A 56,711-nucleotide genomic window follows, 5' to 3' on the forward strand; every position below is an offset into this window, starting at 1 on the left:
TGTTGCCGATCTGCCGGGAAACGTCCTCGGCCACCAGATTCTGCTGCTCGGCGGCGGCGGCCATCTGCTCGGCCATCTGGTGGATGCGCTCGACGGCGGTGGTGATGGCGTCCAGCGCCTGTTCGGTTTCGCTCACCCAGGCCACCCCGGCCCGCGCTTCCTCGCTGCCCTGGCGGGCGATCTGCACCGCCTGGGCCGCCACCTGCTGCAGGCTGGCGATGATGCCCTGGATCGCCTCGGTGGACTCCTGGGTCTTCGACGCCAGTGCCCGCACCTCGTCGGCCACCACGGCAAAGCCGCGGCCCTGCTCGCCGGCGCGGGCCGCCTCGATGGCCGCGTTGAGGGCCAGCAGATTGGTCTGCTCGGCGATGCTGCGAATCATGTTGGCCGCCTGCTGGATCGACTGCGCCTCGCCGGCCAACCCGGCCACCGAGGCACTGATGCCGTCCACCGTATGCGCCAGCTTCTCGACCACCGCGCGACTCTGCCGGGCCTGGCTGCTGCCGCCTTGCGACAGCCGATTGACCTGGCGCGCCTCGACGGCGGTTTGCTGCACGTGCACGGCGACCTGGTTGATCGAGGCGGCCATCTGCTGCATGGCGGTGGCGGCCATGTCGGCCTCGACCCGCTGCGCCTGCAACGCCCGCTCGGCCTGCTGCACCAGCTGGCCGTTCTGCGAAGCCTGGCGGGCGGTGCGCGTGGCTTGGTCGCCGAGCAGGCCGAGCGCGGTACGGATGCGCGCGCCCTCGCTGATCAGCGCCAGCTGCAGCCGCGACACCGCGCCGGTGTCGTCGGTGTAGGTGCGCGCCACCAGCTCATTGTCGAAGGCCTTGGGCGCCGCCAGGGCGACCCGGCGCAGGGCGCGCTTGACGAAGCGCAGGGTGGCCAGGGTCTGCGCCAGCGACAGCAGAATCACCAGCGCCATGCCCAGGCCGGCCTGACCAAGGGCGAACAGCCAGGGCCCCAGTCCCGCGCCGAGCAGTGGCAGCAGCATGAAGCGCGCCGCCACGCCGAGGCGCTCGCCCAGCGAGACCGCCGCGCGGCCCTGGTTCAGGCGTGCATACAGCGCGCTGGCGCGGCGCACCTGGTCGGCGTCCGGCTTGACCCGCACCGACTCGTAGCCCACCACCCGGCCCTGCTCGAGGACCGGCGTGACATAGGTGTTGACCCAGTAGTGGTCGCCGTTGCTGCAGCGGTTCTTGACGATGCCCATCCAGCTCTTGCCGGCCTTGAGGTACTCCCACATCTGCGCGAAGACCTGCGCCGGCATCTCCGGATGGCGCACCAGATTGTGCGGGCTGCCGATCAGTTGCTCGCGGCTGAAGCCACTGACGGCGACGAACTCGTCGTTGCAGGAGGTGAGCAGCCCCCTGAGGTCGGTGGTGGAAATCAGACGTTGGTCGGCCGGATAAGTACATTCGCGGCCACTGAGCGGCATGTTGACTCGCATGGTTGCTCCTACGCGTGGTTGTGCCGCACCGGCTGTGCGGACAGCTGCACTGCGCCGCGGCCAGCGCGGGCCAGAGCGACAGGAGCAGTGCCGCAAGCGCCAGTCTCGGGGCGGCGGTGCCGGGCGCGAATGCCCGGCAGACCGGCCAGGATAGTAGGAGCTCGCCCCCACACCGGCTTCGCTTTGGCTGCCAGGCACTTTTCATTTCATGACTAACGTTTTATAAGCTAGAGGCATGTCCAAGCCCTGCGGCCAGCCCGAGCCGCCCCGAGAGCGAGCCCCTGCATGACCGCCCAAGCCCGTGCCGCCGTGTTGACCAACTACCTGGAAGTGGCGCGCCAGTACCGCCTCAATACCCGCGTGCTGATGGCCCAGGCGGGCCTGACGCAGGCCATGCTCAACGACCCCGACCAGCGCATACCGGTCGAGGCGGCCATCCGCCTGATGGAAGATTCCGCCCGCGAAAGCGGCTGCGAAACCCTCGGCCTGCGCATGGCCGAGCTGCGTCAGCTCTCCGACTTCGGCGAGGTCAGCCTGCTGCTCAGCCACCAGCACAGCCTGCGCGATGCGCTGCAGGTGATCGTGCAGTACCGCCACCTGATGAACGACTCGCTGGCGATCTATATCGAGGAAGCCGGCAAGACGGTGCTGATTCGTGAGGAAGTGGTCAGCGAATACCCCAGCCACAGTCGCCAGGCCATCGAACTGGCCATCGGCGTGATGTACCGCTTCTGCGCCGCCCTGCTCGGCGCGCACTGGCACCCGATCAGCGTCAACTTCAGCCACGAGGCCCCGACGGATCTCTCCGTGCACCGGCGCATGTTCGCCTGCCCCCTGGAGTTCGGCAGCGAATTCAACGGCATCGTCTGCCCCTCGACCAACCTGGATACCGCCAACCCGCTGGCCAATGCCGCCATGGCCCGCCACGCCCAGCGCTACCTGGACTCGCTGCAGGGCTCCAGCGAACACTCGCTGACCCTGGACGTGCGCAAGGCCATCTACCTGTTGCTGCCCATGGGCCGCGCCACCATCGAACAGATCGCCCAGGCCCAGGGCATGAACGTGCGCACCCTGCAGCGGCGCCTGGAGGAGGACGGGGGCACCACCTTCAGCGAGCTGATCAACAGCGTGCGCCGCGAACTGGTGATCCGCTATATGGAGAACCCCGGCTATTCGCTGGCGCGCATCGCCGACATGCTCGGCTACTCACTGCCCAGCTCCTTCACCCGCTGGTTCATCTCGCAGTTCGGCATGCCGCCGGCGACCTGGCGCGAGCAGCACCAGGTCGGCTCGCGCAAAGGCGGCTGAAGCCCCTCAGAGCCTGTTCAAAGGCTGCTGCGCCGCGGCAACGCGCCACGCCCTGCCAGCAGGCGGTCACGCCAGCGGGTCGGCAACCAGGCGGCCAGATGCCACATCGGATGCAGGGGATAGCGCGGCTTCGGCCTGCTCGCGCGGATCGCCCGCAGCACCGCCAGGCTGACGCGCTCCACCGCCGCGCCCTGTCGCGCGCTGCGTTCCACCCGCTCCAGCAGCGCCTGCACTGCAGCCTGATAATCCGTGCCGGCGTAGCGCGGATCGGCCTTGACCTTGCCCCAGATCGCGGTACGGATCGGCCCCGGCTCGATCAGCACCACCTCGATGCCGTAGATGCCCAGCTCCACCCGCAAGGCGTCGCTGACCGCCTCCAGCGCATGCTTGCTCGCCGCGTAGCAGCCAGCCAGCGGCGTGGTCAGGCGCCCGGACACCGAGCCGATATTGATCAGCCGACCACGGCCGGCGCGATCGGGCCCCGCGCCGAGCAGGGCCGCGAAGGCCTGCGTCACGCCGATCAGGCCAAACAGGTTGACCTCGAACATGGCCCGCATCTCCGCCAGCGGCTGCAACAACAGCGGGCCGGTGGGCGAGGCGATACCGGCGTTGTTGATCAGCGCCGCCAGCCCCTGCCCGCCGACCCAGGCCTCGACCTGGCGCACCGCGTCCGGCAGCGCCGCCTGATCGGTGACGTCCAGCAGCAGCGGGTGGAAGGCCTCGCCCAGCTGCTCGCGCAGCCGTGCGGCCTCGTCCTGACGACGCAGCGTGCCTATGACCCGGTAACCCTGATCGAGCAACAGACGGGCACAAGCCAGGCCGATGCCGGAGGAAACGCCGGTGATGAGAACGAAGGGCTGCATGCCGTTGACTCCTTGCAAGTGGGGGGGTGGGAAATATCGGTTCAGGGCGCCGGCTGGCGCAGGCTCGCGGCCAGCTCGTCGAGATCGAGCACGGCGCGGCTGAGGTAGAACTCCGCCCCACCCTGCCCGCCTGTCTCCGACGCCTGCAGCAACGGGCGGACGAACTGGTAGCTGCTGCGGATCTTGGCCAGCGCCTCGGCATGCTCGGGCAAAAGCAGGCGCAGCTGCGCGAAACGCGCCTCGAGCACCCGGTCGAGCGCCTGCGGCGAGACCTGGGCGAAGGCCACAGGCACGCCCGACGGCCAGGGGTAATGACGTATCTGGTAATCGAGCAGCAGGCTGGCCAGATCCAGGCTCTGCTGCCCCAGCAACTGCACCGGCGTCGGCGCCTCGACAGCGGCCGAGGCCGGCGCGACGACCCCGGCGGCCGCCTGTTGCAGCGCGCGCTGCTGGCCCAGCAGCTGGGCCAGCAACTGCGGATAGGCCTGACGCTGCCGGCGCGGCAAGGCGTCGAGCGTGGCGAAGCTGCGTTGCATGGCCGCCAGCGGCGCGGCCAGCGCGGGCGGCTGGCCCAGCTGCAGAACCTGGACCTGCAGGCTGTGCAGATGGTGGTAGACGGCCGTCAGGCTGCGCGGATCCGGCGCCCGCTCGGCCGGATTGAAGTACAGCAGGGCGCTGGCGCAAAGCAGTTGGCCGCGCGTGCTCAGCTCGTTCAACGGTTGGGGCTGGCCGGCGGCCAATAGCGGGGCACACAACAAGGGCAGCAGGAAAAGCCGGATGACTCTGCGCATGGTCCTAACCTCGTTCTAATTGTTATCGGGCTAAGCGGTTCTGCACCTGCCAGTGACAGGCGCGTCCGCGGCGGCAGGCGCAGCCGCCGCGGAGGTGGAATAAAAAAGCGGACGACTGCTACCCCAGCCGCCGCGAAGCATCCAGGGCGGTGCCCCCCGGATTGACCAGCTCTTTGGTGCCCGGTGCGCTGAACAGCGCAGCCCGGCGATGGTGGACGCACTCACCTTGCCAAACGGCAAGCAAGCGCCGCCACACAGGATTAAAAGGCGGCGAGCTGCGTGCGCAGTCGCCGCAAACGCTCCGGAGCGTCACGCCGAAGCGGGTCACGCCCTGACCTGAAAGCACAGGGCGTGGCGGTTACTGGCGCCGGATCGCGCAGCCGGTGGCCGCCTGCAGCTGGTCGAAGTCCACGCCGGGGGCCATCTCCACCAGCTCGAGGCCGGCAGCGGTGACATCCAGCACGGCCAGGTCGGTGATGATCCGGTCGACCACGCCGACGCCGGTCAGCGGCAGGTCGCAGCGTTCGAGGATCTTGTGCGCGCCGCCCTTGGCGCAGTGCTCCATGATCACCACCACGCGCTTGACGCCGGCCACCAGGTCCATGGCGCCGCCCATGCCCTTGACCATCTTGCCGGGGATCATCCAGTTGGCCAGGTCGCCGTTCTCGGCCACCTGCATGGCGCCGAGCAGGGCCAGGTTGATGTGGCCGCCACGGATCATGGCGAAGCTCTCGGCGCTGTCGAAGAAGCTGCTGCCGGGCAGCGTGGTGATGGTCTGCTTGCCGGCGTTGATCAGGTCGGCGTCGATCGCCTCCTCACCGGGGAAGGGGCCGATGCCGAGCAGGCCGTTCTCGCTCTGCAGCCAGACCTCCATGCCGTCGGGGATGTAGTTGGCCACCAGGGTCGGCAGGCCGATGCCGAGGTTGACGTAGAAGCCGTCCTGCAGCTCGGCGGCGGCGCGCTGCGCCATTTCTTCGCGGGTCCAGGCCATGATCAGTTCCCCCCTGCCGCTTTAGAAAGGGTGCGGACTTCGATGCGTTTTTCCGGGTTGGAGTTGAGCACCAGGCGCTGCACGAAGATGCCCGGCAGGTGGATCTCGTCGGGGCTCAGCTCGCCGACCTCGACGATTGCCTCGACCTCGGCCACGCACACCCGGCCGGCCTTGGCGCACAGCGGATTGAAGTTGCGCGCGGTCTTGTTGAACATCAGGTTGCCGGCCCTGTCGGCCACCGCGCCCTTGATCAGCGCCACGTCGGCGGTAAGCCCGCGCTCCATCACGTACCAGTCGCCGTCGAACTGACGGGTTTCCTTGCCCTCGGCGATCAGCGTGCCGTAGCCGGTGCGGGTGAAGAAGGCCGGGATGCCGGCGCCGCCGGCGCGCAGCTTCTCGGCCAGGCTGCCCTGGGGGGTGAATTCCAGCTCCAGCTCACCGGCCAGGTACTGGCGCTCGAACTCCTTGTTGCCGCCCACGTAGGAGGAAATCATCTTCTTGATCTGGCGGCTGTAGAGCAGCGGGCCGAGGCCGAAGTCGTCGACCCCGCAGTTGTTGCTGATGATGGTGAAGCCGGTCTTGCCGGTCTCCCCCAGCGCCGCGATCAGCGCCTCGGGAATGCCGCACAGGCCGAAGCCGCCAGAGGCGATGGTGATGCCGTCGTGGACGATATCGGCCAGCGCGGCATGGGCATCGGGATAAATCTTGTTCATGGATGACCTCGGGATTGATCTGAGCCTTCAACAGCCTGCTAGCGCTCCAGCACGTAGGTGCCGGGCGCGGCGCACAGCGCCGGGTATTTCTTCGAGCCGAGCGCTTTCGGCGCGCTGCGGCTGGCGCCGGAGCGCTGGCCGATCCACTGCCGCCAGTGCGGCCACCAGCTGCCTTGCTGGCGTTCGCCGGCGGCCTCGAGCCAATCCTCGGGGTCGGCCTGGGCGGCGCTGGCGGCATGGAAATAGGCCTTGGGGTTGCCTGGCGGGTTGACCAGGCTCTGCAGGTGGCCGGCGTTGGACAGGACGAAGGTGCTGTCCTCGCCGAACAGCCGCGCGGTGCCGTAGCAGCCCTGCCAGGGGGTGATGTGGTCGGTGGTGCCGCCGACCACATAGGCACCGACACGGACCTGGGTCATGTCGATCGGCAGGCCGGCGATGCGCAGCCGGTTCGGGTTGCTGAAGGGGTTCTGCTCGATCAGGTCCAGGTAGTCGGCGTGCAGCTGCGCCGGCAGGCGCGTGGTGTCGCTGTTCCAGGCCAGGATGTCGAAGGCCGGCGGCTTGTTGCCGAGCAGGTAGTTGTTGACCCAGTAGTTCCAGATCAGGTCGTTGGGCCGCAGCCAGGCGAACATGCGCGCCATTTCCTGGCCGCTGAGCACACCCTTGCGCCGCGAACCGGCCTTGGCCGCGGCCAGGGCCGCCGGGGTGGCGATCATGCCGATGCCGGTGTCGTCCATTACCGCAGGCATGTCCAGCACGCATACCGCCCAGTTGGTGTTGGCCACCTTGGCGCCCTCGCCCTGGGCCGCCAGCCAGCCCAGGTAGGCGGCCAGGGTGATGCCGCCGGAGCAGGAACCCCACATGTTCACGTCGGGGCTGCCGGTGATCTGCCGCGCCACGTCCACCGCCTGGTCCAGGCACTGCACGTAGTCGGACAGGCCCCAGTCGCGCTGCTTGGCCGTGGGGTTGCGCCAGCTGATGACGAACAGCTGCACGCCGCTGTCCTGGATCCACTTGATCAGGCTTTTTTCCGGCGACAGGTCGACGGCGTAGTACTTGTTGATCTGCGGCGGCGACATCACCAGCGGGCGACTGAACACGCTCGGCGTGGTGGGGGCGAACTGCAGCAGCTCGAACATCTTGTTGCGAAACACCACCTCGCCCTTGGCCGTGGCGAGGTTCTCGCCCAGCTTGAACGGCGTGCTGTCGACCTGCGACGGCAGGCCGCGGTTGTGCAACAGGTCGCGGGCCAGCTGGCGGCCGCCCTGCAGCAGGCTGGCGCCGCCGGTGTCGACCACCCTGCGCAGCGCCGCGGGGTTGGTCAGCAGCAGGTTGCTCGGCGCCAGGGCATCGACCAGCAGGGAGGCGACGAAGCGTGCGCGGCCCTTGTCGGCGCCCTGCAGGTCCGAGGATTCGATAAAGCCATTGAGTTCGCGCTCGCCGGCCAGGTAGCTCTGCACCAGGGCGCGCAGGAAGGGGTTGCTGTGCCAGGCCGGATCGGCGAAGCGCTTGTCCTTGGGCGCCGGTGCCAGCGCGGACGCGCCGCTGGCGATGCGGTACAGCTCGCGCAGGTAGTTGCCGCCGTGCATGCCGGCCTTGAACGGGGTGCGCGCCACCGCCTTGAGCAGCGAGCCGGCGGCGCCGAGCACATCGCGCGGGCGCACGCCGATCAGCGGGGTCACCGCCAGGGTGTGCTTCTCCGCGGCCTCGGCCAGTTCGGCGGCCGTCTCCAGCACTATCGACTTGGCGGTCGGCTTGGCGACCTGGCGCACCACCTTCTTGGCGGTCGGCTTGCTGGCGCTCGGCGCCTTGCTCCGGCTGCTGCGCGGCTTGCGCAGGGCTGCGCCGGCCGGCACGGCGGACTGCTCCGTCGTCGGGGATTCGGGGTTCTGCTTCATGACAACTCTCGGCTAGGCGGGCTCGGTAGGCGCATCACCAGCCCCAGTGCAACAGCACCAGGACCAGCGCGGCGAGGAAGGCGGTTTCGCCGATCATCAGCAGGATCGGCTTGATCCCGACGGTGGCCAGCTCCTTGAGCTGGGTCTTCATGCCCAGGGCGGCGATGGACACCACCAGGCACCAGCGCGACAGCTCGTTGATGCCGCCCTGCACCAGGCTCGGCACCCAGCCGGTGCTGTTGATGCAGGCCAGGATCAGGAAGCCGACGGCGAACCAGGGCAGCAGCGGCGGGCGCTGGCCGCCGGTCTCGGCGCCCTGCATGCGGGTGATCATGGCGGCCACCACTATCACCGGCAGCAGCATGGCCACGCGCATCAGCTTGACCACGGTGGCGGTGTCGCCGGTTTCCGCCGACATGCTGTAGCCGGCGCCGACCACCTGGGCCACGTCGTGGATGGTGGCGCCGAGGAACACCCCGGCGAGCTCCGGCGACAGCGCAAACCAGTTGGCGATCATCGGGTAGAGGATCATCGCCAGGGTCGACAGCGCCGACACGCCGATCACGGTGAACAGGGTGGCGCGTTCCTTCTGCGGGTGGTTGGGCAGCGCGGCGGCCAGCGCCAGCGCCGCCGAGGCGCCGCAGATGGCGGTGGCGCCGCCGGTGAGCATGCCGAACAGGCGCTGGAAGCCCAGCGCCTTGGCCGCCAGCACCGACAGCGAGATGGTCAGCACCACCAGCACCACCACCAGCGCCAGCGGCTTCCAGCCGAGACCGGCGATCTGCTCCAGGGTGATGCGCATGCCCAACAGGCACACGCCCAGGCGCAGCACGGTGCGCGCGGTGAACTCGATGCCGGCCTTGCACTTGCCCTCGCTGGCGAGAAAGTTCAGCGACAGCCCCAGCAGCAGGGCGAACAGCATCACCGGTGCGCCGTAGTGCTCGGAGAGGAAGGTGGCGGCAGCGGCGGCCACCAGGCTGACGCTGATGCCCGGCGCCAGTTCGCGCACGCGGTCGTTGAACTGGACCAGAGTAATGGCGGTCATGGGGCCGACTCCTGCGGCGGAACAAGGATGTGCAACTGCTCGCCCTCCACCTCTACCGGGTAGGTGGGCACTTTCAGCTGGGTGGAATTGAGCAGGTAGCCGCTGGCCAGGTCGAAGCGCAGACCATGGGCGCCGCACTGGATCACTCGGCCCTGCAGCTTGCCGCCGCACAGCGACGAGCCCTGGTGCGGGCAGCTGTCGCCGATGGCGTAGAACTGCCCCTCGACGTTGAACAGCGCCAGGCTGTAGCCCTCGCCTTCGAGCAGCAGGCGCGCCCCGGGGGCGGCCACCTGCGCCAGGGCGACGCTGATACGCCGGCTCATGCCCGGCGCTCCTCGGGCTCGTCAAGGGCCCGGCGCATGGCCAGCAGCAAGGCGTTGGCCGACTGCGCCCCGGATACGTCCAGGCGCTTGTTGAAGACGAAATGGGGTACGCCCTGGGTCGCGCTCGCCCCGGGCGCGAAGTACGGCTGGCCGTTGCCGCGCAGTACCGGCGCCAGCTGGGCGGTGTCGAAACCGCAGGCCTGGGCGATGGCCAGCAGGGTGGCGCCATCGCCGAGGTTCTCGCCATGCTGGAAATAGGCGGCAAACAGGCGCTCCAGCAGGGCATCGCGCTGGGCCGGCTGGCCCAGCGCGGCGGCGCAGGCCAGCAGACGATGGGCGTCGGCGGTATTGGGCATCTGCGCGATGCGGCTCAGGTCGAGATCCAGCCCGGCGACGCTGGCGGCGCGCTGCACCTGGGCCTGGCGCAGGCTCACCGCCTCGGCACTGCCCAGGCGTTCCAGGTAGAAGGCGGCAAAGGGCACGCCCTCGGCCGGCAGATGCGGCAACAGTTGCACGCCATGCCACTGCTGCTCCACCCGCACACCGGGCCGCTCGTGCTGCAGCTGCAGCAGGGCCCTTTCCAGCTGACGCTTGCCGATCAGGCACCAGGGGCAGATGAAGTCGAAGAACACCTCGACCTGCAATACGGCGCTCATGCCTGGGCCTCCACCGCCGCCTCGACGGCCTTCTCCTCGACGCCCTCGCCTTTCAGTCGCGCCATGTCGGCCAGGTAGCTGCGCCCCGCCAGGAGGAACACCGCGGCGGCGGCGATGCTCACCAGCGGCACCAGCTGGAAGGCATTGTCCAGGCCGATCAGATCGGAGACCTTGCCGGTCAGCAGCGGGCCGGTGGCCAGGCCGAGCAGGTTGTTGGCCAGGGTCAGGGTGGCGAACGCGGTGCCGTGCACCTTGTGGTGGGTGAGGTTGGCGACCATGGCGCCGGCCGGGCCCGAGGTGCCGGCGGCGATCACCATGCCCAGGCCGATCAGCGCCAGCTGGGCGGTGCCGAACGGCAGGGCGAAGGCCAGCGACAACAGCAGGCAGCTGCCCAGGCAGTAGGCCATGCACAGGCTGATCTTGCGTTCGGGGCCGTGGCGGCTCATGCGGTCGCTGAGCATGCCGCAGAGAATCATGCCGACGCCGCTGCACAGCACGATGATGGCGGCCACGGCGCCGGCCTTGTCGGTGCTCATGCCGTAGAAGCGGTTGAGGTAGCTGGGCATCCACACGATCACGGTGCCGCCGACGAACAGCTGCAGGCCGCTGGCGACATAGGCGCAGAGTACCGAACGGCTGGAATACAGGGTGCGCAGCGGCCGGCCGACCTTCAGCGCCGCCGCGCCGGCCGCCTTGGCCACACGCTGCGGGGCGATGCGCGACTCGCGCACCACGATCGGATAGAGCAGCGCCAGCGCCAGGCCGAAGAACGCCATGCCGGCGAACGCCCAGCGCCAGCCGAAGTGCTGCGCCATCACGCCGCCCAGGGCCATGCCCAGCACCGAGCCGAACATGCCGCCGGAGATGAAGGCGCCGGACAGGGTGGCGCGCATCTCGCGCGGGAATACCGAAACCACCACGGCGATGCCGACGCTGCCATAGGCGGCCTCGCCGACGCCGACCAGAAAGCGGGCCCAGAACATCTGCTCGTAGTTCTGCGCCAGTGCGCAGCCCAGGGTCGCCAGGCTCCACACCACCGCCATCAGGGTCAGGCTCTTGATCCGCCCGAAGCGGTCGGCGAGCAGCGACAGCGGGAAGGTCAGCAGACCGACCATCAAGGCGACTATGCCGCTGAGCAGGCCCAGCTGGGTGTCGCTCAGCGCCCACTCGGCCTTGAGGCTGGGGAACACGGCATTGAGCACCTGCCGCGACATGTAGTCGGATATCAGCAGGCCGAAGGTCAGGGCGAAGACGATCCAGGCATAGCGGCGCGCTATCCCCTGGGAGCTATCCTCGATGTCATCGCCGATATGATGCGCAGCCATGCTGCCTCCTCGAACTGTCGTTATTGTTTTAGGGTAAAAGCCTCTGGGAAAAAGCTCCTCACCCGCCTCTTGTGGGGGCGGAGGGCCGGCGTCGCATCCGCCAACGTGGCGACGGACGCGACTACCAACCGGGCAAGAGCTTTATCGCAAAAGCCTCGGGATCAGCCGAACACGCCAGCCAGCCGGCTGGCGTGTTCGCTACGGGTGCTGCCGGCGAGCCGGCATCGCCCTCCCCCCCTGGACCTGACCAAAACAGGGGGACTGACTCGCTCGATCAACCGCGTTGCGGCACGCCCTTCTGGCCCGCCTTGCGGTTCGGCGCCATGCCGTTGGCCAGCAGGGTTTGCTCGACGCTGTCGTACTGCACGCCGATGCGGTAGATCTCCCGCGCTTCCTTGCCGCTGGCGATCTCGCGGCCCAGCTCGTGGGCCACGCGCACGGTCTGCTGGATCTGCTGCACCGAGGTGAAGCGCTTGCCATGCTGGTCGACTATGGTGTCCTCGATGCCGCAACGCGGGTGCAGGCCCATGGCCAGGGCCATGGCGTTGAACGGCAGGACGTTCTTCAGCAGCGACTCGGCGGTGAGGGTGCAGCCGTCCGGCGCGCGGTGGATGAAGTTGAAGAAGTTGAACGGGTTGGGGCCGTCGAAGCCGCCGCCGATGCCGATCCAGGTGAGGTTCAGCGGGCCCATGTACAGGCCCTTGCGCACCATGCGCTCGAGGGTTTCCAGGGCGTGGATGCCGGTCAGCTGGAAGTGCGGCTGGATGCCGTTGGCGGTCAGGCGCTTGAGGTGCTCGGCGACCCAGGCCGGGCCGGCCGGCACGGTCATCTCGCTGTAGGCGGCCTGGAACGCCGGGTTGGCCAGGGAGGTGCCTTCCAGGTACTCCGGATAGAGCAGCTCCATGATGTTCATCTGGGTGGTGTTGATCGCCACGGTGACCTGATCCGGCTTCGGGGTCAGCTCGGCCAGCATGTGGCGGGTGTCGTCGGACAGCCACTTGGCCGCCTCGCCTTCGCCTTCCGGGGCGAAGGAGATCGAGCCGCCGACCTGGATGATCATGTCCGGCACGGCCTCGCGCACCCCCTTGATCAGCTCGTTGAACTTGGACAGACGCTTGGAACCGCTGCCGTCCAGCTCGCGCACGTGCAGGTGGAGTACGGTGGCGCCGGCCTCATAGCAATCGACCGCCTTCTGGATCTGCTCGTCCATGGTCACCGGGATGTCTTCCGGGAAGTCCGCCGGCATCCACTCGGGGCCGTAGGGGGCGACGGTGATCACCACCTTTTCCATGTTTTCCGGGTGCAGCGAATCGTCGAAGAATTGCATGGGATCCTCGCTTGGTCTTGTCAAAGTAGCCCGCCCCGCAACGGTAGGAACGGAACGGGCGAAAGGGTTAGTAGGTCTTGTCGCCGATGATCCCGGCGCGCTCCATCTTGCGATGGCAGGGCGGGTAGTCCATGACCGCGTAGTGCTGGGTACTGCGGTTGTCCCAGATCGCCACGCTGTTGGGCTGCCAGCGCCAGCGCACCTGGTATTCGGGGATGTACGCCTGGCTGATCAGGTAGCGCAGCAGGTCGCTGGCGCCGGGGTTGGCGTCCTGGCCGAAACGCACCCGATCCGGGGTGTGGTAGTTGCTGAAGTGGGTGGTGAAGGCGTTGACGAACAGCACCTTCTCGCCGGTTTCCGGATGGGTGCGCACCACCGGGTGCTCGGCATCCGGGTACTGCGCCTTGAGCGCCAGGCGCTTGTCGATCGGCATCGCCGCGCCGAAGCTGGCCTCGATGCTGTGGCGCGCGCGCAGGCCCTCGAGCCTGGCTTTGACGTCGTCCGGCAGATTGGCGTAGGCCACCACCATATTGGCCCACATGGTGTCGCCGCCCACCGGCGGGCACTCGATGCAGCGCAGCACGCAACCCAGCGGCGGCGCCTCGCGCCAGGTGGCGTCGGTGTGCCAGGCGTTCTCGTAGCGGTCCATCGGCTGGTCCGGGCGCTTGTAGATCTGCACCAGGCCCGGGTGCTCCGGGTCGCTGCCGGCCACCGGGTGGTCTTCCAGCTCGCCGAAACGGCGGGCGAAGGCCACGTGCTCGGCGCGGCTGAACTCCTGCTTGCGCAGGAACAGCACGCGATGCCTGAGCAACTGCTGGCGGATCTCGGCGAACAGCCCGTCGTCGTGGATGGCGTCGGCCAGATTCACGCCGATCAGCTCGGCGCCGATGTTGTAGGTCAGTTGTTCGACTTGCATGGCGGGCCTCCTCAGATGACGAAGATCGACGAGCCGGTGGTCTTGCGCGACTCCAGGTCGCGGTGCGCCTGCACCGCGTCCTGCAGCGCGTAGTGCTGGTTGATCTCGATCTTGATCCGGCCGCTGCCGACATGGTCGAACAACTCGCCGGCCAGCGCCGCCTTCTCCGCCGGGTCGGCGATGTAGTCGGCCAGGGCCGGGCGGGTCATGTACAGCGAGCCTTTCATCGCCAGCAGCTGCGGGTTGAAGCCTTCGATCGGCCCGGAGGCGGTGCCGACGCAGACCAGCAGGCCGCGGCGCTTGAGCGAGTCCAGCGAGCCCATGAAGGTGTTCTTGCCGACGCTGTCGAACACCACGTTGACGCCGACGCCGTCGGTCAGCTCGCGCACGCGGCTGGCGACGTCCTCATGGCTGTAATTGATCGTGTGGTCGCAGCCGTGGGCGCGGGCCACTTCGGCCTTGGCCTCGCTGGACACCGTGCCGATCACGGTCAGGCCGAGCAGCTTGGCCCACTGCGAGACGATCAGGCCGACGCCGCCGGCGGCGGCGTGCAGCAGGATGCTGTCGCCGGCCTTGAAGTCATGGATGCGGCGCATCAGGTAGGCCGAGGTCAGGCCGCGCATGGTCATGGCCGCGGCGGTCTCGAAGGCGATGGTGTCGGGCAGCTTGATCAGCGGCGCAGCCGGGATCAGGCGCTCGGTGGAGTAGGCGCCGAGGGTGTTGAGAAAGCCGGTGTAGGTGACGCGATCGCCGACCGCCACGTTGCTCACGCCCTCGCCCACCGCCTGCACCACGCCGGCCGCCTCCACGCCCATGCCGTTGGGCAGCGGGATCGGGTAGGTGCCGTTGCGGAAGTAGGTGTCGGCGTAGTTCAGGCCAACGGCCACATGGCGCAGGCGAACCTCGCCTGGGCCGGGTTCGCCGACTTCGACGTCCTCATAACGAAGGACTTCGGGAGCACCGGTTTCGTAGAAGCGTACGGCTTTGGCCATGCCTGATTTCTCCAATCATCGATCTTGACGAACAGCGTCGATTTGCGTTGATTGGACTTTAGGGCGAGGGCCTGGCGGGTGCTTCTCATCGGACGACAGGCGCTTTTCATTTAATGACAAGGCTGCCGGGACGAACCGCCGGCAGCCAGGCTGTGCAGCCGCCTCTCAGGGCAGCGCGGCCTGCACCGTCTGGTCGACTTCGTGCCAGCTGCTATCGGGATCGAAGCGGCTCATGGCCAGGGCCTGGTTGCCGCCGTCGGGGCCCAGATCCTTTTCGAACACCCGCCCCTCGTGACTGATCATGAAGCTCATCACGCCGCTGTCGCCATAAGCGCTGGGCCAGGCGATCAGGGCAAAGCCGCGGCTCATGTTGTCGCCCAGCAGGTAGTCGTAGGCGCCGCCCGGCGCCGAAGGCCCCTGGGCGGAGAGGATGCGGTAGCGATAGCCTTGCCAGTCGCCGTCCGGCAGTTCGTCGCCGAACAGCGGGCCCAGCGGGCTTTCCTCGAGGCCGGGCTGCTCGACCCAGTACAGGCCGTCGTGCTGGCCATCGCGGCTGACGAACTGCTGTGCGTACTCCAGTACGCCGTCGCCGTCGCGGTCGACCTCGGCGTAGTCCATCTGCGCATCGTGGTAGGCGCGCACCGCCTGCAGGGTGGCCAGCTCGTTGCGGCCGATGCGACGCACGCGGATGGTCTCGCCGCCGGCCTGGGTATCGAAGCGCCATCCCGAGGCGTCGCGCATCAGTGGCAAGGGAAACTCCCAGGCCTCCTGGCCCACGACCAACACCGCCTGGTCGGGGGCCGTCGAACGAATTTCGTGATGTTCCCGGTACAGGGCGAGGAAGGCGTCGACATCCTCGCGCTCGATGCCTTCGAGCGGAATGTAGCTGCGCCACTGCTCGCCGAGCAGGGCCGCCATGCGCGCGGCGTCGGCGCGCTGGTTGCCCAGGGCGAGGATCAGGGCATCCACCGCAGCATTGGGGCTGGGAAAGCTCTGCTGCGCCTGCAAGCCCTGCAACGGCAGCGCCAGCAGCACCAGCAGGAAGACGCGAAGAACGGCGTTGGTCATGGCTGGACTCCCTGTCAGCGCCGCCGGGCGCCGCCGCGGGACGCGGAAATGGCGGGACGACTGACTGCGTGCCCGGCGGCGCGCGCCGCCTGCGGACGACTGGCGGCGGTGCGGCTGAGCTGGCCGCGTTCGCTGTAGCTGCGCGCCTGGCTGGGCGAGCGGGCGCCGGCGAAGGCATTGTTGCGGGCGCCCTGGCCCGCGGAATACTGCTGGCGGGCCTGCTGCCGGGTCTGCGCATTGCTGCGCAGCTGATCGTTCTGACGCACAGGCTGATTGCGCAGGTCGCGGTCGGCCGTCTGCGCCCGCTCGCGGGCCTGGCGGTTGCTGCTGGCCGGGCTGTCGAAACCGCGTTGTTCCAGGCTCTGCCGGGCGCGCTCGCGCTCTGCACTGCGCGCCGGGTCGCGGCCGCGCAGCTCCTGGCGCTGCTCGCTGCCGCTCAGGCGCTGGCCGTACTGCTCGCGGCTGGCGCGGTCGCGGTAGGGCACGCCGTCACGGTTGAGCGCGTTGTGCTGCCAGGTGTTGTCGCCGGCATTGATCTGGCGGTTGCGGTTGATGTTGTTGTAGCGGTTCACGTCGATGTCGATATCGCCGTGCCCCCAGTCGCAGTCGCCCCACAGCGAGTCGATGATCGCCACCCCGGCGGCGAAGGCCAGCCCGGTGGCCAGCGCGCTGCCGAAGTAGTAGCCCGGCGGTGGCGGGTAGTACGCCGGCGGATAGCTGGGATAGGGCCAGGTGCCGTAGACCACGCTGGGGTTGTAGCTCGGCACGTAAACCACCTGCGGGTCGGCCGACTCGATGATGATGGTCTGCTGGCTGCTCACCGGTTGCGCGGTCGAGCCGCTCGCGCTGGGCTGCACGCTGACCTGCTGCTGCTCGTTGCTCTGCAGGTTGCCGGCGGCCTGGGCCTGGCGGCGCAGGCGCTGCACCGAGTCCATCACCGCATCGGGCTGGGCCAGGAAGGCATCGCCGACGCGCTGCACCCAGGCCGGGTCCTGGCCCAGGGTGACCAGCACCGCCGGGAAGGCGACCAGCGACTGCACGCTGGGGTCCCAGGGTTGCTCGGCGACCAGGCGCACGGCATCGTCGCCGCTGGCTTGCGGATTGGCCTTGGACCAGGCCACCGCATCGGCGACGTCGCCGGGATAGGTGGCCGCCATCAGCACCTGGGCCAGCAGGGCATCGGGATAGAGCGCCAGCGGCGCCAGCATCTGGTCGAGTTCCTCGGTGCCGAACACCTGCTCCGCGGTCGCCGCCGCCGGCTCCTCGGCCGCCAGTAGCGGCGGCCCGGCGAGGCCACCGAGGGCCAGAAGGAGAGGCAGTATCTGCAACATGGCGCATCCCCTTGCACGCAGGCGCGTGCGCTGGCGACGGAGTTCAGCAAGCATAGGCCGGCGCTGGGCATTTGCCATGGCGTGGCGTCCATCCGCCGCGCCTGTTGCGTCGCGGCATGGACAACCGCCGCAGCGCCGCCTCAGAAACGCTCCTCGACCATGCGGAAGGGGTAATGCGCCCCCTTGTAGCGGCCGATCCTGCCGCGCTTGGGCAGTTCGATCTTCTGCTCCCGGGTGATGTCCTCGTAGGGCACCTGCTTGAGCAGATGGCTGATGATGTTCAGGCGCACCCGTCGCTTGTCCTCGGAACGGGCCATGTACCAGGGGGCCCAGGAGGTGTCCGAGGCGGCGAACATCTCGTCGCGGGCGCGGGTGTAGTCGTCCCAGCGGCTGAAGGACTTGAGATCCATGGGCGACAGCTTCCAGATCTTGCGCCCATCGTTGATGCGCTCCTTCAGGCGTCGCTGCTGCTCCTCGGCACTCACCTCCAGCCAGTACTTGATCAGGATGATGCCGGACTCGACCATCATCTTCTCGAACAAGGGCACCACGGTGAGAAACTTGTGCGCCTGCTCCTCGCTGCAGAAGCCCATCACCCGCTCGACGCCGGCGCGGTTGTACCAGCTGCGATCGAAGATCACCACCTCGCCCGCGGCGGGCAGGTGCTGCAGGTAGCGCTGGGCATACATCTGGCTCTTTTCCCGCTCGGTCGGAGCCGGCAAGGCCACCACGCGAAACACCCTTGGGCTGACCCGCTCGGTGATGGCCTTGATGGTGCCGCCCTTGCCGGCGCCGTCGCGCCCCTCGAAGACGATGCAGACCTTCAGACCCTTGGCGACCACCCACTGCTGCAACTTGACCAGCTCCACGTGCAGGGCCTTGAGCTCTTGCTCGTAGTCCTTGCGACGCAGCGGTTCGGTGGCAGAGGTTTGCTCCTTGTCCTTGTCCTTCTTCTTGCCCATGGTTCGAGACCTCGTCGGTGCGTTGGGGGATGCGGCACTGAACGACCGATGCCACCCGTGATGGGTGGCACCCTGGTGTGCAGGCTTGCGCGGCGCGCGACGCCATGGCGGCTGCCGCCCTGCGCCCCTGAACGCTGCCTACCAGCATCAGGCTAGCAGCCTTGCTGCCGCTTGCACGGCCGCCACCCAGGCGCGCCCGGCGCCGCTCAGGCCCCCGCCAGTTCCTGTTCGCGGATCAGCTTCTTGTTGATCTTGCCGACGCTGGTCTTGGGGATGTCGGCGACGAAACGGATCTGCCGCGGGATCGCCCACTTGTTGATCTGCCCGCTGTCGACGAACTGCTGCAGGTGCACTTCGATTGCCGCCTGGTCGAGGCTCGCGCCCGCCGCACAGACCACCAGGGCCAGCGGCCGCTCGCCCCACTGCGCATCGGGGATGCCGACCACGGCCACCGAGGCCACCGCCGCGTGCTGGCTGATCAGGTTCTCCAGGTCCAGCGAGCTGATCCACTCGCCACCGGTCTTGATCACGTCCTTGATGCGGTCCTTGATCTCCACCACGCCGCGGGCGTCGATCGAAGCCATGTCGCCGGTGTGCAGCCAGCCGCCCTGCCACAGCTCGGCGCCCTTCTGTGGCTCGTGCAGGTAGCCTTGGGTCAGCCAGGGCGCGCGCACCACGATCTCGCCCAGGGCCACTCCATCATGGGCCACGTCCTGGCCGTTGGCGTCGACGATGCGCAGGTCGACCAGGGGGATCGGCACGCCGGTCTTGATCCGCTCGGGAATCTGTTCGTCCATCGGCAGGGCCAGGTCTTCGGCGCGCAGGTGGGTCAGGGTCAGCAGCGGGCAGGTCTCGGACATGCCGTAGCCGCAGTGCACGCGCATGCCCCGCTCGCTGGCCTGGCGGGCCAGGCCGAGGGTCAGGGCGCTGCCGCCGAGCAGCATCTTCCAGCCGGTAAAATCGGTGCGCCTGCCCTCCTCGCACTCCAGCATCATCTGCAGGATGGTCGGCACGCAATGGGAGAAGCTCACCCCCTCCTCGCGGAACAGGCGCACCAGGCTGTTGGGCTCGTAGCGGCCCGGATACACCTGCTTGAGCCCCATGGCCGTGGCCACGTAGGGCACGCCCCAGGCATGCACGTGGAACATCGGGGTGATCGGCATGTACACGTCACCCGAGCGCAGCAGCGGCTGGCCGTCCCAGCCGGCGAAGGTGCCCAGCTCGTTCATGGTATGCAGCACCAGCTGGCGGTGGCTGAAGTACACGCCCTTGGGGTTGCCGGTGGTGCCGGTGGTGTAGAACAGGGTGGCCACCGAGCGCTCGTCGAAATCGGGGAAATCGAAGTGGCTGGCGGCGCCGGCAAGCAGCGCCTCGTATTCGCCCAGCGACGGCAGCCGGGTCGGCTTGGCGCTGCTGTCGGTCAGCTGCACGTAGCCCCTGACGGTTTTCAGCTCGCCATTGACCTGCTCCATCAGCGGCAGGAAGTCGTCATGCACCAGGACGATATCGTCCTCGGCGTGGTTCATGGTGTAGGCGACCTGCTCCGGCGACAGGCGGATATTCACCGTATGCAGCACGGCGCCGAGCATCGGCACGGCGAAGAAGCATTCCAGCGCGCGGTGGCTGTCCCAGTCCAGCAGGGCCACGGTGTCGCCGGCCCTGACCCCGGCGGCGGTCAGGGCGTTGGCCAGACGCTGGATGCGCTCGTTAAGGGTGCGATAGCTGTAGCGCAGCTTGTCGGCGTAGACGATCTCCTGGTCCGGCTGGTAGCGCACCCCGGACAGCAGCAGGCGCTTGATCAGCAAGGGGTAGTCGTAGGCGCCCTCTGCCGGGGCAATTCTTTTTGTCGTCGCCATGTTTGTTTTCCCAACGTGACCGTTCTGAAAGTTTGCATCGCTGCAGGCAGGGGTGCGCCTCATGGGCTCTCGCGCACGCGGCGGCGCCCCCTCTCGGGCCTACAGTAGAGAGCCCCGCCCGCTACCGCTTCGCCTACCACGTCATGCGCTTTACATTTGCTGACAGCGCTGCTCGCTAGCGGACATGCGCAGTTCGTAGGGGGGATGACGCTCTTTTCATCCACCACAACGATGCGATCACGCCCTGGTGGATGGATGAAGCGCCATCCACCCTACCAACGCCCCGCGTAGGTGCGCCGCGCGTACCAGGGGCCCAAACGCAAAAGCCCCGGCACTGGGGCCGGGGCTTGCGGGTGTTGCCGGAGGCGCTTAGAACTGCGCGGCGTCGAGCAGGTACAAGCTCTCGCTACCGGCCTTGACCGAGGCGCTCAGCGAGTGGATGCGCGGCAGCAGGCGGGCGAAGTAGAAGCGCGCGGTGCCCAGCTTGCTGGCGTAGAACTCGTCCTGCCCTTCCTTGCCCAGTGCGGCACGCGCCATCAGTGCCCACATGTAGGCATAGGCGGTGTAGCCGAACACCTGCAGGTACTCCACCGACGCCGCGCCGATCTCGTTGGGGTTGCCCTTGGCGCGGTCCAGCACCCAGGCGGTCAGCTCATCCAGGTTCTGCACGGCAGCTGCCAGCGGCTTGGTGAACTCGTCGAGATTGGCATCGGCCGAAGCGATGAAGGCCTTGATCTCGTCGGCCAGGTGCTTGTAGTAGCTGCCGCCGCTGCCGACTATCTTGCGCCCCATCAGGTCCAGCGACTGGATGCCGTTGGTGCCTTCGTAGATCTGGGTGATGCGGCAGTCGCGCACCAGCTGCTCCTGGCCCCACTCGCGGATGAAGCCGTGGCCGCCGAAGATCTGCTGGCCGTGCACCGTGGTTTCCAGCGCCATGTCGGTGAGGAAGGCCTTGGCCACCGGGGTCAGCAGCGCCACCAGTTCCTCGGCACGCTTGGCGGTGTCCTTGTCCTCGCTGTACTTGGCGGTGTCGAGCTGCATGGCGACGTAGCTGGAGAAGGCGCGACCGCCCTCGTTCAGCGCCTTCATGGTCAGCAGCATGCGGCGCACGTCCGGGTGCACGATGATCGGGTCAGCAGCTTTGTCCTTGGCCACCGGGCCGGTCGGCGCGCGGCTCTGGATGCGCTCGCGGGCGTATTCGATGGCGCTCTGGTAGCTGCGCTCGCCCAGGGCCAGGCCCTGGATGCCGACGCCCAGGCGCTCGTAGTTCATCATGGTGAACATGGCCGCCAGGCCCTTGTTCACTTCGCCGACCAGGTAGCCGGTGGCGCCGTCGAAGTTCATCACGCAGGTGGCCGAGGCCTTGATGCCCATCTTGTGTTCGATCGAGCCGCAGCCCAGGGCGTTCTTCTCGCCCAGCGAACCGTCGGCGTTGACCATGAACTTGGGCACCAGGAACAGCGAGATGCCCTTCGGCCCGGCCGGTGCGTCCGGCAGCTTGGCCAGCACCAGGTGGATGATGTTCTCGGTCAGGTCGTGCTCGCCACCAGTGATGAAGATCTTGGTACCGGAAATCTTGTAGCTACCGTCGGCCTGGGGTTCGGCCTTGGTGCGGATGATGCCGAGGTCGGTACCGGCGTGCGGCTCGGTCAGGCACATGGAACCGGCCCAGACGCCGGCGTACATGTTCGGCAGGTACTGCGCCTTGAGCGCTTCACTGGCGTGGTTGAGGATCGACAGGCAGGCGCCGGCGGTGAGCATCGGGTACAGGCCGAAGGACAGGTTGGCCGAGTTGACCATTTCCTCGACCTGGGCGCCGATCACCTTGGGCATGCCCATGCCGCCGAACTCCGGCGAGCCGCCAACGCCGACCCAGCCACCCTCGGCGTAGGTCTGGTAGGCCTCGGGGAAACCGGCCGGGGTCTTCACCGCGCCGCCTTCCCAGCTGCAGCCTTCCTCGTCGCCGCTGCGGTTCAGCGGGGCGATGCTGCCGGCGGTGACCTTGCCGGCTTCTTCGAGGATGGCGCTGGCGGTCTCGGCATCGACCACCTCGGCCAGGGCCGGCAGCTCGGCCCAGAGCTTGGAGACTTCGAAAACTTCATTGAGCACGAAGCGCATGTCGCGCAGGGGGGCTTGGTAATCGGCCATATTGCAATCTCTCGGATGATGCGGGCATGCACGATGCCGTGATGGATGAAGTGCCGGCCGGATCAGCCGGCGCCAAGCGCCGGCCAGGCCAGCGGCAGTGAGCGCTCGCGCGGCGCTGGCTCGAGCAGGCTGTCCAGGGCCGCCAGTAGCAGCGCGCCGACGGCGTCCTGGCGCTGCTGCGCGGTCAGGTCCGGGCACGCCGGCGGCAGGTTGTTGAGCCAGGTGACCAGCGCCTGTACGCCGAACCGCAGGCGAGCCGGCGCCCCGCCCGCTCCGGCCTCCAGCAGCAGGTGCGCCAGGCGCTCTTCGTAGGCTTCGCGCAGCCCCTGGATACGCCGGCGATGGGCCGGCGTCAGGCAGCGCAACTCCTGCTCGGCCAGCTGAAACTGGGCCGGGCGCCGTTCGTGCAAGGCGATATGGCGTTGCAGCAGCTGCTCCAGGCGCTCCCGGGCACTGCCCCTGGCAACACGACGCGGCGCGCCCAGCAGTTCCTCGTAGAGCTCCTCGATCAGCTCGAACAGCAGCTGTTCCTTGCTCTCGAAATGGTGATAGAGCGAGCCCGCGGCCATGCCCAGGTGCAGGGCCAGCTCGCGCATGCCGACCTGGGCGAAGCCGCGCTCGGCGAACAGCGCCAGCGCCTTGCCGCGCAGGGTCTCGAGCCTGGTTTCAGCGCACGCACCGGCCATGGCGGCTCACACGCGCTCGAAGATCGCGGCGATACCCTGACCGCCGCCGATGCACATGGTCGCCAGGGCATAGCGGCCGCCGACCCGATGCAGTTCGTGGATGGCCTTGGTGACGATGATCGCGCCGGTGGCGCCGATCGGATGGCCGAGGGAAATGCCCGAGCCATTGGGGTTGACCCGCGCCGGGTCGAAGTCCAGCTCACGGGCCACGGCGCAGGCCTGGGCGGCGAACGCCTCGTTGGACTCGATCACATCCAGGTCGGCCACCGTCAGGCCGGCGCGCCGCAGCGCCAGGCGCGTTGCCGGAATCGGCCCGAGCCCCATCAGCTCGGGCTCGACGCCGGCGTGGGCATAGCTGACCAGGCGCGCCAGCGGGCGCAGATTGTCGCTCTTCACCGCCGCGCCGCTGGCCAGCAGCAGCGCCGCGGCGCCGTCGTTGAGGCCCGAAGCGTTGCCGGCGGTCACCGTGCCGCCCTGCTTGAAGGCGGTCTTCATCGCCGCCAGCTGCTCCAGGGAGACATCGCCGCGCACATGCTCGTCGACCTCGAACAGCTGCACGCCTTTGCGGCTCTTCAGCTCCACCGGCACGATCTGGCTGGCGAAGCGCCCTTCGGCGATGGCGCGGGCGGCGCGGCGCTGGCTCTCCAGGGCCAGCTCATCCTGCGCCTCGCGGCTGATGCCATGGCGCTCGGCCACGTTCTCGGCGGTGATGCCCATATGGATGCGCTGGAAGGGGTCGTGCAGCACGCCGAGCATATAGTCCTGCGCCTGCATGTCGCCCAGGCGCGCGCCCCAGCGCGCGGCGGACATCAGGTAGGGCCCGCGGCTCATCGACTCGGCGCCGCCGGCGATGGCCACCTCGGTGTCCCCCAGCAGCAGGCTCTGCGCCGCCGAAATCACCGCCTGCAGGCCGGAACCGCAGAGACGGTTGACGTTGAAGGCCGGGGTTTCCTTGGACAGGCCGGCATTGAGCGCCGCCACTCGGGCCAGGTAGGCATCGCCCGGTTCGCTGGCAATCACATTGCCCAGCACCACATGCCCGACCCGCTCCGGTGCGCAACCGGCGCGCTGCAGGGCCGCGCCGACGGCCGTGGTGGCCAGTTGCGACAGCGCGACATCCTTGAGCGAGCCGCCGAAGGAGCCGATGGCGGTTCGTGCAGCGCTGACGATGAAGACTTCAGGGGTAGACATGGCGGGCTCCGTTGCAAGGGGTATCGGTTGCAGCGGCGTCCACCCGAGGGTGACGCCGCCGCATGCGCCAATCTAGGGGCAACGCCGCGAGGCGTCTTTTCATTTGATGACAATCTGCAGTCATTCCATGACAAACCCGAAAGACTGTCGACACTATCATGCCACGCAATTGACCAGACCCATTTAAATGGGTAGTTTTCGTGCATATTAATAAATATTGTCGACACTAAGTCATCACCCAGCAAAGCGATCGCCGCCTGCGAGGAAAGGTGGCGGACCGCGCCGCATCGGCTACCACGCCTTCGAGCACAAGCTCGACGCGCTGTTCGCCACAAAGAAATGACGCTCATAACACCGCTGCGATCGGGCAAGCCCCGCCAGCACCCGGCTACCCAGTCCAGGCCCTGTCAGATCGGCCTTCTGTCCCGAGGAATCACACCGTGCTTGAAACCTACCGCCACCATGTCGCCGAACGTGCCGAGCAGGGCCTGCCGCCCCTGGCGCTGAATGCCGAACAGACCGCCGCCCTGGTCGAACTGCTGAAGAACCCGCCAGCCGGCGAAGCCGCCTTCCTGCTCGATCTGATCAGCCACCGCGTCCCCGCCGGCGTGGACGAAGCCGCCTACGTCAAGGCCGGTTTCCTCTCTGCCGTGGCCAAGGGCGAAGCCACTTCCCCGCTGATCAGCAAGCAACGCGCCGTCGAGCTGCTGGGTACCATGCAGGGCGGCTACAACATCGCCACCATGGTCGAGCTGCTGGACGACGCCACCCTGGGCGCCGTTGCCGCCGAGCAACTCAAGCACACCCTGCTGATGTTCGACGCCTTCCACGACGTCGCCGAGAAGGCCAAGGCCGGCAATGCCGCGGCCAAGGCCGTGCTGCAGTCCTGGGCCGATGGCGAATGGTTCACCGCCCGCCCGGCGCTGGCCGAGAAGATCACCCTGAGCGTGTTCAAGGTGCCCGGCGAAACCAACACCGACGACCTGTCGCCGGCTCCGGACGCCTGGTCGCGCCCGGACATCCCGCTGCACGCCCTGGCCATGCTGAAGATGGCTCGCGACGGCATCGTGCCGCAGCAGCCCGGCGCGGTCGGCCCGCTGGCACAGATCGAGGCGGTCAAGGCCAAGGGTTACCCGGTGGCCTATGTCGGCGACGTGGTCGGCACCGGCTCCTCGCGCAAATCCGCCACCAACTCGGTGCAGTGGTTCTTCGGCGACGACATTCCCCATATTCCGAACAAGCGCGCCGGCGGCTTCTGCTTTGGCAACAAGATCGCCCCGATCTTCTACAACACCATGGAAGACGCCGGCGCCCTGCCAATCGAATTCGACGTGGCCGCCCTCGATATGGGCGATGTGATCGACCTCTACCCCTACGCCGGCAAGGTCTGCAAGCACGGCACCGACGACGTCATCACCACCTTCGAACTGAAGACTCCGGTGCTGCTCGATGAAGTCCGCGCTGGCGGCCGTATCCCGCTGATCGTCGGCCGTGGCCTGACCGAGAAGGCGCGTGCCGAACTGGGCCTGGCCCCCTCCAACCTGTTCAACAAGCCGCAAGCGCCGGCCGACAGCGGCAAGGGCTTCACCCTGGCGCAGAAGATGGTCGGCCGCGCCTGCGGTCTGCCGGAAGGTAAAGGCGTGCGTCCGGGCACCTACTGCGAACCGAAGATGACCACCGTCGGCTCCCAGGACACCACCGGCCCGATGACCCGCGACGAGCTGAAAGACCTGGCGTGCCTGGGCTTCTCCGCCGACCTGGTGATGCAGTCCTTCTGCCACACCGCGGCCTATCCCAAGCCGGTGGACGTCACCACCCACCACAGCCTGCCGGACTTTATGCGCAATCGCGGCGGCGTCTCGCTCAAGGTAGGCGACGGCATCATCCACAGCTGGCTGAACCGCATGCTGCTGCCGGACACCGTCGGCACCGGCGGCGACTCGCACACCCGCTTCCCGATCGGCATCAGCTTCCCGGCCGGTTCCGGCCTGGTCGCCTTCGCTGCCGCCACCGGCGTCATGCCGCTGGACATGCCGGAATCCGTGCTGGTGCGCTTCAAGGGCAAGATGCAACCCGGTATCACCCTGCGTGACCTGGTCCACGCCATCCCCTACTACGCCATCCAGAAAGGCCTGCTGACCGTCGAGAAGAAGGGCAAGAAGAACATCTTCTCCGGCCGTATCCTCGAGATCGAAGGCCTGGACAACCTGACCGTCGAGCAGGCGTTCGAGCTGTCCGATGCCTCCGCCGAGCGTTCGGCTGCCGGTTGCACCATCAAACTGCCGGAAGCGGCCATCGCCGAATACCTGCAGTCCAACATCACCCTGCTGCGCTGGATGATCAGCGAAGGCTACGGCGATGCCCGCACCCTGGAGCGTCGTGCCCAGGCCATGGAAGCCTGGCTGGCCAAGCCGCAGCTGCTGGCCGCCGATGCCGACGCCGAATACGCCGAGATCATCGAGATCGACCTGGCCGAAGTGACCGAGCCGGTGCTCTGTGCACCGAACGACCCGGACGACGCCCGCCTGCTGTCCACCGTGGCCGGCGACAAGATCGACGAAGTGTTCATCGGTTCGTGCATGACCAACATCGGTCACTTCCGCGCTGCCGGCAAGCTGCTGGACAAGGTCAAGGGCGGTATCCCGACCCGTCTGTGGCTGGCCCCGCCGACCAAGATGGACGCCCACCAGCTGACCGAAGAAGGCTACTACGGCATCTACGGCAAGGCCGGTGCACGCATGGAGATGCCGGGGTGCTCGCTGTGCATGGGCAACCAGGCGCGCGTGCAGACCGGCTCCACCGTGGTCTCCACCTCCACCCGCAACTTCCCCAATCGCCTGGGCGACGCCACCAACGTCTACCTGGCCTCCGCCGAACTGGCCGCGGTTGCCTCGATCATCGGCAAGCTGCCGACCGTCGAGGAGTACATGGTCTATGCGAAGGATATCGATAGCATGGATGGCGACATCTACCGCTACCTGAGCTTCGACCAGATCGCCGACTTCCGCGAAGCGGCGGCCAACGCCAAGATCCCGCTCGTGCCGGCCTGATCCCAGCGCTGTAGAACAAGCCCCGCCCCGTGCGGGGCTTGTTTATTGGGTGGCATATCGCGCGCCATACGGCGCGCCGCCAACCACTGAGCCTGCAATCTAGCGCGGCAAGATCTCTCCTGGATTTCACTGCTCATGGCCGGCGTACCCGAGGGGCCCACCGACGGCCGGCGGCTTGACCGGGTGCCGGGCAAACCAAATACTGTACATATAAACAGTATTCGGACGATTTCAACGCCATGCCTTCCGTGGTCGCCCTCGAGCACCTCTTCGACAGCCGCCGCCTCTGGCGCGCCCAGGACGTTGCCCGCACGCCCAGCGGCCAAACGACCGGCCATGCCGCGCTGGACGCCCTGCTGCCCGGCGGCGGCTGGCCCGAGGCGGCGCTGAGCGAGCTGCTGGTGGCCGCCCCCGGTATCGGCGAACTGCGCCTGCTGTGGCCAACCCTGGCGCGTCTGACCCAGGCCGGCGAGCGCGTGGTGCTGGTCGCCCCGCCCCATCTGCCCTACCCCCAGGCCTGGCTGGCGGCGCAGGTCGATCTGCGCCAGCTGAGCATCGTCCATGCCCAGGGGCGCGACGCGCTGTGGGCGGCCGAGCAATGCCTGCGCTCGGGCAGTTGCGGCGCGGTGCTGTGCTGGCCGCAGCAGGCCGAGGATCGCGCCCTGCGCCGCCTGCAGGTGGCGGCCGAGACCGGGCAGACCCTGGCCTTCGCTTACCGCCCGCTGGGCGAGGCGATCAACCCGTCACCGGCGGCCCTGCGCCTGGCCATCGAGGCCCGGCCGGCGCAGCTGCGCGTACTCAAGTGCCGCGGCGGCCTGGCGCCGGCACAGCCGCTGCCGACCGCGGGCTGGTCCTGAAATGAACCCGCTCTGGGCCTGCATCCTGCTGCCGCAGCTGGCGCTCGATGGCGTCATGCGCCAGCGTGCCGAACCGACCGAGCCGCTGGTGCTGCTCGGCGGCCCGCCACAGCGGCGCGTGCTGCAGGCGGTCAACCCGGCGGCGCGCGCGCTGGGCCTCAAGCCCGGGCAGCTGCTCAGCGCGGCCCAGGCGCTGACCCGCGGCTTCGCCAGCGCCGACTACGACCTCGCCGCCATCGAGCGCTGGCAGCAGTTCCTCGCCGCCTGGGCCTATGGTTTCAGCGCCCAGGTCAGCCTGCACTACCCGCGCTGTCTGCTGCTGGAGGTGGGCTCCAGCCTCGGGCTGTTCGGCCCCTGGCCGCGCTTCGAGGCGCGCCTGCGCCGCGAACTGGGCGAGCTGGGTTTCCAGCAGCGCATCACCCTGGCGCCCAACCCGGTCGCCGCGCGCATGCTGGCCAACGTCCACGACGGCCTGGCGATCGGCGACGCGGCCGAGCTGCGCGCCGCGCTCGAACGCCTGCCGGTGGAGCGCATCGGCCTGTCCCGCGAGACCGCCTCCGCCCTCGCCCGCATGGGCCTGCGCAGCCTGCAGCAGTTGCTCGCCCTGCCACGTGACGGCCTGGCGCGGCGCTTTCCGGCCGAGCTGCTGCGCCACCTCGACAGCCTGCTCGGCGAACGGGCGCTGGCCCTGGAGTTCTACCGCCCGCCGGATCGCTTCGATGCGCGCATCGAGCTCAACTTCGAGGTCGAGTCGCACCAGGCGCTGCTGTTTCCGCTGCGCCGCCTGACCGCCGATCTGGCCGCCTACCTGGCCGGACGCGACAGCGGCGTGCAGCGCTTCACTCTGCATCTAGAGCACCGCAATCGCCCGGCCAGTCAGCTGGTGGTGGGCCTGCTCAGCGCCGAGCGCGATCCGGCCATGCTGCTGGAGCTGACCCGCGGCCGCCTGGAGCAGCTGCAACTGCCGGCGCCGGTACTGGCGCTGCGCCTGGAGGCCCGCGAGTTGCCCGCCTTCGCCCCGCAGCACCGCCAGCTGTTCGACGAGCGACCGCAGCAGTCGCTGCCCTGGGAGCAACTGCGCGAACGCCTGCGCGCCCGCCTCGGCGACGAGGCGGTGCAGGGCCTCGGCGCCCGCGCCGATCACCGCCCGGAGCTGAGCTGGCAGGCCGAGAGCGACCGGCATACGCCATCGCTGCCCAGCGTCGGGCCGCGTCCCGGCTGGCTGCTGGGCGAACCTCAGCCGCTGGCCGAGGCCGGCCTGCTGATCCTCGCCGGCCCCGAGCGCATCGAATCCGGCTGGTGGGACGGCGGCGACCTGCGCCGCGACTATTACCTGGTGCAAACCCGCAGCGGCCAGCGCGCCTGGGCCTTTCGCCCGGTCGGCGGCGGAGGACCGCTGCAGCTGCACGGCTGGTTCGCATGACGCCCGACTACGCCGAGCTGCACTGCCTGTCCAATTTCAGCTTTCAACGTGGAGCCTCCAGCGCCCGCGAGCTGTTCGAGCGCGCCGCGCGCCTCGGCTACCGGGCCTTGGCGATCACCGACGAATGCACGCTCGCCGGCATCGTGCGCGCCTGGCAGGCGGCCAAGGAGAGCGACCTGGCGCTGATCGTCGGCAGCGAGATGCCCATCGAAGATGGTCCCAAGCTGGTGCTGCTGGCCGAGGACCTGGCCGGCTACCAGGCGCTGTGCCGGCTGATCACCGTCGCCCGGCGCCGCGCCGAGAAGGGGCGCTACCGCCTGCTGCGCGAGGACTTCGACGCGCCGCTGGCCGGCCTGCTGGCGATCTGGCTGGCCACACCGCAGGCCAGCGAGAACGAGGGCATCTGGTTGCGCCAGCGTTTTGCCGACCGCCTGTGGCTGGGCATCGAACTGCACCGCGGCGCCGACGATGCCGCCCGCCTGCGCCAGTTGCAGGCCCTGGCCGCGCGCCTGCAGATTCCCGCCCTGGCCTGCGGCGACGTGCATATGCACGCCCGCGGCCGCCGCGCCCTGCAGGACTGCATGAGCGCCATCCGCCAGCACCTGCCGGTGGCCGAAGCCGGCGCCTGGCTGTTTCCCAACGGCGAGCGCCACCTGCGCCGCCGCGAGGAGCTGGCCGAGCTGTATCCGCAGGCGTTGCTCGACGAGACGCTACGGGTGGCCGAGCGCTGCCGCTTCGAACTCGGCCAGCTGCAATATCAGTACCCGCACGAGCTGGTGCCGGCCGGCCACAATGCCTCCTCCTGGCTGCGTCATCGGGTCGAACAAGGCCTGCGCTGGCGCTGGCCGGATGGCGCCAGCGCCAAGGTGCGGACGCAGGTCGAGCACGAGCTGCAGCTGATCACTGAGCTGAAATACGAGAGCTATTTTCTTACCGTGCACGACATCGTCCGCTGGGCCCGCGAGCAGCACATCCTCTGCCAGGGCCGTGGCTCGGCGGCCAACTCGACCGTGTGCTTCGCCCTCGGCATCACCGAACTGAATCCGGACAACTCGGGCAGCCGGCTGCTGTTCGAACGCTTTCTCTCGCGCGAGCGCAACGAGCCGCCGGATATCGACGTCGACTTCGAGCACGAACGCCGCGAGGAAGTCATCCAGTACGTGTTTCGCCGCTATGGCCGCCAGCGCGCGGCGCTGACCGCGGTGGCCAGCACCTATCACGGCGCTGGCGCGCTGCGCGACGTGGCCAAGGCGCTCGGCCTGCCGCCCGATCAGGTCGGCGCCCTGGCCGACTGCTGCGGGCGCTGGAGCGACCGCATGCCGGACGCCGAGCGCCTGCGCGAGGCCGGCTTCGACCCGGACAGCCAGTCGCTGCACCGCATCCTCACCCTGGCCGGCGAGCTGATCGGCTTTCCCCGTCACCTGTCGCAGCACCCGGGCGGCTTCGTCATCTCCGAACACCCGCTGCAGACCCTGGTGCCGGTGGAGAACGCCAGCATGGCCGAGCGCACCGTGATCCAGTGGGACAAGGACGACCTCGACCTGGTCGGCCTGCTCAAGGTCGATATCCTCGCCCTCGGCATGCTCAGCGCACTGCGTCGCTGCTTCGCCCTGATCGAGCGCTACCGCGGCACGCGCTGGACCCTGGCCGGCCTGCCGCAGGAGGATGCGGCGACCTACGCCATGATCAGCCGCGCCGACACCGTTGGCGTGTTCCAGATCGAGTCGCGCGCGCAGATGGCCATGCTGCCGCGCCTGCGCCCGCAAAAGTTTTACGACCTGGTGATCCAGGTCGCCATCGTCCGTCCCGGGCCGATCCAGGGCGACATGGTCCATCCCTATCTGCGCCGGCGTAATAAAGAAGAACCGGTGGAGTACCCATCCAAAGAGCTGATTCCGGTGTTCGCACGCACCCTCGGCGTGCCGCTGTTTCAGGAGCAGGTGATGGAGCTGGCCATGGTCGCCGCCGACTACAGCCCCGGCGAGGCCGACGAGCTGCGCCGCTCGATGGCCGCCTGGAAGCGCCACGGTGGGCTGGAGCCGCATCGCCAGCGGCTGACCTCGCGCATGCTGGAAAAAGGCTACACGGCGGAATTCACCGCGCGCATCTTCCGCCAGATCGAGGGCTTCGGCAGCTACGGCTTCCCCGAATCCCACGCCGCCAGCTTCGCCCTGCTCACCTACGCCAGCTGCTGGCTGAAATGCCACGAGCCGGCCGCCTACGCCTGCGCCCTGGTCAACAGCTGGCCGATGGGCTTCTACAGCCCCGACCAGGTGCTGCAGGACGCTCGCCGCCACGGCATCGAGGTGCGCCCGGCGGACGTGCGCCACAGCGCCTGGGACTGCAGCCTGGAGCCAAGCGGCGGCGAGCAGCCGGCGATCCGCCTGGGGCTGCGCCTGCTGCGCGGCTTTCGCGAGGAGGCTGCCAAACGCATCGAGGCGGCGCGGCAGGCGGCGCCCTTCACCGATGTGGACGACCTGTGCCGACGCACCGCACTGGATGCCCGCGCCCGCGAGTGCCTGGCCGATGCCGGCGCCCTGCGCGGTTTGGCCGGCGACCGTTACCGCGCCCGCTGGGCGGTGGCCGGGGTGGAGCCGCAGCTGCCGCTGTTCGCCGGCCATCCGAGCCGCGAGGAACCCGTGGCGCTGCCGCAACCCACGGTCGGCGAAGACCTGCTGACGGATTACGCCACCTTCGGCACCACCCTCGGACCGCACCCGCTGGCGCTGCTGCGCGAACGGCTGAGGGCCAGGCGCTGCCGTAGCTCGCGTGAGCTGGGCGCGGTCGAACACGGCCGCCCGGTCAGCGTCGCCGGCCTGGTGATCGGCCGCCAGCGCCCGCAAACCGCCAGCGGGGTGATCTTCGTCACCCTGGAAGACGAGTTCGGCATGGTCAACGTGGTGGTCTGGCATGACCTGGCCGAGCGCCAGCGCCGGGTGCTGCTGCAGGCGCGGCTGCTGCGCATCGACGGCCACCTGGAAAGCGCCGACGGCGTGCGCCACGTCATCGCCGGGCGCCTGGTCGACCTGAGCCCGCTGCTGACCGGGCTCGACGTGAAGAGCCGGGATTTCCACTAGGGTGTCGACAGCCGGGAGAAAGCCAATCCCGACCTGACGCCCGAGAACGCGCACTGCCGACAAAGCCCGCCCGACAGGATGACGCCGCGCATCGCCAAGCTGAGCAAGCTCGCCCCGGCATCGCCATCCGCCGAACGCCCTTTCGTCTTGCCGTGGCGCAAGCGCGGGCTGTGGATCATGCCGCCAAGTGGTACCATTGCGCGCTTCACGCCGCGCTGGCTGCCCAGGGCATCCCCAAGCGCCGGCGATACGACGCCCGACAGACCACGCCAACACATGCCTGACGACAGGCCGGCCCCCATGGCTTCAGCGCAAGCCGGCCCGGGGCACCGCGTGTGGATGTTCCTCGACCTATACCCAGCGGCTGAACTCGGCCTTCAACAGGAACGAGTTCGCCCAGCTGCCTGCCACAAGCGACGTGGCAGGCGCGGGTGCAGGAACCGGGAAAGGCGATTAACCACCGCAGCCCCGCAGGACAAGCAATTGATCTCCACCGCTAATATCACCATGCAGTTCGGCGCCAAGCCGCTGTTCGAGAACGTTTCCGTCAAGTTCGGCAACGGCAACCGCTACGGCCTGATCGGCGCCAACGGCTGCGGCAAGTCGACCTTCATGAAGATCCTCGGCGGCGATCTGGAGCCGTCCGGCGGCCAGGTGATGCTCGAACCCAACGTGCGCCTGGGCAAACTGCGCCAGGACCAGTTCGCCTACGAAGAATTCAACGTGATCGACACTGTGATCATGGGTCACGAGGAGCTGTGGAAGGTCAAGGCCGAGCGCGACCGTATCTACTCGCTGGCGGAAATGAGCGAAGAAGACGGCATGAAGGTCGGCGAGCTGGAGGGCGAGTTCGCCGAGATGGACGGCTACACCGCCGAATCCCGCGCCGGCGAACTGCTGCTGGGCCTGGGGATTCCGCTGGAGCAGCACTTCGGCCCGATGAGCGAAGTGGCGCCGGGCTGGAAGCTGCGCGTGCTGCTGGCCCAGGCGCTGTTCTCCGATCCGGACGTGCTGCTGCTCGACGAGCCGACCAACCACCTGGATATCAACACCATCCGCTGGCTGGAAAACATCCTCACGGCGCGTAACAGCACCATGATCATCATTTCCCACGACCGTCACTTCCTCAACTCGGTCTGCACCCACATGGCCGACCTGGATTACGGCGAGCTGCGCCTGTTCCCCGGCAACTACGACGAGTACATGACCGCCGCGACCCAGTCGCGCGAACAGCTCTTGGCCGACAACGCCAAGAAGAAGGCGCAGATCGCCGAACTGCAGACCTTCGTCAGCCGCTTCTCGGCCAACGCCTCCAAGGCCAAGCAGGCCACTTCGCGCGCCAAGCAGATCGACAAGATCCAGCTGGCCGAGGTCAAGCCGTCCAGCCGGGTCAGCCCGTTCATCCGCTTCGAGCAGAACAAGAAGCTGCACCGCCAGGCCGTGACCATCGAGAAGGTCTCCAAGGCCTTCGACGACAAGGTGCTGTTCAAGAACTTCAGCTTCACCGTCGAAGCCGGCGAGCGCGTCGCCATCATCGGCCCCAACGGCATCGGCAAGACCACCCTGCTGCGCACCCTGGTCGGCGAAATGGCGCCGGATGCCGGCGCGGTGAAGTGGACCGAGAGCGCCGAGGTCGGCTACTACGCCCAGGATCACGCCCACGACTTCGAAGACGACGTCAGCCTGTTCGACTGGATGGGCCAGTGGACCACCGGCGAGCAGACCATTCGCGGCACCCTGGGGCGCATGCTGTTCTCCAACGACGAGATCCTCAAATCGGTCAAGGTCATCTCCGGCGGCGAACAGGGCCGCATGCTGTTCGGCAAGCTGATCCTGCAAAAGCCCAACGTGCTGGTGATGGACGAGCCGACCAACCACCTCGACATGGAATCGATCGAGGCGCTCAACCTGGCGCTGGAGAACTACCCCGGCACGCTGATCTTCGTCAGCCACGACCGCGAGTTCGTCGGCTCCCTGGCCACCCGCATCATCGAGCTGTCGGACAACGGCGTGACCGACTTCAGCGGCACCTACGACGACTACCTGCGCAGCCAGGGCGTGATCGTCTGATCCAGCGCTCCACGCAGCAACGACAAAGCCCGCCGAAGCGGGCTTTGTCGTTTCAGCCTGCCGCTCAGGCGGTGGCGAACAGCTCGGCGATCCGCTGTGCGGCGCCGCTCAGCGCCGCGGCACGCGGCTCCTCGCCATAGGCCAGGCCCTCGGCACGGACGATCTCGATGTCATCGATACCGAGGAAGTTCAGCACCCGCACCAGGTAGTCCTCGTGTGCCTGGCCCGAGGGTTGACCGGCATGGATGCCGCCGGCGCTCGAGGCGATCACCACCGTCTTGCCGCCCGCCAGCCCGACCGGGCCGTTCTCGCCGTAGCTGAAGGTCTTGCCGGCGATCGCGACGCGGTCGATCCAGGCCTTGAGCTGGCTCGGAATCGCGAAGTTGTACATCGGCGCACCGATGACGATGGCGTCGGCGGCGAGGAACTCCTCCAGGGTGCGCTCGGCCAGTTCGGTCTCGTGGCGCTGGGCGGCGTCACGCAGCTCGGCCGGGGTACCGGCTGCCACCAGGCTGGCGGCGGACAGATGGCTGAGCGCGTCGCTGGCCAGATCGCGGTAGCTGACCTGAGTACCAGGCACCGCCGCCGTCCAGGCCTCGACCACGGCTCGGCTGAGCTGGCGGGAGGCAGAGGACTCACCGAGGATGCTTGAATCGAGGTGCAACAGTTTCATAGGGCTCTCCAAATGGGCGCGCGTTCGCGACGAGATGGCAGAGATGCTATTCATGGAGCCAATGCACGATAAGACCGGAAAAATGCGATAGTTCGTCCCACCTATAGGACGATGACCATGCAAGACCTCAACGATCTGTTCTACTTCGCCAAGGTGGTGGAAGCCGGTGGCTTCGCCGCGGCCGGCCGCGCCCTGGGCATTCCCAAGTCGCGTCTGTCGCGGCGCATCGCCGAACTGGAGAACCGCCTGGGCGCCCGCTTGCTGCAACGAACCACGCGCAAGCTGGTGCTGACCGATATCGGCGAACGTTACCTGCGCCACTGCCAGGCCATGTTGCTGGAGGCCGAACAGGCCGAGGAGACGGTGGCCAGCCTGACCAGCGAACCGCGCGGCCGAGTGCGCTTTTCCACCCCCAGCGGGCTGGCCCTGCTGCCCGGGCTGATCAACGACTTCCTCATCCGCTACCCCAAGGTGCAGCTGGAAATCCTGCAGACCAGCCGCCGCGTCGACCTGTTCAATGAAGCCGTGGACGTGGCGCTGCGGGTACGCAATCTCGACGACGAGGAGCCGGGGCTGATCACCCGCCGCCTGGTGCCGGCACGCGCCCACGTGGTGGCGCGCCCCGATCTGCTCTGCGGCGCGCGCATCGAGCACCCCAGAGACCTGCAACGCCTGCCGGCGCTCGGCGCCCTCGGCGCCGATCGGCGCATCCACCTGCGCTTTCACCACAACACCACGCAGGAGGCCCACGAAGTCGCGCTGGAAGCCAGGCTGGGCATCGACGACTTCGCCGTTCGCAAGCAGGCAGCCCTGGCCGGCCTGGGCATCACCCTGCTGCCCACCACCTTCTGCCACGAAGAGCTGACCGACGGTCGTCTGCTGGCGCTACTGCCGGCCTGGAGCGTGCCCCAGGGCCACGTGCAGCTGGCCTACAGCCACCGGCGCGGCCTGTCGCCCGCGGTGCGCGCCTGGATCGAGCACCTGAGCGAGGCGATCAAGCGCTGGGACTTTCCGCTCTGACTCAGATAGGCGACCGACGCCCGCGGTGGTGGCCCGAACGAAAACGGGGCTACCGATGTACCGGCAGCCCCGTGCAGGAATCAAGCGCTCCGTGGCGCCGGACACTTGAGCCGGCGCGGACTCGTCACAGCAGCATGGCGGCGGCCCAACCGAACGCCAGCAGCGGCAGGTTGTAATGCAGGAAGGTGGGCACCACGCTGTCCCAGATATGGTTGTGCTGACCGTCGACGTTGAGCCCGGCGGTCGGGCCGAGGGTCGAGTCGGAGGCCGGCGAGCCGGCATCGCCGAGGGCGCCGGCGGTGCCGACGATGCAGACGATGGCCAGCGGGCTGAAGCCCAGCTGCACGCCCAGCGGCACGAAGATCGCCGCGATGATCGGGATGGTGGAGAAGGACGAGCCGATGCCCATGGTCACCAGCAGGCCGACCAGCAGCATCAGCAGCGCGCCGATCGCCTTGTCGTGGCCGATCAGCGCGGCGGCGCCGTCGACCAGGGTCTTGACCTCGCCGGTGGCCTTCATCACCTCGGCGAAACCGGCGGCGGCGATCATGATGAAGCCGATCATCGCCATCATCTTCATGCCCTCGGTGAACAGCCCGTCGGCCTCCTTCCAGCGCACCACACCGGACACCGAGAAGATCACGAAGCCGGCCAGGGCGCCGATGATCATCGAGTCCAGCCACAGCTGCACGACGAACGCCGCGGCGATGGCCACGCCGGCCACCAGCAGGCTCAGCGGGTTGTACTGCACGTCGACGCGCTCGGCCTGCTCGATCTTCGCCAGGTCGTAGACGCGCTTGCCGCGGTAGCTGAAGAACACCGCCACGAGCAGGCCGAAGAGCATGCCCAGCGCCGGAATGGCCATGGCCTGGGTGATGTTCACGCCGCTGACGTCCACCCCGGACTTGGCCACGTTGGCCAGCAGGATGTCGTTGAGGAAGATGCCGCCGAAGCCCACCGGCAGGAACATGTAGGGGGTGATCAGGCCGAAGGTCAGCACGCAGGCGATCAGGCGGCGGTCGAGCTGCAGCTTGCTCAGCACATAGAGCAGCGGCGGCACCAGCAGCGGGATGAAAGCGATATGGATCGGCAGGATGTTCTGCGAGGAAATCGCCACCGCCAGCAGCAACGCGATCAGCAACCACTTGAGCAGGCCGCCACCGGCCGCGTCCTGCTGGCCGACCAACGCCAGCGCCTTGTCCGCCAGGGCATGGGCCAGGCCGGACTTGGCGATGGCCACGGCGAAGGCGCCGAGCAGCGCATAGGACAGCGCCACCGTGGCGCCGCCGCCGAGGCCCTGGTTGAAGGCGCTCAGCGTGCCCTCCACGCCCAGGCCGCCGAGCAGGCCGCCGGCCAGCGCGCCGATGATCAGCGCCACCACCACGTGCACCCGGCACAGGCTGAGGATCAGCATGATGCCGACCGCCGCTATTACTGCGTTCATAAACCGCTCCACCTACAGAAATGCCGGCGCAGGCGCCGGGCCGAAAAAAGCCGCGTACTCTGCCGCATGCGGCCACGGCTGTCAAAAACGCAGGCGTTCAGAATTTCGAGCGAAACGTGCATAATCCCGATCCCGCACGCGCGCCGATCAAGAAAGCCGCCGGCGTACCGATAACCAGCCGTAGTCCATCGAAGAAAGGAACGCCCCATGCTGTTCAGCCGTCTTTCGATCCAGTGGAAGATCACCCTGCTCGCCGGCCTCTGTCTGCTCGCCATCGTCACCCTGCTGGTGGGCGCCTCGCAGTACCAGTCCAGCCGCAGTGCCGGCTTGGTGCGCGAGGCCTCGTACGGCATGCTGGAGGAAAGCGCCAAGTTGCGCCTGCAGGCGCGCGGCGAGCTGCAGGCGATCCGCATTCAGCGCTACTTCATGGACGCCTACCAGTACGGCAAGGGCTTCTCGCGGCAGATCCTGTTCCTCCGCGAACAGGCGGAAAAGCGCTTTCTCGATGCCTTCGACCTGCGCGAGGACCTGACCCGCCAGGTACGCACCAGCCTGGAGGCCAACCCCGCGCTGCTCGGTCTGTACCTGGTGTTCGAGCCCAACGCGCTGGACGGCAAGGACGAACTCTTCGCCGACCAGGCCGAACTGGGCAGCAACGACGCCGGGCGCTTCTCGCTGTACTGGGCGCAGCCCACCCCCGGCACGCTGGAATCCGAGTCGATGCCCGAGGAGATGCTCGCCGACGCCACGCCCGGCGCCAACGGCGTGCCCTACAACGCCTGGTACACCTGCCCGCGCGACACTCGCCAGGCCTGCGTGCTGGAGCCTTACTACGACGAGGTCGGCGGCCAGCAGACGCTGATGACCAGCATCGCCTTCCCGCTGGAGCTGGACGGCAAGGTGATCGGCGTGATGGGCGTCGACATCAGCCTGGCCAGCCTGCAGCAGATCAGCCAGGAGGCCAATCGCGAGCTCTACGACGGCCAGGGCCACATCAGCATCTTCAGCCCAGCCGCCCTGCTCGCCGGCCACAGCCGCGACGGCGCGCTGCTCAGCCAGGCGGTGGACAAGGCCTACGGCGAGCATGCCGGCGAGCTGCGCAGCCTGATCCAGGCCGGCAGCGCCGCGGAGCTGGACCACGGCGAGATGTTGCGGGTGCTCAGCCCGTTCCAGCCGATCCCCGAGGCCCAACCCTGGAGCGTGCTGGTGGAGGTGCCGGAGCAGGTGCTGCTGGCACGCGCCATCGAGCTCGGCCAGCAGCTCGACCAGCGCCGCGCCGGCGACAGCCTGCAGGCGCTGCTGCTCGGCCTGCTGGCGGTGCTCGCCGGCCTGCTGCTGATGTGGCTGACCGCCCGCGGCGTGACCCGACCGATTCTCGGCGTGGCCGCCATGCTCAAGGACATCGCCAGCGGCGAAGGCGACCTCACCCGCCGCCTGCAATATGCCAAGCAGGACGAACTGGGCGAGCTGGCCGGCTGGTTCAACCGCTTCCTCGACAAGCTGCAGCCGATCATTGCCGACGTCAAAAGCAGCGTGCTCGACGCCCGCGGCACCGCCGACCAGTCCGCCGCCATCGCCAGCCAGACCAGTGCCGGCATGCAGCAGCAATACCGCGAGGTGGATCAGGTGGCCACCGCCTTCCAGGAAATGAGCGCCACCGCCCAGGACGTCGCGCACAACGCCGCCCAGGCCGCCGAGGCCGCGCGCAACGCCGACCAGGCCAGCCGCGAGGGCCTGCAGGTGATCGACAAGACCACCAGCACCATCGAGCTGCTGGCCAACGAGATGAACGTGGCCATGCAGGAGGTCGAAGGCCTGGCCAGCAGCAGCGAGCAGATCGGCTCGGTGCTCGAGGTGATCCGTTCCATCGCCGAGCAGACCAACCTGCTGGCGCTCAACGCCGCCATCGAGGCCGCCCGCGCCGGCGAGGCCGGGCGCGGTTTCGCCGTGGTCGCCGACGAAGTGCGCAACCTGGCCAAGCGCACCCAGGACTCGGTGGAGGAAATCCGCCAGGTGATCGAGGGCCTGCAGAATGGCACTCGCGAAGTGGTCAGCACCATGCACAGCAGCCATCGCCAGGCCCAGGGCAGCGTCGAACAGGTGCAGCAGGCGGTGGCGGCGCTGCAGCGCATCGGCCAGGCGGTCGGCCTGATCACCGACATGAACCTGCAGATCGCCAGCGCCGCCGAGGAGCAGAGCTCGGTGGCCGAGGAGATCAACCGCAACGTCGCCTCGATCCGCGACGTCACCGAGGCCATCAGCAGCCAGGCCGCGGAATCGGCGCAGGTCAGCCAGAACCTCAATCGCCTGGCCAACCACCAGCAGGGCCTGATGGACCAGTTCCGCGTGTGACGCGAAACGGCCGTCATTCTGGCGGCCGCTCCCTTGCTGCGCAGGCAGGCAATGGCCTAGCCTGCGCGTTCTTTTGCGCTATGCCGCCGCCAATCGTGCGCACCTGCAGGTGCGGATTTATTCGCGCCGCGCGCGGTACATCGCCTCATCCATGCTTCTCAAGGGGAAAACAGCATGCTCAATATCGCCTTAGTCGCCGGCTCCAGCCGCAACAACAGCCAGTCGGGCAAGGTCGCGCGCTTTCTGCGCCAGCGCCTGATCGAACTGGAGCAGACCACGCCGGAGAGCAGTAACGTCATCGACCTGGGCCTGGCCCCGCTGCCGTTGTGGCCGGCTGAAGACAGCGGCCCCTGGGAGCTGTACCGGCAACAACTGGCCGCCGCCGACGCCGTGGTGATCCTCGCCCCGGAGTGGAACGGCATGGCCTGCCCGGCGATCAAGAACTTCTTCATCTACGCCAGCAAGGCCGAACTGGCGCACAAGCCGGGGCTGCTGGTGGGTGTGTCCTCCGGGGTCGGCGGCGCCTACCCGATCAGCGAGCTGCGCGCCTCCAGCTACAAGAACTGCCGCCTATGCTACCTGCCGGAACACCTGATCGTGCGCCAGGTGGAGAAGGTGTTGAACGGCCCGCAGGCGGCGGACGAGGCCGATGAGCGCATCCGCGCGCGCATCGACTACGCCCTCGACGTCCTGGTGCGCTACGCCCGCGCCCTGCAACCGGTACGCGAGGCCATCGGTTTCGACAACCCGGCCTTTGCCAACGGCATGTGATGCTCTGACTGAATGCAGGCGGGCTCAGCGCCGCGGCAGACTGATCGCCACCCGCAGCCCGCCCAGCGGGCTGTCCTGCAGCTCGATGCGGCCATCCCAGGCCTCGACTATGTCGCGCACTATGCCCAGGCCCAGGCCGTGCCCGGCGACCTGCTCGTCCAGGCGGGTGCCACGGCCGAGCACCGCCTCGCGCCGCTCGGCGTCGATGCCCGGGCCGTCGTCGTCGACGCACAGCAGATAGCCCGCGGCGCCCTCTTCGATGGACAACCGTACCCGCCGTTCGGCCCATTTGCAGGCGTTGTCCAGCAGGTTGCCGAGCAGCTCCAGCAGGTCCTCGCGATCACGCGGCAGCACCAGCCCGGCGGGCGCCCGCCAATCCAGGTCGAGGCCGCGGTCGTGGATCATCGCCAGGGTGGCGAACAGCCCGGGCAGCTCCTGCGCACAGTCGAAACGCGCCCCCGGCAGCGCCTCGCCGGCCAGGCGGGCGCGGCCGAGCTCGCGGCTAAGGCGTTGTTCGATCTGCGTCAGTTGCTCGCGCAGGCCGGCGCGCAACGCCGGGTACGCCGCCAGTTCGTCGCGTCCGGCCAGGCTGATCAGCACCGCCAGCGGCGTCTTCAGCGCATGACCGAGGTTGCCCAGGGCGTTGCGCGAGCGTTTCAGGGTGTCTTCGGTATGGGCCAGCAGGTGGTTGATCTGCGCCACCAGCGGCTCCAGCTCCTCCGGCACCTCGGCGTCCAGCTCGCTGCGCTGGCCCTGCTGCAACTGGGCGATCTGCCGGCGCACCTGCTCCAGCGGGCGCAGCGCGCGGCGCACGGTGTAGCGCTGGGTGATCAGGATCAGCAGCAGCGCCGCGCCGCCCATGCCCAGGCCCAGCCACTGCATGCGCCGAAAGCTCTGCAGCACCGGCTCGTAGTCCTGCGCCACGCTGATCGACAGCGCCTCGCCGTAACGCCGGTAATCGGCGCGGTAGACCAGCAGGCGCTGGCCCTGCGGACCGTCGCCGAGTTCGGCCTGCATACCCGAGCCTTGCGGCTTGAGCAGTTCGCGGTCCCATAACGAGCGCGAACGCCAGCTGCGGTCGGCAAAGTCGATACGAAAGTAATGCCCGGAAAACTGCCGCTGAAACGACGGATCGAGGCGCCGCTCGTCCAGTTGCAAGCCGGCCGGGCCGCGCACCAGGGCGGCGAGCAGGCCCTGCGCCTCGTCGCGCAGATCCTCCTCCAGGTAGGCGCGCAGACCACGGTCGAACACCCAGAGGCTGGCCTGTGCCAGCACCAGGCCCACCAGCAGCAGGGCGCCGGCCAGGCCGAGGCTGAGCCGGCGCTGGATCGACCTCAACCCTGCTCCCCGGTGAAACGGTAGCCCTGGCCGCGGCGCGTCTCGATCACGTTGCGCCCCAGCTTGCCGCGCAGGCGGTTGACGTGCACCTCAATGACGTTGGAATCGCGCTCGGTCTCGCCGTCGTAGAGGTGATCGGCCAGGTGGCTCTTGGACAGGATCTGCCCCGGATGCAGCATGAAGTAACGCAGCAGACGGAACTCGGCGGCGGTCAAGTCGACGGCCTCGCCGCCGACCGTGACGCACTGGCGGCTCTCGTCCAGTTGCAGGCCGGCGGCCTCCAGTTGCGGCTGGTTGGCCAGGCCATGGGCACGACGCAGCAGCGCCTGGATACGCAGGGCCAATTCCTCAGGATGAAAAGGTTTAGTCAGATAGTCGTCGGCACCGGCCTTGAGGCCTTCGATGCGCTCGGCCCAGGAGCCGCGCGCAGTCAGTACCAGCACCGGCGTGGCCAGGCCGCCGGCACGCCACTGCTGCAACACCTCCAGACCCGGTTTGCCCGGCAGACCGAGGTCGAGAATGATCAGGTCATAGGGCTCGCTGGCGCCCTGGTAGGCGGCGTCGCGGCCGTCGGCCAGCCAATCCACGGCATAACCCTGGCGACTGAGGCTGGCCGTCAGCTCGTCGGCCAGCGGCACATGATCTTCCACCAGCAACAGGCGCATCAGTCGTCTTCCTCGTCCTTCAGAATGTTGCCGTCGCGGGCATCCAGTTCCAGCTCGCGTACCACGCCCTGGGTGGTGAGGATTTCCACCTCGTAGACCAGCACGCCGTCCTCCTCTTCCAGCTCCGCCTCCAGCAGGGTGGCGCCCGGATACTGCTGTTCCAGGCGCTGCATTAGCTGCTCGAAGGGCATGATCACCCCCTCGCGGCGCAGGCGCAGGGCCTCGTCCTGATCGAGATCGCGGGCCACGCCAGGGTCGGCGGCGAGACTGCCGGCCAGGAGCAACAAAAATGCCGTGGTGCTGCGCAAGCTCATCAATCGTCCTGATGGTTCTTGAGAATTTCGCCGGTGCTGGCATCCAGTTCCAGGTCCCACTGCACGCCTTGCGGATCGCGCAGTTCGATCTGGTAAATGTAGCGACCGTATTCGTCCTCCAGCTCGGTCTCCTCGATGCGCGAGCCCGGGTGCTGGGCCAACGCGGCCTGGTTGAGCAGCTCGAAGGATTTGATGGTGCCGGCGTCGCGCAAGCGCAGCGCTTCGTCCGGGCCCAGGTCGCGAGCATGGGCAATGAGGCTGGCACTGGCAAGTGCAGCGATGGCCAGCAGGCGGGTCAACAGGTTCATGGAGCATCCTCCGGAAAGTGATTCGATGCCTGCCACTCTAGGCCCGTGCACTTAATTCAAGCTGAATTGCCGGCGTCATTCAGCCGCTGAAGTCACTTGGCCTGCGCGTCCATGGCCCTATAATCGCCTGCTTGCGTGACGGAGGCAGCGATGAGCGCGATCCATATCAAGTCCCCTGCCCTGACCCTCAGGGCAGGCCCCAGAGCCCTGGCGCGGATTCGCCAGCACGGCCTGAGCCCGGCGGATGTCGGCATCCTGCCCGGCGCCGCGGGCGGGCCCAAGGGCCTCGGCATCCAGGGCCTGGATCTGGCGCTGTTCGGCGACTGGCTGCCGCGCGCGCCGCGCGAACGCGCGCTAATCGGCGCCTCCATCGGTTCCTGGCGTTTCGCCAGCGCCTGCCTGCCGGACGCCGCCGCCGGCATCCGCCGCCTCGGCGAACTCTACACCGCCCAGCGCTTCGCCAAGGGCGTGAGCATGGCCGAGGTGTCCGGCAGCTGCCGCCAGATGCTGCACGAGCTGCTCGCCGACCAGGACGCGGCCATCGTCGCCAACCCGTACCATCGCCTGCATATCGTGGTGGTGAAGAGCCACGGCCTGCTGCAGCACGACCACCGCGGGAAGCTGAGCCTCGGGCTGTCGTCGGTGATCGGCAACAACCTGCTGGCGCGCCAACGTCTGGCGCGTCACTTCGACCGAGTGATCCTGCACGACGCCCGCCAGTTGCCGCCGCTGGCGCAACTGCGCGACTTCCGCTCGCACTTTCACGCCCTCACCGCGGAGAACCTGCGCCACGCCCTGCTGGCGTCCGGCTCGATCCCCATGGTGATGGAAGCGATCCGCGAGATTCCCGGGCTGGAGCCCGGCGCCTACCGCGACGGCGGCCTGCTCGACTATCACCTCGACCTGCCCTACAGCGGCGAGGACATCGTGCTCTACCCGCACTTCACCGACCGGGTGATCCCCGGCTGGTTCGACAAGAGCATGCCCTGGCGCCGCGGCGACCGCACTCGCCTGCAGGACGTGCTGCTGCTCGCGCCATCACGCGAGTACCTGGCACGCCTGCCCCACGGCAAGCTGCCCGACCGCAGCGACTTCAAACGCTACCTGGGTGACGACGCCGGCCGTGAACGCTACTGGCGCCAGGCGATGGCAGAAAGCGTGCGACTCGGCGACGAATTCCTCGAATTGGTGGACAGCGGCCGCCTGGGCGAACGCCTGCTGCCCTTGTGATGGACGCGGCCAGCGCCGCTGGTTAGGCTGCTGCTATCAGGGAGGATGCATGAAGCTGGCAGTCGCAATCATCCACGGCATCGGCAACCAGCCCGACAGCCGCGACCACGAGGGACAACACCAGTTCGCCCAGGGTTTGATCCGCGGTTTGCGCCGCCAGTTGGGCGACGACGCCCAGCAGGTGGCGTTCCAGACCCTGTACTGGGCCAGCGTGCTGGATAAACGCGAACACGCCTTCCTCGCCCGCCTCGAGCGCGAACCCGTGCGCTGGCGCTGGTTACGCCGCATCGTCACTCTGTTTCTCGGCGACGCCGCCGGCTACCGCAAGGTCAGCGAGGCCTACGACACCACCTACCAGGAAGTGCACCAGTGCCTGCGCAGCGGCCTCAATGCCCTGCGCGCCCAGGTCGATCCACAGACCCCGCTGCTGGTGCTGACTCACTCCCTGGGCGGGCACATCTTCTCCAACTTCGCCTGGGACCAGCAGAAACTCAACGCTACCCCCAGTTGCCCGCACGACCCCTTCCTGGCCTTGGAAACCCTGGCCGGCATCGTCACCTTCGGCTGCAACATCCCGTTGTTCACCTTTGCCTACGACCCGGTGCTGCCAATCCGCTTTCCCGGCCACTGCCTGAGCGACGCGGTGCGTCAGCAGGCCCGCTGGTTGAACGTCTACGCACCGGCCGACCCACTCGGCTACCCGCTGCGCGCAATCCCCGCCTACGCCGCCCTGGTGCACGAAGATCGCGCCCTGCCCGTCGGCCCCTGGTACAAACGCCATACACCACTGAGCCATATGGCCTACTGGCACGATCGGCGCTTCCACCGTTACCTGACGCAGCAGATCCGCCGACTGCTGAACGCCCAGGCGCCTGGGCAGACCTGATAAACTGCGCGGCTCAGGGCCTGATCGACGGCCATCTCACGCGAGCGCTGTACTGTGGAATTGTTCAAAGAGTTCATCTTCGAGGCGGCCCACCGCCTGCCCCATGTGCCGGAAGGCCACAAATGCGGTCGTCTGCACGGCCACTCCTTCCGCGTCGCCCTGCATATCGAAGGCGAGGTCGACCCCTATACCGGCTGGATTCGCGACTTCTCCGAGATCAAGGCAATCTTCAAGCCGATCTACGAGCAACTCGACCACAACTACCTGAACGACATCCCCGGCCTGGAAAACCCCACCAGCGAAGTGCTGGCTAAGTGGATCTGGCAACAGGTCAAACCCCTGCTCCCGGAACTGTCGCGCGTGCGCATCCACGAGACCTGCACCAGCGGCTGCGAATACCGCGGCGACTGAGTCATAGAGTAGAAACGACAAGGCCACCTTCGAAGTGGCCTTTTTGTTGGCTATGCAATAGGTCATCGCTGCTCCTTACAGGAGCGCCTTCAGCCAGCTCGATAGCCTTAAGGATGCCCCGCACGCACCGGCCGCTAGCTGCGCCTGTGATAACCGCACCGAGTCATTGTTGGTTTAGCACACAATCTTGCCACCCCAGCGTCACACACACCTCTTGCCAAGATACGAGCGCATAGAAAATGCCGCTTACCAAAAACCCGGTAAGCGGCATGGGGAAGCGGCGGTTCTATCAGCGGCTGGCTTTCATCACGTCGCGCGGCACGTACTTGCCGATCTCGTACTTGCCAATGGCGGCGCGATGCACCTCGTCCGGGCCGTCGGCCAGACGTAGGGTGCGCTGCATGGCGTACCAGTAGGCCAGCGGGAAGTCGTTGGAGACCCCGGCGCCGCCGTGCATCTGGATCGCCCGGTCGATCACCCTGAGCGCCACGTTGGGCGCCACCACCTTGATCTGGGCGATTTCGCTGGCGGCGATCTTGTTGCCGACGGTGTCCATCATGTAGGCCGCATTGAGCGTCAGCAGGCGCGCCTGGTTGATCTCCATGCGCGAGTCGGCGATGTGGTCGATATTGCCGCCCAGGCGTGCCAGCGGCTTGCCGAAGGCGGTGCGCGAAACGGCGCGCTTGCACATCAGCTCCAGGGCCCGTTCGGCCATGCCGATCGAACGCATGCAGTGGTGGATGCGGCCCGGGCCGAGGCGACCCTGGGCGATCTCGAAGCCGCGCCCCTCGCCGAGCAGCACGTTCTCGTAGGGCACCCGCACGTTCTCGAACAGCACCTCGGCGTGGCCGTGCGGCGCGTCGTCGTAGCCGAACACCGGCAGCGGACGCAGCACGGTGACGCCGGGGGCGTCCATCGGCACCAGAATCATCGAATGCTGCTGGTGGCGCGGCGCGTCCGGGTTGGTCAGGCCCATGAAGATCATCACCTTGCAGCGCGGATCGCAGGCGCCGGAGGTCCACCACTTGCGGCCGTTGATCACCCACTCGTCGCCTTCGCGGCGGGCGTTGGCCTGCATATTGGTGGCGTCGGACGAGGCCACACCCGGCTCGGTCATGGCGAAGGCCGAGCGGATCTCGCCGGACAGCAGCGGCTCCAGCCACTGGCGCTTCTGCGCCTCGTTGCCGTAGCGCACCAGCACCTCCATGTTGCCGGTGTCCGGCGCGGCGCAGTTGAACGGCTCCGGGCCGATCAGCGAGCGCCCCATGATCTCGGCCAGCGGCGCGTACTCGGTGTTGCTCAGGCCGGCGCCGTAGTCCGACTCGGGCAGGAACAGGTTCCACAGGCCCTCGGCCTTGGCCTTGTTCTTCAGCTCTTCCATGATCGCGGTGGGTTGCCAGCGGTCGCCCTCGGCCACCTGCCGTTCGAACACCGCTTCGGCCGGGTAGACGTGCGCTTCCATGAACGCCGTGACGCGCTCACGCAGCTGTTGAACCTTGGGGGAGTAGGCGAAATCCATGGGGGCTACCTTCTTGGCTGTGCGGTTGTGGAAAATATGCTAGAACAGCGCCTAAGATTTATCGAACCTATTTTCAGTGTGTATGAACATTCATAACCGATATATGATCGATTGATATCGACAGCCCTGGAGCGCATCCGGCATGAACCTGACCAAGGTGGATCTGAACCTCTTCATCGTCTTCGACGCCATCTACACCGAGGCCAACCTGACCCGTGCCGGGCAGATCGTCGGCATCACCCAGCCGGCGGTGTCCAACGCCCTGGCCCGCCTGCGCGAGACCTTCAACGACCCGCTGTTCGTGCGCACCGCCCAGGGCATGGTGCCGACGCCGATGGCGCAGAACATCATCGGTCCGGTGCGCAACGCCCTGCAGCTGCTGCGCGTATCGGTGCAGGAAAGCCGCACCTTCAACCCGCAGCAGGCCAACAAGACCTACCGCATCAGCATGACCGACCTCTCCGAGCAGATTCTCCTGCCGCCGCTGTTCCAGCGCCTGCGCCGCCTGGCGCCGAACGTGTGTATCGAGAGCTTTCTGGCCAAGCGCCGCGAAACCACCAAGGAGCTGGCCGCCGGGCGCCTGGACTTCGCCGTCGACGCGCCGCTCAACACCGACCCGCAGGTGCGCCACGTCAAGCTGCTCGATGACCGCTACGTCTGCGCCATGCGCCCGGGCCACCCGCTGGCCAAGGACAAGATCAGCCTCGACGAGTACCTGTCGCTGACCCACATCCACATCTCCAGCCGCCGCAGCGGTCTGGGCTACGTGGACCTGGCCCTGGGCAAGATGGGCATCCAGCGCAAGATCGCCCTGCGCTCGCAGCACTACCTGATGGCCAGCAGCGTGATGCTGCAGACCGACATGGTGATCACCGTGCCGGAGCGCTTCGCCCGCCGTCATCACCTGCATCACGTGACGCTGCCGGTCGGCGACGTGCCGGCGCTGGAAACCCATCTGTACTGGCACGAAAGCACCGATCAGGACCCGGCCAACCGCTGGATGCGCGAGCAGATGATCGAGCTGGCCCAGCAGGTCACCGCGCAGGAGAAGAAGGCCGAACAGGCCCCCGCCGCCTGAGTGAAAGGTGGTAAACGCAAGAAGGCCCGCAGATGCGGGCCTTCTCGTTTTGGGCGGGGGGAGAATCAGCGGGCGAGCTGGCCATCCAGCGACAGCTTGCCGGCGCCTTCGAACACCACCGCCAGGCTCATCGCCATCAGCGCCAGGGCGAACTCGTAGCCGTTGTTGCTCATGAAGAAGCCGTGCTGCAGGTGCACGGTGACGATGGCCACCAGCATGGTCACCGCCAGAACCGCGGCCGCCGGGCGCGCCAGCAGGCCGACTATCAGGGCGAGACCGCCGAAGAACTCGGCGCTACCGGCCCCCAGCGCCATCAGATAGCCCGGCGTCAGGCCGATGCTTTCCATCCACTGCGCCACGCCGGCCAGACCATAGCCACCGAACCAGCCGAACAGCTTCTGCGCGCCATGAGCGGCGAAGGTGATACCGGCGACAATGCGCAGGATGGTGATGCCGAAGCCGGCCTGGGTGGCGGTGATGCTCTTGATCAGGTTGTTCATTACAGCGCTTCCTTCGTGTGTGAGAGTTGATGGCGCACAGAATAACCAATTAGTTCGATTTAAAAACAGCAAAAAACCACTAATTAATATCGAGCTGATAGATAGTTATTTGGCCGTCAGCCGCTGTCTTTGCGGTTCGAGCAGATAGCGCTCACGGTCATAAGCAAGGTAGTACTTATTCACCGCATTCACATAACTCACCACGCCCATGCCCATCTGCTCCATGGCCACCCGCTCGACCTGGAAGAACCACTGATTGGGATTGAGGCCCCGCCTGCGTGCCTCGGCGCGCAGGCTCTGCACCCGCTGCGGGCCGAGGTTGTAGCCGGCGAGGACGAAGGCCATGCGCTCGCGCTCGTTGAGCTGCGGGCTGTTGAAGAAGGTGCGGCGGATCATCGCCAGGTACTTGCTGCTGGCCAGCACATTGCCGTCCAGGCTGGCGATATTGCTCACGCCGACGGCGCGCGCCGCCGCCGGGGTGATCTGCATCAGCCCGGTGGCACCGCTGGCGCCACGCGCCGAGGGGTTGAGGGTCGACTCCTTGAACGCCAGCGCCGCCAGCAGCAGCCAGTCGAAGCCCTGGCGCTCGGCATGCTGCTGCAACACCGGGCGCACCCGCTCCAGGCGCTGGCGCTCGGTGCGGCCGAGCGGCGAATGGACCTTGTACAGACGCCGGTAGACGCGCTGGAAAGCGGCGTCCTGGTCGGCCGGGCTCTGGTAGCCGCTGAAGAAGCGGTCGATGCTGGCGCGCAGCATCGGCGCATCCGGACGCACGAACCAGCTCATGTCGCCGTCACGCGCCAGCACCAAGTGCCTGTCCACCCTGAGCTTGGGCATCACCTTGGCCCAGCGCTCGGCGATCGGCAGTTCCACCGCGGTACGCTCGAAGATGCCGGCCTGGACCATTTCCAGCACGTCCTCCACCGCCAGACTGGGGTCGACCCACTCCACCACGATCGGCGGCAGCTTGCGCGCCGCCAGTTGCTGGTTGACCTTGCGCAGCGCCTCGCCCACCGCGCTGCCGGCCGGCAGCGACAGGCTGCGCCCGGCCAGTTGTTCGAGGCTGCGGTAATGCCGGTTGCCCTGCTTCGCCACCAACACCAGCGGCACCTCGCGACGGATCGCCGCGCTGGCGCTGACGTCGCGCCCGGCACGCACGTTGAGCAGCTCGCCCGGCGCCACCAGATCGCCCTCGCCGCGCTGCAGGGCGCCGAGCAGCTGGTCCTTGGCCTTGGGGATAATCTTCAGGCGCAGGCTGCGGCCGTCGCGGGCGTTGCGGTTGAGGTACTGCTCGAAGGCGCGCAGGCGGTGGTACTCGACGCCGATGCTCTGGCCCTTGACCGAGCCCGAGCTGTTGCGGCTCTGGTTGACCAGCACGCGCAGCTCGCCGCTGCTGCGGATCGCCGGCAAGTCGCGGGCGCTGCGGGCCTGACTGCCGACTTCCGGCGGGCCGATCAGGCGCGCGCTGGCCGGTAGCGGCAGCAGGGCCAGCAGGCACAGGATCAACAGCAATCGCGACATCGATTCTCCAGGGATGGGCGGCAGGCCGCCGGACTCAGAGCACAACCCGCGAAACAAGTTCCCAAGCTGCGCGCGGGGCGCGGAGGGTCGCACAGCTGGCGCTGGCGGCGCCAGCCCGCAACCTTGCATCAATCTTAAAAAGCGTCGCCAACTTATTGTTTCTAATTGCCTTTCTGACGAACGGAATGCTTCTGCTATGCTCCCCCTTCGCCCAGACCAGGTGGCACCATGCAACTCATCGATATCGCCGTCAATCTGACCCACCCCAGCCTCGCCGCGCAGGCCGAAGCCCTGCTCGAGCGCGCCTACGCCGCCGGCGTCTGCCAGATGCTGCTGACCGGCACCAGTCTGGCCGAAAGCGAAGCCAGCCTGGCGCTGTGCCGACGGCTGGACGGCAGCGGCGAGCGGCTGTTCAGCACCGCCGGGGTGCATCCGCACGACGCCAGCAGCTGGAACGGCGCCAGCGCCGACAGGCTCAAGGCCCTGCTGGGCGAAGCCGAGGTGCGCGCGGTGGGCGAATGCGGACTGGACTTCGACCGCGATTTCTCCCCCAGACCGCTGCAGGAGAAGGCCCTGGAGCAGCAGCTGGCGCTGGCCGCCGAGCTGAATATGCCGGTGTTCCTGCATGAGCGCGAGGCCAGCCAGCGCCTGCTGGAGATACTCCGCGATTTTCGCGACCGGCTGCCGGCGGCGGTGGTGCACTGCTTCACCGGCGAACGCCAGGCGCTCTACGCCTATCTGGATCTCGACCTGCATATCGGCATCACCGGCTGGGTCTGCGACGAGCGCCGCGGCACCCACCTGCATCCGCTGCTCAAGGACATCCCCGGCGGCCGTCTGATGCTGGAGACCGACGCACCCTTCCTGCTGCCGCGCAGCCTGCGACCCAAGCCGAAAAACGGGCGCAACGAGCCGGCCTTCCTTGGCGAAGTGCTGCGCGAGGTGGCGCTGCACCGCGGCCAGAGCCAGGCGCAGCTGGCGGCCGAAACCACCGCCTGCGCCCGCGCCTTCTTCGCCCTGCCGACGCTGCCGGAGCGCGCCGCAGCGGAGTCTTGATCTCGGTCAACACTTGCGCCCCGGGCCTCGACGACACTGCTGGCATTTGGCCAATAGCGGCTGTCGTACGCGGACACTACAAAGCATGAGCGCCTGGATCAGCGATATTTCCCTCAAGTACAAGTTCTGGGCGGTCAACGCCGTGGCCTTCACCACCAGCCTGCTGCTGGTGCTGTTCGCCCTGCATACCGAACAGCGCGCACGCGCCGTCGATGCCCGCCAGGCCGCGGCCGAGCAGGCGCGCCTGCTGGCGCACTGGCCGGCGCAGGCGGCGCTACCGGCCCTCGCGCAGTTGCGCACGCTGCAAGATGGCGAACGCCTGCCCGGCGCCCTGGGCCAAGCCGACGCCAGCGGCTGGCAGGCACTGGCGCACGATCCCTGGCTGAGCGAATCCCCGCTGATCGGCGCGCAGCTGGCGACCCTGAGCGACGGTCGCCGCCTGGCCCTGCTGACCCGCGCGCCCGGCCTGCGCCAGCTGTTCGCCGAGCACGCACTGGCCTACGCCGGCGCCGTGGCCGGACTGATGCTGCTGCTTCTGGCCGCCTCGCAGCTGTTGATCCGCTTTTTGCTCAGCCACCTCAACACCCTCAAGGACGTGATGCTGCAGGTCGAGCGCAGCGGCGACCTGGCCCTGCGCGTGCCGCTGGAGGGCCGCGACGAGGTCGGCCAGATGGCCGCCGCCTTCAACGCCATGCAGGCCGGCTACCAGCGTGTGGTCGGCACCGTCGGCCAGGTCGCCGCCGAACTGGACAGCGGCACCCGCAGCATGGCCGAGCGCATGGGCGCGGTGCGCCAGGGCATGCTCGACCAGCAGAGCGAGACCGACCAGGCGGCCACCGCGATCAACCAGATGTCGGCCACCGTGCAGCACATCGCCGAGCACGCCGGCAGCACCCGCGACCAGTCGCACAACGCCGACCAGCTGGCCCGCGCAGGCCAGGCCGCGGTCGGTCGCGTCGAGCAGTCCATCGCCGGGCTGTCGCGCGGCGTGCAGCAGAGCGCCGGTACCATCGAGCGCCTGGCCGAGGACAGCCAGCACATCAACCGGGTGGTCGGGGTGATCCACGGCATCGCCGAGCAGACCAACCTGCTGGCCCTCAACGCCGCCATCGAAGCGGCGCGTGCCGGCGAGATGGGCCGCGGTTTCGCCGTGGTGGCCGACGAGGTGCGCAACCTGGCCAAACGGGTGCAGGACTCCACCGACGAAATCACCCAGATGATCGGTAACCTGCAGGCCGGCACCCGCGACGCCGTGGAGTTCATGCGCGAGAGTTCCGACAGCGCCAACCATTGCGTGCAGCTGGCGCAAGAGGCCGGCGAGGCGCTGGCGGCGATCACCGCCGCGGTGGCGCTGATGCGCGACAGCAATACCCAGATCGCCGTGGCCGCCGCCCAGCAGAGCCAGGTGGCCGAGGAGATGAGCCGTTCGGTGGTGGGCATCCGCGACGTCACCGAGCAGACCGTCGGTCAGACCCTCGACTCCGCCGCCACCAGCCAGCAACTGGCCGAGCTGGCCGGCGAGCTGAGCCAGGCGATCCGCCAGCTGCGCCTGTAACCTATCTGCGCCATAGCCAGGGGCAATTCGCCGGGGTCCAGGCGGCCGGCCTAGACTCGTTGCATGACCCAGAGGAATGCAGCATGAGCAAACGCCGCCCCAACCTGCTGGTCTGGCAATGGCGCCACTACGCCGAGCAGCACCGGCACCCGACCAACCTGCTGCTGCACCTGCTGGCCGTGCCGCTGTTTCTGCTGTCGGCCGCGCTGTTGCTGATCGGCCTGTGGCGCCTGGGCTTCGTACCCCTGGCACTGGGCGCCATCGGCCTGCTGGCCGCCCTCGCCCTGCAGCGCCAGGGTCACCGCTTCGAGCAGCAGGCGCCGGAGCCCTTCGCCGGCAAGCGCGATGCGGTCAAACGCCTGCTGCTGGAACAGTGCGTGACCTTCCCGCGCTTTCTCTTCAGCGGCGCCTGGTGGCGCGCCTGGCGCCGGCGCAAGCGGCACTGATTCAGCCGAATACCGTCACCGTCTGCCGGCTGATGGCGATCAGCTCGCCCGCCGGGCTCCACAACGCCGCGGCGATATGGCCGTAGCCGTCGCGGGCATGCTCGATCTCGGCGCGGTACAGGCACCAGTGCTCGGTGCTCAGCTCCCGCAGCGGCTGGACGAACTCGATGGTCCAGGTCAGCGAACTGCCCGGCGCCGGGCTCTTCAGATGCGGCAGCACCGCCGGCGGCCAGGCATCGACCAGCGCCAGCAGATGCGCCTCGCTCAGCGCCTGCGGCTCGGCCTCGCCGCGCAGGCGCACCCAGCCGCCCATCTGCCGCGAGGGGTTGTTGGTGAAGGGCATGCCACCGATGCCCCAGCGCATGGCCAGGAAACGGGTGAACTCGGGGGTGACGCCGCGCAGGTACGGCAGCTCCTGGCAACGCTCGGCCGGCTCGATCTGCGGCGCCGGCAGCGGCGCCACGTCGATGGCCGAGGCGCGTGCGGCGCCGAAACTGCCCTGCACCATGGTCACCACCTGGCCGTCCTGCACCGCGCGCAGGCACAGCTGGCTGACCGCCTTGCCCTCGCGCAGCACCTCGGCCTGGAAGCTCACCGGCACGTCCGCCGCCACCGGGCCGACGAAGGTGATGGCCAGCGAGCGCACCGGGCGCCCCGCCGGCACCTTGGCGCGCATGGCCTCGAAGGCCAGCGCCGCCACCAGGCCGCCGAAACTGGCGCGCCCCTGGCCCCAGAGCGACGGAATCACCAGCGCCTCGGGGTTGGTACGCACGGCCTGCAGCAATTCGGAAAAGGTCATAGCCACCTCGCAAACGATAGATGGCGTCGATCTTAGGGGATGGTGGAGGCCGAACGATAGGCCGAAAGGATGGTTATTCGGCCATAGTTCCGGCGAAAATGTCGCCTTATTTCTCCAGCAGGAAGTCGCCATGCAGCGCCAGCAGCGCCTCGTCCGCGCGCCGTTCGGCTGCCGCCTGGGCCTGCAACCAGGCCGCGCGGCAGGGCTGCAGGGCCTCGCTGAAATCGCTCTGCGCCAGCCATTGCAGGTGATCGTGCCAGTCGCCCAGCTCGCTCTGCGCGTGCTTCAACCGGCCCTGCGTCGCGGCGTCCAGGCCGCTGTGCAGCGGATAGGCCTCGGCGGCGTAACGCACCCGCTTGATCAGCAGGCGCAGGCGGTGGCGGTCGTGCGCCGGGTCGCGCAGGGCACGCGCCAGCTGGCGCTGCTGACGGCGCAAACGGCGGCGGATGCGCTTGCCCACGCCGCGCAGCTGGCCCTCGGCTGCGGCCTGACGCCAGTTGCCCGGCCAGGCATCGAGCAGCAGCAGCAAGTCGGCCAGCTCGCGACTGGCAGCGACGGCGGCATGTCCGGCGACCCGCCGCGCCTCGCCGGCCTGGGCCAACTCGCTCAGCCCCAGGCGACGCAACTCGGCCGCCAGCACCTCGCGGTCGCGCAACGGCCCGCTGAGGCGCCCCAGCACGGCGGCGCCCTGCTCCAGCGTGTCCACCGCCGGCAGGCCGCGCAAGGGTCGCAGCAGGCTGCGCAGCTGGCGCAGGGCGATGCGCAGATCGTGCAGGGCTTCCGCGTCGGTGGCACCTGCCAAACGTGCCTGGCAGGCGTACAGACGCACCTGCAACGCCAGCACCCGGGCCAGAATCCGCTCGACGAAACCCTTCATGCGCACATCCCCTTACTCGGATCGGTCATTCACCACTGCCGGACCTAGGGTGGATGAAAAGAGCATCGTCCACCCTAAGTGATACCGGCGCGTAGCGTATCGCGGGGCCGCCCAGGCCATGCGCACCAGGTATCCAATTGCCCGCGGTGCGCACGGCGTACCCTAGGTCGACCCGCCGCTTGGCTAATGGATTATTGCGAGACCGCGCGCTAGCGCAACAGGCGCCAGGGCAAAGCCCTGCGCAACTCACCCAGCGCCTGGCGCAGGGCCGCCCGCGAGGGGGGCTGGCCGGCGTAGCGCTGGGCCTCGAAACAGCGGGCAAAGGCCTGGATCGCTGCGGCCTGGGCCGGGAGTTCGCGACCCGCGCGCTCGGCGAAGGCACGCGGCCCCTCGCCCGCCTGGCGCCGCACGCCGTGCCGCGCCAGCAGCTGCTCGAAGCGGCGGAAGGCCTGGCGCTGCGGGTCGCGACGCTGCTGCCAGGGCCTCAGCAACCACAGCGCCAGCAGGCCGAGCAGCAGCGTGCCGCTGCCGACCAGGGCCAGCGCCAGGCGCTGCCAGTCGAGGCTGCCGAACCAGCGCTGCAGCAGCTGCAACTGCTGCTCGCCCTGGTAGCCCAGCACCCAGCGCTGCCAGCCGTAGTTGAGGTTTTCCCAGCTCAGGCGCAACTGGTTGAGCCAGGCCAGTTCGCGGTAGCGCAGCGGCGAGAAGGGCTGGTCGTCGAGAAAACCGTCCTCCTCGGCCAGCGCCTCCTCCAGGCTCTGCTCGATGCGCTGCGGCGCCACCTGGAAGGTGGGATCGACGCTGCGCCAGCCGCGGCCTGGCTGCCAGTACTCGACCCAGGCGTGGGCATCGAACTGGCGCACCTGGATGTAGTTGCCGCCGGGGTTGAGCTCGCCGCCCTGGTAGCCGGCCACCACCCGCGCGGGAATGCCGGCGGCGCGCAGGACGAAGGTCATGGCCCCGGCGTAGTGGGCGCAGAAGCCGCGGCGGGTGTTGAACAGGAAGTCGTCGATGCTGTCCGCGCCCAGCGGCTGCGGGCGCAGGGTGTAGACGTAGGGCTCGCGGTTGAAATGCTGCAGCAGCGCGGCGACCAGCGCATCAGCCTGCGGATGCTGACGCTGCAGCTCGGCGGCCCAGGCGCGACTGCGCGGATCGCCCTGCTCGGGCAGTTGCAGCGCGCGGCGCAACGCCGGCGGTTCGGCGTCCGCCTCGCGCAGTGCCTGCGGCCAGGAGCGCACCTGGTAGAGCAAGGGGCGATCCACCGGGCGCCGCCGCTGCCAGCGGAAGTCGCTCATCATGCGGCTGTCGCCCTGCGCCAGCTCGCCGACGTCGAGGGCGAACAGCCAGGGCTTGCCGCTGGGCTGCATGACGATGCTGTAGTCCAGCGGCTCGCCCGCCTGGCGCCACTGCGGCGTCGCGGGCAGCTCGGCGTAGCTGGATTGCGACCAGCGCCGGCCGTCGAAGCGCTCCAGGGTCAGGGCGCGCCAGTACAGCTGATCGCGCGGCGGCACCGGGCCGTCGAAGCTGGCGCGAAAGGCCAGCGCCGAGGAGCGGCTGAGCTGGGCGATATCGGCCGGCGCCATGCTGTCGGACAGGCCGGTGACGCCCTTGTCGCTGGGCATCGGCAGCGACCA

At 68.2% G+C, this 56,711-nt stretch carries 47 protein-coding genes and 2 pseudogenes (2 of these 49 cut by a window edge); 17 read left to right on the forward strand and 32 right to left on the reverse strand.

Features of this window, described 5'->3' with window-relative positions:
* Positions 1-1,450: the 5' portion of a PAS domain-containing methyl-accepting chemotaxis protein gene (locus ACIGFL_RS10805; protein ID WP_397497175.1), read on the reverse strand. 116 nt of this gene lie to the left of the window's left edge; only the first 1,450 of its 1,566 coding nucleotides appear in the window; its start codon is at positions 1,448-1,450; the stop codon falls past the left edge of the window.
* 285 nt (positions 1,451-1,735) lie between these two features.
* Here ACIGFL_RS10805 and ACIGFL_RS10810 point away from each other — a divergent pair, with 285 nt between their 5' ends.
* Positions 1,736-2,758, forward strand: a complete 1,023-nt coding sequence (locus tag ACIGFL_RS10810) for an AraC family transcriptional regulator (RefSeq protein WP_397497176.1) — start codon at positions 1,736-1,738, stop codon at positions 2,756-2,758.
* A gap of 17 nt (positions 2,759-2,775) precedes the next feature.
* Here ACIGFL_RS10810 and ACIGFL_RS10815 read toward each other — a convergent pair whose 3' ends face one another.
* The 19 genes from ACIGFL_RS10815 to ACIGFL_RS10905 form a co-directional block, all read right to left on the reverse strand.
* On the reverse strand, positions 2,776-3,621 hold the full coding sequence (locus tag ACIGFL_RS10815) for an SDR family oxidoreductase (RefSeq protein ID WP_397497177.1): 846 nt from the start codon (positions 3,619-3,621) through the stop codon (positions 2,776-2,778).
* Between the two features lie 41 nt (positions 3,622-3,662).
* Entirely contained in the window at positions 3,663-4,412 is a 750-nt protein-coding gene (locus ACIGFL_RS10820) for a hypothetical protein (protein WP_397497178.1), read from the reverse strand.
* Between the two features lie 358 nt (positions 4,413-4,770).
* Complete coding sequence (locus ACIGFL_RS10825) at positions 4,771-5,403, reverse strand: CoA transferase subunit B (RefSeq protein WP_397497179.1); 633 nt, start codon at positions 5,401-5,403, stop codon at positions 4,771-4,773.
* A 2-nt stretch (positions 5,404-5,405) separates the two neighbouring features.
* Positions 5,406-6,116 carry a CoA transferase subunit A gene (locus ACIGFL_RS10830; RefSeq protein ID WP_397497180.1) on the reverse strand — a complete coding sequence of 237 codons (711 nt, stop codon included), beginning with the start codon at positions 6,114-6,116 and terminating at the stop codon, positions 5,406-5,408.
* 38 nt (positions 6,117-6,154) lie between these two features.
* The gene (locus ACIGFL_RS10835) at positions 6,155-8,011 is read right to left on the reverse strand and encodes an alpha/beta fold hydrolase (protein ID WP_397497181.1); all 1,857 of its coding nucleotides are present in this window, start codon (positions 8,009-8,011) and stop codon (positions 6,155-6,157) included.
* 34 nt (positions 8,012-8,045) lie between these two features.
* Positions 8,046-9,056, reverse strand: a complete 1,011-nt coding sequence (locus tag ACIGFL_RS10840; RefSeq protein ID WP_021443148.1) for a YeiH family protein — start codon at positions 9,054-9,056, stop codon at positions 8,046-8,048.
* On the reverse strand, positions 9,053-9,379 hold the full coding sequence (locus tag ACIGFL_RS10845; RefSeq protein ID WP_021443147.1) for a Rieske 2Fe-2S domain-containing protein: 327 nt from the start codon (positions 9,377-9,379) through the stop codon (positions 9,053-9,055). The genes ACIGFL_RS10840 and ACIGFL_RS10845 overlap by 4 nt, the downstream gene beginning before the upstream one ends.
* Entirely contained in the window at positions 9,376-10,035 is a 660-nt protein-coding gene (locus ACIGFL_RS10850) for a DsbA family oxidoreductase (RefSeq protein WP_397497182.1), read from the reverse strand. Before ACIGFL_RS10850 ends, ACIGFL_RS10845 begins: the two co-directional genes overlap by 4 nt.
* On the reverse strand, positions 10,032-11,360 hold the full coding sequence (locus ACIGFL_RS10855) for an MFS transporter (RefSeq protein ID WP_397497183.1): 1,329 nt from the start codon (positions 11,358-11,360) through the stop codon (positions 10,032-10,034). The genes ACIGFL_RS10850 and ACIGFL_RS10855 overlap by 4 nt, the downstream gene beginning before the upstream one ends.
* 274 nt (positions 11,361-11,634) lie before the next feature.
* Positions 11,635-12,687, reverse strand: coding sequence for a 3-keto-5-aminohexanoate cleavage protein (locus ACIGFL_RS10860; RefSeq protein WP_122109917.1), 1,053 nt, complete (start codon positions 12,685-12,687; stop codon positions 11,635-11,637).
* A gap of 67 nt (positions 12,688-12,754) precedes the next feature.
* On the reverse strand, positions 12,755-13,603 hold the full coding sequence (locus ACIGFL_RS10865) for a TauD/TfdA family dioxygenase (protein ID WP_122109918.1): 849 nt from the start codon (positions 13,601-13,603) through the stop codon (positions 12,755-12,757).
* Between the two features lie 11 nt (positions 13,604-13,614).
* On the reverse strand, positions 13,615-14,595 hold the full coding sequence (locus ACIGFL_RS10870; RefSeq protein WP_021443142.1) for a quinone oxidoreductase: 981 nt from the start codon (positions 14,593-14,595) through the stop codon (positions 13,615-13,617).
* Between the two features lie 165 nt (positions 14,596-14,760).
* Positions 14,761-15,663 (reverse strand): DUF2950 domain-containing protein, encoded by a 903-nt coding sequence (locus tag ACIGFL_RS10875; RefSeq protein WP_397497184.1) that lies wholly within the window; start codon positions 15,661-15,663, stop codon positions 14,761-14,763.
* 14 nt (positions 15,664-15,677) lie between these two features.
* A complete protein-coding gene (locus tag ACIGFL_RS10880; RefSeq protein WP_397497185.1) occupies positions 15,678-16,994 on the reverse strand; it encodes a DUF3300 domain-containing protein in 1,317 nt (438 codons plus the stop codon).
* Positions 16,995-17,134: 140 nt separating this feature from the next.
* Positions 17,135-17,956, reverse strand: coding sequence for a polyphosphate kinase 2 (ppk2, locus tag ACIGFL_RS10885; protein ID WP_397497186.1), 822 nt, complete (start codon positions 17,954-17,956; stop codon positions 17,135-17,137).
* A 206-nt stretch (positions 17,957-18,162) separates the two neighbouring features.
* Complete coding sequence (locus tag ACIGFL_RS10890; protein ID WP_397497187.1) at positions 18,163-19,812, reverse strand: fatty acid--CoA ligase; 1,650 nt, start codon at positions 19,810-19,812, stop codon at positions 18,163-18,165.
* 369 nt (positions 19,813-20,181) lie between these two features.
* Positions 20,182-21,960 (reverse strand): acyl-CoA dehydrogenase C-terminal domain-containing protein, encoded by a 1,779-nt coding sequence (locus tag ACIGFL_RS10895; RefSeq protein ID WP_397497188.1) that lies wholly within the window; start codon positions 21,958-21,960, stop codon positions 20,182-20,184.
* Between the two features lie 62 nt (positions 21,961-22,022).
* On the reverse strand, positions 22,023-22,646 hold the full coding sequence (locus ACIGFL_RS10900) for a TetR/AcrR family transcriptional regulator (RefSeq protein ID WP_397497189.1): 624 nt from the start codon (positions 22,644-22,646) through the stop codon (positions 22,023-22,025).
* Between the two features lie 6 nt (positions 22,647-22,652).
* The gene (locus tag ACIGFL_RS10905; protein ID WP_397497190.1) at positions 22,653-23,837 is read right to left on the reverse strand and encodes an acetyl-CoA C-acyltransferase family protein; all 1,185 of its coding nucleotides are present in this window, start codon (positions 23,835-23,837) and stop codon (positions 22,653-22,655) included.
* Positions 23,838-24,277: 440 nt separating this feature from the next.
* Here ACIGFL_RS10905 and acnB point away from each other — a divergent pair, with 440 nt between their 5' ends.
* The 5 genes from acnB (at position 24,278) to ACIGFL_RS10930 (ending at position 34,314) form a co-directional block, all read left to right on the forward strand.
* On the forward strand, positions 24,278-26,887 hold the full coding sequence (acnB, locus tag ACIGFL_RS10910) for a bifunctional aconitate hydratase 2/2-methylisocitrate dehydratase (protein ID WP_397497191.1): 2,610 nt from the start codon (positions 24,278-24,280) through the stop codon (positions 26,885-26,887).
* A 239-nt stretch (positions 26,888-27,126) separates the two neighbouring features.
* On the forward strand, positions 27,127-27,744 hold the full coding sequence (gene imuA / locus ACIGFL_RS10915) for a translesion DNA synthesis-associated protein ImuA (RefSeq protein WP_397497192.1): 618 nt from the start codon (positions 27,127-27,129) through the stop codon (positions 27,742-27,744).
* Between the two features lies 1 nt (position 27,745).
* Complete coding sequence (locus tag ACIGFL_RS10920; protein WP_397497193.1) at positions 27,746-29,167, forward strand: Y-family DNA polymerase; 1,422 nt, start codon at positions 27,746-27,748, stop codon at positions 29,165-29,167.
* On the forward strand, positions 29,164-32,244 hold the full coding sequence (locus ACIGFL_RS10925; protein WP_397497194.1) for an error-prone DNA polymerase: 3,081 nt from the start codon (positions 29,164-29,166) through the stop codon (positions 32,242-32,244). Before ACIGFL_RS10920 ends, ACIGFL_RS10925 begins: the two co-directional genes overlap by 4 nt.
* Before the next feature lie 483 nt (positions 32,245-32,727).
* Complete coding sequence (locus ACIGFL_RS10930) at positions 32,728-34,314, forward strand: ABC-F family ATPase (RefSeq protein ID WP_021445232.1); 1,587 nt, start codon at positions 32,728-32,730, stop codon at positions 34,312-34,314.
* A 64-nt stretch (positions 34,315-34,378) separates the two neighbouring features.
* Here the strand turns inward: ACIGFL_RS10930 and ACIGFL_RS10935 are convergent, their stop codons facing one another.
* The gene (locus tag ACIGFL_RS10935; protein WP_122110243.1) at positions 34,379-34,987 is read right to left on the reverse strand and encodes an FMN-dependent NADH-azoreductase; all 609 of its coding nucleotides are present in this window, start codon (positions 34,985-34,987) and stop codon (positions 34,379-34,381) included.
* Between the two features lie 117 nt (positions 34,988-35,104).
* Here ACIGFL_RS10935 and ACIGFL_RS10940 point away from each other — a divergent pair, with 117 nt between their 5' ends.
* The gene (locus tag ACIGFL_RS10940) at positions 35,105-36,007 is read left to right on the forward strand and encodes a LysR substrate-binding domain-containing protein (protein ID WP_397497195.1); all 903 of its coding nucleotides are present in this window, start codon (positions 35,105-35,107) and stop codon (positions 36,005-36,007) included.
* A 124-nt stretch (positions 36,008-36,131) separates the two neighbouring features.
* On the opposite strand, the gene ACIGFL_RS10945 is transcribed toward ACIGFL_RS10940, so the two are convergent.
* On the reverse strand, positions 36,132-37,451 hold the full coding sequence (locus ACIGFL_RS10945; RefSeq protein ID WP_122110242.1) for a Na+/H+ antiporter family protein: 1,320 nt from the start codon (positions 37,449-37,451) through the stop codon (positions 36,132-36,134).
* Positions 37,452-37,877: 426 nt separating this feature from the next.
* On the opposite strand from ACIGFL_RS10945, the pseudogene ACIGFL_RS10950 reads away from it, so the two are divergent.
* The 3 genes and pseudogenes from ACIGFL_RS10950 to ACIGFL_RS10960 form a co-directional block, all read left to right on the forward strand.
* A pseudogene (locus ACIGFL_RS10950) lies at positions 37,878-38,897 on the forward strand (chemotaxis protein); the annotation flags it as partial.
* A gap of 315 nt (positions 38,898-39,212) precedes the next feature.
* A pseudogene (locus tag ACIGFL_RS10955) lies at positions 39,213-39,803 on the forward strand (methyl-accepting chemotaxis protein); the annotation flags it as partial.
* A gap of 174 nt (positions 39,804-39,977) precedes the next feature.
* Entirely contained in the window at positions 39,978-40,574 is a 597-nt protein-coding gene (locus ACIGFL_RS10960) for an NADPH-dependent FMN reductase (RefSeq protein ID WP_021445293.1), read from the forward strand.
* Between the two features lie 24 nt (positions 40,575-40,598).
* On the opposite strand, the gene ACIGFL_RS10965 is transcribed toward ACIGFL_RS10960, so the two are convergent.
* The 4 genes from ACIGFL_RS10965 to ACIGFL_RS10980 are packed head-to-tail and all read right to left on the reverse strand — an operon-like array spanning position 40,599 to position 43,199.
* Positions 40,599-41,912, reverse strand: coding sequence for a sensor histidine kinase (locus ACIGFL_RS10965; RefSeq protein WP_397497196.1), 1,314 nt, complete (start codon positions 41,910-41,912; stop codon positions 40,599-40,601).
* The gene (locus tag ACIGFL_RS10970; RefSeq protein ID WP_021444054.1) at positions 41,909-42,577 is read right to left on the reverse strand and encodes a response regulator transcription factor; all 669 of its coding nucleotides are present in this window, start codon (positions 42,575-42,577) and stop codon (positions 41,909-41,911) included. Before ACIGFL_RS10970 ends, ACIGFL_RS10965 begins: the two co-directional genes overlap by 4 nt.
* Positions 42,577-42,891 (reverse strand): PepSY domain-containing protein, encoded by a 315-nt coding sequence (locus ACIGFL_RS10975; protein WP_397497197.1) that lies wholly within the window; start codon positions 42,889-42,891, stop codon positions 42,577-42,579. The genes ACIGFL_RS10970 and ACIGFL_RS10975 overlap by 1 nt, the downstream gene beginning before the upstream one ends.
* Complete coding sequence (locus ACIGFL_RS10980) at positions 42,891-43,199, reverse strand: PepSY domain-containing protein (RefSeq protein WP_021444056.1); 309 nt, start codon at positions 43,197-43,199, stop codon at positions 42,891-42,893. The genes ACIGFL_RS10975 and ACIGFL_RS10980 overlap by 1 nt, the downstream gene beginning before the upstream one ends.
* Positions 43,200-43,349: 150 nt before the next feature.
* On the opposite strand from ACIGFL_RS10980, the gene ACIGFL_RS10985 reads away from it, so the two are divergent.
* The 3 genes from ACIGFL_RS10985 to queD are packed head-to-tail and all read left to right on the forward strand — an operon-like array spanning position 43,350 to position 45,726.
* Complete coding sequence (locus tag ACIGFL_RS10985) at positions 43,350-44,429, forward strand: hypothetical protein (RefSeq protein WP_021444057.1); 1,080 nt, start codon at positions 43,350-43,352, stop codon at positions 44,427-44,429.
* A gap of 49 nt (positions 44,430-44,478) precedes the next feature.
* Positions 44,479-45,315 (forward strand): hypothetical protein, encoded by an 837-nt coding sequence (locus tag ACIGFL_RS10990; protein ID WP_397497198.1) that lies wholly within the window; start codon positions 44,479-44,481, stop codon positions 45,313-45,315.
* A 54-nt stretch (positions 45,316-45,369) separates the two neighbouring features.
* Positions 45,370-45,726 (forward strand): 6-carboxytetrahydropterin synthase QueD, encoded by a 357-nt coding sequence (gene queD, locus ACIGFL_RS10995; protein ID WP_021444059.1) that lies wholly within the window; start codon positions 45,370-45,372, stop codon positions 45,724-45,726.
* Positions 45,727-46,015: 289 nt separating this feature from the next.
* Here the strand turns inward: queD and ACIGFL_RS11000 are convergent, their stop codons facing one another.
* Positions 46,016-47,245, reverse strand: a complete 1,230-nt coding sequence (locus ACIGFL_RS11000) for an acyl-CoA dehydrogenase (protein ID WP_021446006.1) — start codon at positions 47,243-47,245, stop codon at positions 46,016-46,018.
* Positions 47,246-47,387: 142 nt separating this feature from the next.
* On the opposite strand from ACIGFL_RS11000, the gene ACIGFL_RS11005 reads away from it, so the two are divergent.
* The gene (locus tag ACIGFL_RS11005) at positions 47,388-48,323 is read left to right on the forward strand and encodes a LysR family transcriptional regulator (protein WP_021446007.1); all 936 of its coding nucleotides are present in this window, start codon (positions 47,388-47,390) and stop codon (positions 48,321-48,323) included.
* A 65-nt stretch (positions 48,324-48,388) separates the two neighbouring features.
* On the opposite strand, the gene ACIGFL_RS11010 is transcribed toward ACIGFL_RS11005, so the two are convergent.
* Complete coding sequence (locus ACIGFL_RS11010) at positions 48,389-48,823, reverse strand: DoxX family protein (RefSeq protein ID WP_397497199.1); 435 nt, start codon at positions 48,821-48,823, stop codon at positions 48,389-48,391.
* A 105-nt stretch (positions 48,824-48,928) separates the two neighbouring features.
* Positions 48,929-50,344, reverse strand: coding sequence for a transglycosylase SLT domain-containing protein (locus ACIGFL_RS11015; protein WP_397497200.1), 1,416 nt, complete (start codon positions 50,342-50,344; stop codon positions 48,929-48,931).
* A 228-nt stretch (positions 50,345-50,572) separates the two neighbouring features.
* Between ACIGFL_RS11015 and ACIGFL_RS11020 the strand changes: the two genes are divergently transcribed.
* The 3 genes from ACIGFL_RS11020 to ACIGFL_RS11030 all read left to right on the forward strand — a co-directional run bounded on the left by ACIGFL_RS11020 (position 50,573) and on the right by ACIGFL_RS11030 (position 53,401).
* Positions 50,573-51,400, forward strand: coding sequence for a TatD family hydrolase (locus ACIGFL_RS11020; RefSeq protein WP_397497201.1), 828 nt, complete (start codon positions 50,573-50,575; stop codon positions 51,398-51,400).
* Positions 51,401-51,485: 85 nt separating this feature from the next.
* On the forward strand, positions 51,486-52,955 hold the full coding sequence (locus ACIGFL_RS11025) for a methyl-accepting chemotaxis protein (RefSeq protein ID WP_397497202.1): 1,470 nt from the start codon (positions 51,486-51,488) through the stop codon (positions 52,953-52,955).
* An 83-nt stretch (positions 52,956-53,038) separates the two neighbouring features.
* Positions 53,039-53,401: an Mpo1-like protein gene (locus ACIGFL_RS11030; RefSeq protein WP_397497203.1), complete on the forward strand. Its 363-nt coding sequence runs from the start codon at positions 53,039-53,041 to the stop codon at positions 53,399-53,401.
* A 1-nt stretch (position 53,402) separates the two neighbouring features.
* Here the strand turns inward: ACIGFL_RS11030 and ACIGFL_RS11035 are convergent, their stop codons facing one another.
* From ACIGFL_RS11035 to ACIGFL_RS11045, 3 genes are all read right to left on the reverse strand, one after another.
* A complete protein-coding gene (locus ACIGFL_RS11035) occupies positions 53,403-54,200 on the reverse strand; it encodes an acyl-CoA thioesterase (protein WP_397497204.1) in 798 nt (265 codons plus the stop codon).
* Positions 54,201-54,306: 106 nt separating this feature from the next.
* Entirely contained in the window at positions 54,307-55,077 is a 771-nt protein-coding gene (locus ACIGFL_RS11040; protein ID WP_397497205.1) for a CHAD domain-containing protein, read from the reverse strand.
* Positions 55,078-55,286: 209 nt separating this feature from the next.
* On the reverse strand, positions 55,287-56,711 hold the 3' portion of the coding sequence (locus ACIGFL_RS11045) for a DUF3488 and DUF4129 domain-containing transglutaminase family protein (protein ID WP_397497206.1). 561 nt of this gene lie beyond the right edge of the window; only the last 1,425 of its 1,986 coding nucleotides appear in the window; its start codon lies beyond the right edge, outside the window; its stop codon occupies positions 55,287-55,289.

Origin of the sequence: Pseudomonas sp. NPDC077649, from assembly GCF_044542855.1 — a bacterium.
Classification (GTDB): Bacteria; Pseudomonadota; Gammaproteobacteria; order Pseudomonadales; family Pseudomonadaceae; genus Aquipseudomonas.

Excerpts from the sequence above, each read along its gene's own strand:
- ACIGFL_RS10810 (WP_397497176.1), top strand. The coding sequence starts at position 1,736 with ATGACCGCCCAAGCCCGTGCCGCCGTGTTGACCAACTACCTGGAAGTG.
- ACIGFL_RS10815 (WP_397497177.1), bottom strand. The coding sequence starts at position 3,621 with ATGCAGCCCTTCGTTCTCATCACCGGCGTTTCCTCCGGCATCGGCCTG.
- ACIGFL_RS10820 (WP_397497178.1), bottom strand. The coding sequence starts at position 4,412 with ATGCGCAGAGTCATCCGGCTTTTCCTGCTGCCCTTGTTGTGTGCCCCG.
- ACIGFL_RS10825 (WP_397497179.1), bottom strand. The coding sequence starts at position 5,403 with ATGGCCTGGACCCGCGAAGAAATGGCGCAGCGCGCCGCCGCCGAGCTG.
- ACIGFL_RS10830 (WP_397497180.1), bottom strand. The coding sequence starts at position 6,116 with ATGAACAAGATTTATCCCGATGCCCATGCCGCGCTGGCCGATATCGTC.
- ACIGFL_RS10835 (WP_397497181.1), bottom strand. The coding sequence starts at position 8,011 with ATGAAGCAGAACCCCGAATCCCCGACGACGGAGCAGTCCGCCGTGCCG.
- ACIGFL_RS10840 (WP_021443148.1), bottom strand. The coding sequence starts at position 9,056 with ATGACCGCCATTACTCTGGTCCAGTTCAACGACCGCGTGCGCGAACTG.
- ACIGFL_RS10845 (WP_021443147.1), bottom strand. The coding sequence starts at position 9,379 with ATGAGCCGGCGTATCAGCGTCGCCCTGGCGCAGGTGGCCGCCCCCGGG.
- ACIGFL_RS10850 (WP_397497182.1), bottom strand. The coding sequence starts at position 10,035 with ATGAGCGCCGTATTGCAGGTCGAGGTGTTCTTCGACTTCATCTGCCCC.
- ACIGFL_RS10855 (WP_397497183.1), bottom strand. The coding sequence starts at position 11,360 with ATGGCTGCGCATCATATCGGCGATGACATCGAGGATAGCTCCCAGGGG.
- ACIGFL_RS10860 (WP_122109917.1), bottom strand. The coding sequence starts at position 12,687 with ATGCAATTCTTCGACGATTCGCTGCACCCGGAAAACATGGAAAAGGTG.
- ACIGFL_RS10865 (WP_122109918.1), bottom strand. The coding sequence starts at position 13,603 with ATGCAAGTCGAACAACTGACCTACAACATCGGCGCCGAGCTGATCGGC.
- ACIGFL_RS10870 (WP_021443142.1), bottom strand. The coding sequence starts at position 14,595 with ATGGCCAAAGCCGTACGCTTCTACGAAACCGGTGCTCCCGAAGTCCTT.
- ACIGFL_RS10875 (WP_397497184.1), bottom strand. The coding sequence starts at position 15,663 with ATGACCAACGCCGTTCTTCGCGTCTTCCTGCTGGTGCTGCTGGCGCTG.
- ACIGFL_RS10880 (WP_397497185.1), bottom strand. The coding sequence starts at position 16,994 with ATGTTGCAGATACTGCCTCTCCTTCTGGCCCTCGGTGGCCTCGCCGGG.
- ppk2 (WP_397497186.1), bottom strand. The coding sequence starts at position 17,956 with ATGGGCAAGAAGAAGGACAAGGACAAGGAGCAAACCTCTGCCACCGAA.
- ACIGFL_RS10890 (WP_397497187.1), bottom strand. The coding sequence starts at position 19,812 with ATGGCGACGACAAAAAGAATTGCCCCGGCAGAGGGCGCCTACGACTAC.
- ACIGFL_RS10895 (WP_397497188.1), bottom strand. The coding sequence starts at position 21,960 with ATGGCCGATTACCAAGCCCCCCTGCGCGACATGCGCTTCGTGCTCAAT.
- ACIGFL_RS10900 (WP_397497189.1), bottom strand. The coding sequence starts at position 22,646 with ATGGCCGGTGCGTGCGCTGAAACCAGGCTCGAGACCCTGCGCGGCAAG.
- ACIGFL_RS10905 (WP_397497190.1), bottom strand. The coding sequence starts at position 23,837 with ATGTCTACCCCTGAAGTCTTCATCGTCAGCGCTGCACGAACCGCCATC.
- imuA (WP_397497192.1), top strand. The coding sequence starts at position 27,127 with ATGCCTTCCGTGGTCGCCCTCGAGCACCTCTTCGACAGCCGCCGCCTC.
- ACIGFL_RS10920 (WP_397497193.1), top strand. The coding sequence starts at position 27,746 with ATGAACCCGCTCTGGGCCTGCATCCTGCTGCCGCAGCTGGCGCTCGAT.
- ACIGFL_RS10925 (WP_397497194.1), top strand. The coding sequence starts at position 29,164 with ATGACGCCCGACTACGCCGAGCTGCACTGCCTGTCCAATTTCAGCTTT.
- ACIGFL_RS10935 (WP_122110243.1), bottom strand. The coding sequence starts at position 34,987 with ATGAAACTGTTGCACCTCGATTCAAGCATCCTCGGTGAGTCCTCTGCC.
- ACIGFL_RS10940 (WP_397497195.1), top strand. The coding sequence starts at position 35,105 with ATGCAAGACCTCAACGATCTGTTCTACTTCGCCAAGGTGGTGGAAGCC.
- ACIGFL_RS10945 (WP_122110242.1), bottom strand. The coding sequence starts at position 37,451 with ATGAACGCAGTAATAGCGGCGGTCGGCATCATGCTGATCCTCAGCCTG.
- ACIGFL_RS10960 (WP_021445293.1), top strand. The coding sequence starts at position 39,978 with ATGCTCAATATCGCCTTAGTCGCCGGCTCCAGCCGCAACAACAGCCAG.
- ACIGFL_RS10970 (WP_021444054.1), bottom strand. The coding sequence starts at position 42,577 with ATGCGCCTGTTGCTGGTGGAAGATCATGTGCCGCTGGCCGACGAGCTG.
- ACIGFL_RS10975 (WP_397497197.1), bottom strand. The coding sequence starts at position 42,891 with ATGAGCTTGCGCAGCACCACGGCATTTTTGTTGCTCCTGGCCGGCAGT.
- ACIGFL_RS10980 (WP_021444056.1), bottom strand. The coding sequence starts at position 43,199 with ATGAACCTGTTGACCCGCCTGCTGGCCATCGCTGCACTTGCCAGTGCC.
- ACIGFL_RS10985 (WP_021444057.1), top strand. The coding sequence starts at position 43,350 with ATGAGCGCGATCCATATCAAGTCCCCTGCCCTGACCCTCAGGGCAGGC.
- ACIGFL_RS10990 (WP_397497198.1), top strand. The coding sequence starts at position 44,479 with ATGAAGCTGGCAGTCGCAATCATCCACGGCATCGGCAACCAGCCCGAC.
- ACIGFL_RS11000 (WP_021446006.1), bottom strand. The coding sequence starts at position 47,245 with ATGGATTTCGCCTACTCCCCCAAGGTTCAACAGCTGCGTGAGCGCGTC.
- ACIGFL_RS11005 (WP_021446007.1), top strand. The coding sequence starts at position 47,388 with ATGAACCTGACCAAGGTGGATCTGAACCTCTTCATCGTCTTCGACGCC.
- ACIGFL_RS11010 (WP_397497199.1), bottom strand. The coding sequence starts at position 48,823 with ATGAACAACCTGATCAAGAGCATCACCGCCACCCAGGCCGGCTTCGGC.
- ACIGFL_RS11015 (WP_397497200.1), bottom strand. The coding sequence starts at position 50,344 with ATGTCGCGATTGCTGTTGATCCTGTGCCTGCTGGCCCTGCTGCCGCTA.
- ACIGFL_RS11020 (WP_397497201.1), top strand. The coding sequence starts at position 50,573 with ATGCAACTCATCGATATCGCCGTCAATCTGACCCACCCCAGCCTCGCC.
- ACIGFL_RS11025 (WP_397497202.1), top strand. The coding sequence starts at position 51,486 with ATGAGCGCCTGGATCAGCGATATTTCCCTCAAGTACAAGTTCTGGGCG.
- ACIGFL_RS11030 (WP_397497203.1), top strand. The coding sequence starts at position 53,039 with ATGAGCAAACGCCGCCCCAACCTGCTGGTCTGGCAATGGCGCCACTAC.
- ACIGFL_RS11035 (WP_397497204.1), bottom strand. The coding sequence starts at position 54,200 with ATGACCTTTTCCGAATTGCTGCAGGCCGTGCGTACCAACCCCGAGGCG.
- ACIGFL_RS11040 (WP_397497205.1), bottom strand. The coding sequence starts at position 55,077 with ATGAAGGGTTTCGTCGAGCGGATTCTGGCCCGGGTGCTGGCGTTGCAG.